Source organism: Paraburkholderia jirisanensis, from assembly GCF_054782355.1.
This window is the reverse complement of record NZ_BAAGSQ010000026.1, coordinates 115,344-173,014: the sequence shown is the minus strand read 5'-3', so window position 1 is coordinate 173,014 and position 57,671 is coordinate 115,344. Positions and strand designations below refer to the sequence as shown.

The following is a 57,671-nucleotide window of genomic DNA, read 5'->3' as shown; positions in this document are numbered from 1 at the left end:
CACTCGGCACACTTACGTTTGCACGGAACGGCACTCAAAGGAGACAGGCTATGCACATCGGGCTGATCGGCGGCATCGGACCCGCGGCGACCGAAGTCTATTATCGAAGGCTGGTACGCCTGCACGCAGAAGCCAGGCGACGGCTTTCCCTGACTATCGCTCACGGCGACTCCACTGAGCTGATCGCGAATCTGGAAGCAGGTCGTGCTGCCGCGCAAGCGGTGATTTTCGCGAGGTATATCGATCAGCTGCGCGCAGGGGGCTGTGAAGCTGTGGCGCTTACATCAATGGGGGCGCACTTCTGCATCAAGGATCTGGCCGCCATCTCCAGCCTGCCGCTCATCAACGCCATCCCGGTTCTAGACGCCTATTTTGCCGGGAAAGGATGGGCTCGGGTCGGCGTTCTTGGAACGCGGGCCGTGATGGAGTCGGGCCTCTACGGCGTATCGTCGGCCGAGGTCGTGACTGTCGACCCCGACGAGATCGACCGTATCCATGCTTGCTACGTCGCGATAGCGGTTGCAGGATTCGCGACGCCCGAACAGCGCGACTATTTGTACGAGGCTGGTCGAAAGCTGTGTGGGGATAAGGGGGCGGAAGTGATTGTCCTTGGCGGTACGGACTTGTCGCTCGCATTTGACGGTCAGGATCCGGGCTATCCGACGGTCGACAGCGCGATCATCCACGCGGACGCAATTGCGCGCGTCGCGATGGACCTGCAGCCGCCTCGATAGGGTGCGGATCGGCGCCCGATGATGCTTGAAAATAGCTTACGGGAAGGAAAGAACGGCGCGATGGCGTGCTGCCTTGAACCGGCGCTGCGGGGAATCGACAAGATTTAATGTTGACACGAATGTCAAACTAACTTGTTTCCACGATAATACATGACACGTTTGTCAAACATCTCGTGGCGACCGCAGTGCGGCAGCTTTCCTTCACGTAAGAGGACCTATGTCCGGCTATTCATCCGATATTAAAGGTTTGCATCACAACGCTTACCGATGCAGGGATTCCGAAGAAACCCGGCGATTCTATGAGGGGCTGCTCGGGCTGCGACTGGCGGCCGCATTGGAGCTCAGTGCCACCAAGACCGGTCGTCCAATCAAGGCATTGCATACTTTTTTCGAAATGGACGATCATTCCTATCTCGCGTTTTTCGAAGTCATGGGGGATGAGCGCGACGGTATGTTTGAACCCAAGTCGGATTTCGATCTGCACATCGCGCTGGAAGTACCTGATGTGCTGACCCTGATGACCTACAAGGAGAAAGCGGTGGTTGCCGGCGTCGAGGTGCGCGGACCATCGGATCATAGGACTATCCAGTCAATCTACCTGCGCGATCCTAACGGTTACGTGATCGAGTTGACGGTCCGGGTGAAAGGAGGCCAGGAGAGCATTGAGCGTGGCTTGCTTGAAGCTCGTGGAATACTCGATCGGTGGCAACGTACCAAGTACGAATCGCCGGCGCCAGGCGCGCTCAAGCACTGACCCGACGTGGGCCGCAGCGGACGATCAAAGCTTGGGCTGACCGGTGTTCGTGGGCTTTCGTAACGAGGCACTCATGACCGCCATTGCAATCAGCGCGTCAATGCAAAGCCTCATCATGCGAAGTATTCAACAACTCCCGCACGAGCTCACTCGACACATAGTGCGGCCCGTCGAACAAATAGACTTTATATCCGCGATACGCAATCAGTTGCGGCCGCAACTCCTGTGCCGTTGCGGCGCGCATGCCGCCGCCCGGCATCGGCCGGAATGCTTCCGCGATGATGCGAACGCGGTCCTTCCCCAGCTTCGCCGCTAACTGGTCCGCGTACTGTCGTGCGATACGCGGCTCGCGTGCGTATTCGCCACAGCCATCCTGCAGCAACACACCGACGCCCGCGGGCAGCCACGCCGCAAGCCACGTCGCCAGCGCGTCGCCGCCGACATTCTGACGGTCGTACACGCTGATCCAGAGTGGCTTGGGCAATGCTTCGAGTATGGGGCGCAGCGTGTTGGCCGCGGTTTTCCAGCTCGGGTCGAGTTCCGCCGGGTAATACCAGCCGGTTACGTGAAGCGGCAGCTTCGCCGCGGCCAGTTGAGCGGATTCGCGCAGCAGCGCCGCCGTGTCGCTGCGCGCGGAATTTTCGCTAAAGCGACCCGCCAGCCCGACGATCACATCGCGCGCCCACGGCTCGCGTGCAATGCGGCTCCAGTCCGGCATCTGCGCGGCCTCGCGCAGGTCGGTGCCTTTGACGAATGCGTTGCCGTCTACCGCAGTCCACTGGACGATCAATTCATGTGCGCCGAGGCGGTCCCAGTCGCCGCGCGGATTCGCATGCGCATTATCGGGCTGCCAGACGATGCCCTGCACGGGCGGCGCGCCGGGTTCCTTTGCGCACGACACGAAGCTGATCGATGCGATCGCGCAGGCAAGCGCAGTTGCCGCGAGCCGTTTGGCCCAGGGCCAGCGGCTGCACGAGGCATATGCAGTATGTGCGGGTGCGGCATGCGCGATCGGATTCATGTCAGAGCATCTCGCGGCAAAGAACACGGACGAAGCGCGTCACTTTCAGGTAACGCACCGGGCGACACCATCACCACGCGAACACCGTTCCGAAGAATACGCCGCGCGCCCGCCCATCGCCAGCCACGCGCACGCGGTACTGCAGCGACACATCGACATACGAACGCGGCGCATCGTACGGGCCGCCCCGGAACCAGAAACGTGCCGCCACGCCCGCACCGACACCTACCGGCACGCTATGATCGATCGCCGAATCGTAATCGGCGCCCGCGACCAGATGCGGAAACACCGTCAAGCGCGGATCGAGCGCGTCGACGCGAAACGTGCGGCCGAAGCGGGCGTTTGCAGTCGCGTAAGTCGACGGGTGCTGCACGTAGTGGCCGGTTTCGCCATACACGAGCCCGGTCCACCAGCTCGGCACATCGAGCCGCCGCTCGTCGCCGAAACCACCCGACCATGCAGCGCGCGCAAGCCAGTCGCCGCGCACGCTCGAGCCGATCGGAAAGACCCGCTCGAATGCGAATAGTGCGTTGGTGGAGGCGAACGGCTTCACGCGTGCACCGAGCGCCGCCTGCAAGGTGGCCGCTCCCGATGGCGAGCCGCCCTGCACGCCGAAATTCTCGTAGCTGCGTGCATAGACCTCGAACGCGCGCTCGCCAAGACTGCCGAACGGACGCCAGTACGTTTCCACGCCTGCTTGCCAGTTGTTCGCGACACCGGGCGTCGGGTTGGCCGTGAAGCCGTTTTGAATGCCGGTGCGATAGTTCAGCGATGCAGTGAAGCCCCAGTTGCGCGTGGCGTCGGCGTGCGCCATCTGCGCGTCGAGCAAGGCTTGCGGCGACATCGGCTCGGCACCGTCGGTGGGATGCGTGCCGGAGTCGATTGCGCGTTCGAGCCACGCGGCGCCTTGTGCGTTGTGGTGCGTTTGCAGCGCGGTGTAGCCGGCGTCTCCGGTTGCTGCGGCGGGCAGTGCGTGTTGACGGTCAGCCTGCGCGAAATTCTCGTAGGCAAGTTTGCTGTCGCCGGCGCGCTGTGCGAGATAGGCGATCTGCAATGGCTCCATGCCATCGGCAAGTCCGGCGGCCAGCAACGCGTGCGCTTGCTGGCGTGCTTCTGCTGCATCGCCATTCGCGACGAGCGCGTCGATCAGCGCAAGGCGATGCTGCGGATCGTCAGGTACCGCGGCGACAGCGTTGCGAAGCGCGGCGACCGCTGCGCGATGGTCGCCGCGTTGCGTGGCGTCCTGCGCTGCGCGCATCGCTGCGAAGCCAGGGTCGGACGCATACAGGTCGCACGATGCGCCGAATTCGTCTTCATGACAGTCGAAGATCGGCCGCGCGTCTGGGTCGATTTTGTGCGAGGTCGCATGCGTGGCGGTTTGCACAACGTAGGTCGCCGACATCATTTTCTTTGCGCGCCGAACGCGCAATGCAAGTACGGCGTCGGTATCGTCGTGCGCCGGTTCGAGCGGCGTCAGCAGTTCCAGCACCGCTTGCGGGCGATGCTGTGCAAGCCATACGTCGGCGATCATCGTGCGGACCGTGCGGGCGTCGCGTGTGCTCCTGCGCTGCGCACTTTGCGCGTTGTCATCGTCGGCCGAATCGGGCGGTGTGGCTCGCGTGAGGTTCAGCGCATGCGCGAAATCGTCGTCGGCGCCAGCCTCACGTTGTGCCGCGCGCGCGTAGCCACGCAAGGTCCATGCGAACAGGTCGGTGTCGTCTGCAGCGATTGCATCCGATGCGGCCCGCTCGACGCCAGGTATATCGTCGCGCGCGAACAGCACGTCGAACAGCTGCAAACGGAAGTTTGGGCGATCCGGCGCATACGTCACCGCGCGGCGGGCAAGCCGCTCAGCCTCGGCCAGATCGTTGCGCTGCCGTGCATCGAATGACGCCGCCGATGCATCCGGCGCGAGACGCGCGCCAATAAAGCGGCGGCGCGTGCGCCAACCGTCGGTGTCACCGAAGCGTCGTGCCGCGTCTTCGGCTGCGGCGTAGGCATCGCTATCGCGACCCGCGGCGGACAGCGCATCCACCAGCAGATAACGTAGACGTTCGACCTCCGGCGCGAGCGCAACGGCGCGCTGTGCATTGGCAATCGCGTTGTCGTAGTCTTTGCGCTGATACGCGCCATACGCCGCACGCGCAGCGATGCCTGCCGCACCGGGAAGGTCGCTCGCCTCATCGCCCATTGCGATCACCGCTACGATCTGCGCACGCCGCTCGACAAGCGGCCTGACGGGGCCGAGCTCGCGGATCGCCGCAGTCAGTTCGCGGATCGCTTCGCCGCGATGCCCGCCGTCGGCCAACGCATTGGCCAGCAGCACACGTAGATCGACTACGTCCGGCCGTTGCCGGATCGCTTCGCGCGCTAACGTCACGCTGTTTGCGTAGTGATGCGCGTCGTATTCGGCGTTCGCCTCGCGCGCGACGCGATAGGCCGCGCCCGAAAGCGGCAACGGCAGCGTTTCGTCGGCGTGCGTACTGGGCGTTTGCAGCGCGATCATCAAACTGGCGGTCAGGCATGCAGCATGCCGCGGTCGTGCGCCGATGCGGGACCAGGCCGGCAGCGGTGCGGTCAAAAGAGATCGTTGACCCTTCATCCGCGGCTCGCGTGCGCGTCGCGCAAGCGCCGTTGCGCGGCAACCGCGCGCTGCAATGCGTCACGGGAAATCACATTGCGCGCCACCATAAACTCGCCGATCCGGCCATCGCGCTCCGGCCGATACTGCTGCAAAGCCGCTTCGAATGGTTCGCGCGCCACCAGCCCCATTTCGATCAACATGTCGCCGAGCAGCGGTACCCCGCGCGCCGCACCGCGTTCACCCGGCGTGCGCACGTTGGTTGCATCCGCAACCAGCGGTTCGTCGACGTGGCGCATGATGCGCAAACCCGCGGTGATCTCGCTCTCGCGCACGATGCGCAGCGCCACCGCACGGCCGCTCAACTCACGTAGCGTGTCGAGCCCTTCGTCAGGCAACAGATTCGCCGCGAGAAATACCGCATGCCCGCTCGCATCGATGCCTTGCGGCAAGGTGCGCAATCGCACCAGCACGTCGAGCGGCACCTGGTTTGCCGGATCGTCGAGCTGCTCGGGCATCAAGCGCCCGCGTGGCAAATCGGTCTGAAACGCGACTGCCTCGGCAAGCGTCTCTTCGTCGAGCCAGCCGTTTGCCATCAACACGCGGCCCAGCGGCGCTTCACGCGCGTGTTCACCCTGCAGCGCGCGTTCGAGCTTGTCTGCGTCGATCGCCTGCCACGACACCAGTAATTCACCGAGCGTCTGCCGCGTATTGCGCAACCCGCTGGCGCTCGGGAAGTCGTGCGCGGTCTTGTCCCACGCGAGACGCTTGCCGGTCACCACATGCACCAGAAACAGCCGCCACGCGCGCGTCACCGCGAGAAAGTTGATGAAGTTCGTGACCACGAGCCGAGGGATCGACAACACGCCGTGTTCCCAGCCATACAGCTTCGTCGTGAAGATCACGCGCTGCACTACGCGCAGCGCAAGCGCGACGAAATTCGCGGAAAGCAGCACATGCATCAGCGTCGAATCGATAAACGGCGACGGAAACAGGTCGGGCGTCAGATCGAGCAGCGAGCCGAGCGCGAACAGCACGAACTGGATCACCAGCAAATAACCGATCATGCCGACGAACGACGTCACCACGCCTTTGCGGTCGCGCAGCAGCAGATAGCGGTTCGCCAGCGAGCCGCTCCAGCCGGTCAGCGTCCAGCCTTGCAGGCCGATGCCGAGCGTCCAGCGCGCACGCTGCCGGTACGCGGTGCGCAACGTATCGGGGAAATATTCGCGCACGCACAGCGGCATCGTGATTGTCACATCGCGCTCGCGGCCGAGGCCGAACCACGCGGTGCGACGCATCGTGAATTGCACCGGAAAGCGCGCAAAAATCGCCTGCATTCCCATGCGGCCGATGCGTTCGCCGACATCGTAGTCTTCAGTGAGGCTTTCGGTATTGAACGGCTGCGCGCCGGTATCTTCGACCAGCGCGAGCAGTGCGCGCCGCGAGAAGCAGGTGCCGGTGCCGGCGGACGGCACGGTGCCCACGAGGCTTTCGCGTACGACCAGATCCTTCGTGTGCCATTCCGCGAATTCGTCCATATAGGTGCCCGCAACCAGCTCGTACCATTCGCGCTCCAGCGAAGCTACCGGCAGCTGGATCATGTCCTTGCGCGGCAGCAGATAGTTGAAGAACTTCAACTCCAGCGGATGCAGCACGTCCTCGCTGTCGTGCATCACCACGCCGGCGAACTCCGCGCCCGCCTCGAACTCGTAGCGCAGCAGCGCCTGCACGATCCAGTTCAGGCAATCGGCCTTGCAGGTAGGGCCGTCGTGCGGCACTTCTACCCGATGCAGATGCTTGTAGCGATGCCGCATGCGCTCGACTTCGGCGATCGTGCCCGGATCGTTCTGATAGGTGCCGACGAACACGCGGTACGCGCGGTAGTCGAGCACGCGCACGAGGTCTTCGAGCATCGATGCGATCACGTCCTGCTCGTGCCACGCGGGCACCATGATCGCGAGCAGCTGCTCGTCGCGCTGCTGTAGTTGCGCGACCGTCAGAGGCTGGTGGTGCCGCCTCACCGTCAGATAGCGCACGGCTTCGCGCACCCAGTACCACAGGTCGATGAACAGGTCGTCGAGGCTCGATAGCAGGATCAGCGCGGCAATCACCGCCGCGGCGTGCTCGAGCAACTGGTAATACTGCGCAAGCAGTACGCTGCCGTAGAAGCGGAGCGTCGCGACGATCATCGCGGCTGATCCTTGTTTTGCCCATCGTGCGCGCCGTTGCCTTGTGTTTCGCGCTGCGCGGCGGCGCGGCGTTCGGCGGCGCTCTTCGTCTGCTTGCGCTTGCGCACGCCCTGCGCGACGAGGATCAGCAGCAGCAACAGCATCATCAGCACGAACGGAATGCCCCAGCGCGCCCAATGATGCGTGACCCATTCGCTGCTGGAGCCGCCGGTGCCGGCCAGATCGTCGTCGGATTCCAGCGTGTCGAAGTGCTGCAGCACGCCAGTCGAATCGACTACCACGATGTTGCCGCGCGATAGCTGCAGCTTGTCGGTCAGCACCGGCGAATCGTGCGTCGAACGATAGACGATACCGGTTGCCTGGCCGGCGTCCGCTACGCTTAGCACCGCCAGATGCGTGAGGCCGGAGACGTCGATCAGCTTGTCGCCTTGCGCCGAATCGAGTACGAGGTGATCCGCCGTGAACGTGACCGGGCTCTGTTCAGCGGTGAGCGGCACGTCGGCGGCGAGGAACGGGCCCGTAGGCTGCGCGCGCGCGCCGTTCGCGATCACGCTGAACTGCGCCGGCAACGGCGCGATGCCGGCCGCGCCGGTTAGCACCGCGAGACGCGGCACGCTGTCGAGCGCGTCGTCCAGATACGCCTGCGGAACGATGACGGTGGCCGACGACGCATAGCGCGCCGCCATGCCGACGAAGTCTTTGCCGGGCGTGCCGTCCGCGAGCTTCAGGTAGCTGCTCGGCAGCACCGATACCGGGTAGGACTGGCGCGCCTGGCAGCCGGCGTCGGGCTGGCGGCGCAGCGATACGCGCAAGTCGTTGGTGCGCGCGAGCGCGTAGCGCGGAATTTTCAGCGTCATTCGTTCGCGCAGGCCATCCACGTTGAGCAGCTTCGCGCCGATCATCACGTCGTTGAAGTAGACGGTGGCGGTAGCCGCGCCGTTCGAAAGAGTCGGCGATGCGGCCAGGTCGAGCACCACTTCATCCGGCAGCTTGCCGTTGCCAGACGCAGCCGCGAGGTCGAAGCTCGCTTCCCATACGGCGGTCGAATGCACGTCGACGCTGCGCGGTTCGCCGCCGAGATCGGACAGCAGGACCCGGTCGCCGTGCGTGCGCTCGCCGGCGTCGATTTCGTGCACCACTACGCGCCGTGCGACGTCGATCGGCCGCCAGCTGTTTGCAAGCACGGCGGCGCCAGCGTTGTCTCCGACTACCAGCACCGCGCGTCCGCCGTAGTGCGCGACGCGCGCTTCCCCGGCAGCGAGTGGTCCGACCAGCTGGTTCACCGTGTTCGAGCGCCATGTATCGAACGATGCGGTCAGGTTCGGCGCGCTTTGCGCAACTTGCGCACGTAGTGCGTTCAACGCGCCTTCAAAGGTCGCGCGCAGTTTTGCATCGGCCACCAGCACGTCCGGGCCGAACACATGGCGTGGCGCGAGCGCGAGCAGGGCGCCGAGTTCCGCGGCGTTCGCGACCGTATGGTGTTGCGCGTCGGGCGCGCTTGCTGCGGTGGCGAGCGTATCGAATGCCGGCACGCCGCGCAGCGCTGCGGGCACTTCGAGGCTGCGCAGATCGACTGGCATGCCGGGTGCGGGCAGCGCCTGAAGCAATGGCCGCTTGCCGTCACGCTGCAGCAGGGCATCAGTGCGCCATGCAGTATCGAGCGCCGCCGCACTGAGGCTGCGTGCCGCGACGCCCAGCACCGGCGTATAGGGCAGCGCACTCCATGCGGTGCGCAGGTCGCGCACATCGGCGGGATCGAAGCGGTACGTGAGGCGGGTCGACGGATCGACGCGCAGCACGTTGCCGATCGCCGTCTGATCGGTGCAGACGTTGTCGTTGATCACCGATGCGTAGCCGAGCCCGAGCCGCACGAAGCCGACCGGGCGCGGCGCGCCGTCGACGCCGAGGTTCACGGCGACGCTGCCTTCCGCCTTGTCGAGCCCCCGGGCGGCTACCGGCGAACCATCCAGCGACACCAGCAGGGTCGTGCGCCCGCCGTCGCCACGCACGTAGCCGCCGTCGAACTGCAAGGTTGCACTGCTGATCGGCACATCGGCGGGCACCGGCAGGAAAAACTCGCGACGCGTATCGGGCGCGGTGAGCGTGACCGAGGTGAGCAGGCCGAGCTGCTGCAGCGTGACGGTACGCGTTTCGACGATGCTTTGGCTCAATACGGCGAAGCCTTCCGGCGTGGGAGTTTGAGCTTGCGTTTGTGTTTGCGTTGACGCTTGCGCGGCGCGCCAGGCAGGCGGTGCAGCCTGGGCCGGCGCATGCAGCGCCATGGCAAGCGTGATGACAGAAACGAAGACAGCGCATCGTGCGCGATGGCGTAGCGGGGCGGAGGTCAAGTGCGATTCCGATGGATGTTTGACAGTAATGCAAAGCGAAGCGATGCCCGCGTCCGCTCCAAAAGGAGAGGCGCGAAGCGAGGGCTCGTCGCCCCGCGACGCGAACGGCCGTGACAGCTGCGCTCAGGCGAACGCGACAGCCATGCTGGCGGGACTGAACTCTTCGAAGGGTCGTCCGGCGAGCGCGGCGGCGATGCGCTGCGCCGCGTGTCCGTCGCCATAGGGGTTGATGCGCCGCTCGAACGCACGGCGCGCGGCTGGGTCGTCGAGCAGCCGCGTGACGGCCGCAACGATGGTGCGGCGATCGGTGCCGACCAGTTGTACCGTGCCGGCTTCGAGTGCTTCGGGCCGTTCCGTGACGTCGCGCATCACCAGCACCGGCTTGCCGAGCGCGGGTGCTTCCTCCTGCACGCCGCCTGAATCGGTCAGCACCAGCGCGCAACGTTGCAGCAGGCGGGTAAAGCTCGCGTAGTCGAGCGGATCGACCAGCTGCACGTTGCGCACTTCGCGCAGCGCGTCGAGCACCGGCTCGCGCACATTCGGATTCAAATGGACTGGATAGACAATCTGCACATCGTCGCGCGTGGCGATTTCGGCAAGCGCCGCGCATACGTTGGCGAAACCGGCGCCAAAGTTTTCACGCCGGTGCCCGGTCACCAGCACCAGTTGCTTCGCCGGGTCCACATAGTGAAGACGCTCGTCCAGCTGGGTGCGCAACGCCGCGTCGCCATCGATCCGGCGGGTGACGCTCAGCAGCGCGTCGATCACCGTGTTACCGGTAACGTAGACGCGCCCCGCCAGTGCCTCCGAGGCAAGATTGAACTTCGATTGCGGCGTCGGTGCGAACAGCAGGTCGGCGACTACGTCGACCACGCGCCGGTTCGCCTCTTCCGGCCAAGGATGCTGTAAATCGCGGGTTCTCAGGCCGGCTTCGATGTGCGCGACCGGTATGTGCCGGTTGAATGCGGCGAGGGCTGCGGCCGAAGCGGTGGTCGTGTCGCCGTGTACGAGCACCCGGTCCGGCCGCTCCTGAACGATCACGTCGTCGAGCGACGCGATGATTTTCGATGCCACGCCGTTGAGCGTCTGGTTGCCGGTCATCAGCGCCAGATCGTGGTGCGGCGTGATGTCGAAGAGCGTGAGCACCTGGTCGAGCATCGAGCGGTGCTGTCCGCTCAGGCAGACGATCGACTCGATGCTGTCGTCGGCCTGTAACGCGTGAACCAGCGGCGCCATCTTGATTGCTTCGGGCCGCGTACCAAACACCGACATGATCTTTTTCTTCATCTTTCCGTGCTTTCTTATTCGTGTTGCATCGGATGTTAAGCGTGGGCAGAAGAAAATAAATCGGCGATTTGTGTAAGAAAATTTTTCTAATAGATATGCAATGCGGCCGTTAATACCGGATTCAAAGATGGCTTCGGAAATTTTTAAAGACGCTTTAAAGGTGTGCCTTTAAAGTGGCTTGATATTACCCGCACGGGGCATGTGGAAAAGCAAAAGCGAGCGATTGGCGCACGGAACTATTCATCGTATAAAACTAGCATTGCAGTAATCGACAAGAAAGGCGAGCCAAATAAATCTGTATAAAATCGCGTATGGCCGAACCATTCCATATATGGTCCTTGATTCGGTAAAAAGGCGTTCAATCGGCGCTTTCCCGTTCCCTGCGTTGCTTGCACAAATCGATAAACTGCTGCACCGGTTGGGTCAGTGTCGCGCCGCGCCGCGTGGCGATGCCATACGGCGGCCCGCGACGCTCGATCGCAATCGGCAGCACGGCAACCAGTTCGTGCTCCGCAAAGTACTGCGCCACCTTTAGCGGCATCAGCGCGATCGTGCCGGCCCCCGAGCGCAGCAGCGAAAGCGTCGCGAAGGTCGACGAGGTTTCGATCGCATAGCGCGGAAACGGCAATTGCGCGTCGTCGAAGAGTTGTTCGAGCAACGAGCGCATCGGCAGCGTTGCTTGCGGCACGATCCACGGGTTGCCGGCGAGTTCGGCGAGTTCGACACTGCGCGCCCGCGCGAGCGCATCCGCACCGTCCACCACGAGGCAGACCTGTTCCACTTCGAGTGGTACGAATTCGTAAGCTTCGGGGTGCACGCTGACATTCGGTCGCCCGATCACCAGGTCTAGCAGCCGCTGGTCGAGCATCGACAGCAGCCGCGCGCTGTTGTCCTCCCATACTTCTACCGAGATATCCGGCTGCACCTCGCGCAGCGCCTTCAGGATCGGCGTGAGCCATACCGGCACCGAGCCCATCACCGCGCCGATCGCCAGCGTGCCGCCGCCGCCGCGCATGATGGCCGCGAGTTCGTCGCGCAGTGCCGCAATCTCTGAGCGCAGCGCGCGCGCATGCCGGATCACGCAGCGCCCCAGTTCGTTCGCGACGATGCCGCGCGGCGAGCGCGCAAATAGCTCGGCGCCGAATAGCGCTTCGATTTCGCGCAGCGATTTGGTCATCGCCGGCTGCGATAGCGATACCTGTTGTGCTGCCTTGCGCAGCGAACCGTGGTCGTCGAGCGCGATCAGCAACGCCACGTGGCTGCCGCGCAGTCTCCTCAAGATCGCATCGATACTGGTTATCACCGATATAACTCCAAGGTCTCACCTGATCGGAAGGTTTCATTATCTGTGCGCGCCGGCCGGCTCCTACACTCGTGCTGTCGGTGGTGCTCGCCATCGACCTGATCTGACTGACCGAGCTGACCGGCCGGCCGGCCGCGCCGCGCTGCGTGAGCGAACGCCCGGCCGATCATAGCTGGAAGCGGCACGGCGCGAATACCGCGCTGCACAAGCGGCGCGACAAGCCGCCATACATTCCGATCGTTGAGCCGCACGCTTGCGTCGGCAACGCAGGCGCTCAAGCCTTCTCGCAGCCGCGCCTGCCCATGGAGAGAGGCAACTTTGAAAAGAATCGGCATCGACGTCGGCGGCACTTTCACCGACGTTGTCATGGTGGATGACGAAACAGGGCGCATCTGGTCGACCAAGGTGCCGACGACACCGAAAGACCGCGTGCTTGGCACGATCGACGGCTTTCGCAAGATTCTCGAACTATCGGGTACTGCAAGCGGGGACGTGTCGTTCCTCGGGCACGGTACGACGATGGCCACCAATATGGTGGTTGAAGGCACCGGCGCGAAGACGGCGCTCGTCACCACGCGCGGCTTTCGCGACATTCTGGAATTGCGGCGCGTGTCGCGTCACGACCGCGCCGATCTTTACGATTTGCTGTTCGACAACCCGCGTGCGCTGGTCGAGCGCCGTTGGCGGCTCGAAGTGACTGAGCGTCTGCGTCATGACGGGCAAATCATCACGGCGTTGGACCACGCGGAGCTCGAACAGATCGCCGAACGGATTCGCGAGTCGGATATCGAGGCGGTCGCGGTGTGCCTGCTGCATGCGCACGTGAATCCGCAGCACGAGCGCGAGGCGCTCGACGTGCTGCGCCGGTTGCTGCCGGACCGCTTCGTTTGTGCATCGCATCAGGTCAACCCCGAAGCGATGGAATACGAGCGCGCCAGCTCGACGGTGATCAACGCGATGCTGGGGCCCGTGTGCGGCCGGTATATTGGCCGCCTCGTCGATGCGCTCGCAGGGCTCGGCTTTGCCGGCAAATTTCTGTTCATGCAATCGAATGGTGGCTTGGCCAGCGCCCCGATGGTGGCGGACCGGCCGATCGTGTTGCTTGAATCCGGCCCGGCCGGCGGCGTCAGCGCGGCGATCCGCAATTGCGAAAAGAGCGAGCTGCGCAACGCGATTCTCGGCGACATGGGCGGCACCACCTTCGACGTATCGCTGATTCGCGAATTCCGTCCTGAGCTGCGCAACAAGAGCTTGTTGCATACGTATACGGTGCGCTCGCCGAGCATCGATATCGATTCGGTCGGCGCGGGCGGCGGCTCGATCGTGTGGATCGATGCGGGCGGCGGTGTGCGTATCGGGCCGGAAAGCGCGGGCGCCGATCCGGGCCCTGCATGCTACGGGCGCGGCGGCACGCGGCCTACCGTCACCGATTGCAACCTCGTGCTTGGCTATATCGACCCGGACCACTTCCTCGGCGGTGAATTCAAGCTTGATGCAAAGGCCGCGTGGCGCGTGGTTGAAGAGGCGGTTGCGAAGCCGCTCGGCATCGGTGTGCCGGAAGCGGCGCAGGTGGTGCGTTCGGTTGCCAATGCGCTGATGGCGCAGGCGATCCGCATCATGACGGTCGAGCGCGGCTATGACCCGCGCGAGTTTTCGTACATCTGCTACGGCGGCGCGGGCCCGGTGCACGCAGTCGATCTGGCGCAGGAGATGGGCATTCGGCGCGTCGTGATTCCGCCGCTGCCGGGCCTGTTCAGCGCGTTTGGCATGACGGTGGCCGACCAGCAGTACGACTATCAGAGCCCGCTCGAAAGCGATCTCGCGAAACTCGACGACGCGACGCTGAACGGTGCGCTCGATGCGCTGCTCGCGCAAGGCACCGACGAGTTGCGTCGTCACGGCGTCGACCCGCAAAGCGTAAAAGTAGTGCGGCTCGCCGATTGCCGCTATGCCGGCCAGCCGGACGTGATGACGGTGCCGGTGCCGGACGGTGCGCACGGGCTGTGCGCGGCGCTTGCGCAGAGCTTCGAGGCCGCGCATCTGCGGCAATGGAATTTCATCAGCAAGGACAAGCCGATCGTGGTCGCCAATGTGCGGCTGCAACTGGTTACGTCGACCGGCTGGCGCGGCGGCGTCGCGCAGCCCGAGAGCCGCGCGGCGCTGAAACCGACGCGCACCCGCGACGTCTACTTCGACGGCGGCGTGCGCACGCTGCCGGTATTCACCCGCGCCGAGATTCCGGTGGGCGCAGCGATCGAAGGGCCGGCGGTGATCGAAGAGCACAGCAGTTGCGCGGTGCTGAAGGACACGCACGTCGCGCGCGTCGATCCGGATCTCAACCTCGTCATCGAACTGGCAGCCTGACCTATGGATATCGTCACTTACGAAATCATCCGCAGCAGCCTGTTTGCGGTCGCGCGCGAAATGAAGATCGCGATGATGCGCACCGCCGGCAGCCCGTTGATGCACGCCAGCGGCGACTCGTCCGCGGCGATCTTCGATGCGGACATGCAACTGGTTGCGCAAGGCAACGACATTCCGACCATGCTTGGATCCGCGGTGATGTCCACGCGCGTATCGGTCGAAGCAGTGGGCCGCGACAATTTGCGGCCCGGCGATGTGATCGTCAGCAACGATGCGTATGTCGGCGGCGGCAATCACCAGCCGGACGTGCAGTTCACGCGGCCGGTTTTCGCGGACGGCAAGATTGTCGCGTTCGTGATGACGCGCGGGCACTGGACCGATATCGGCGGGCAATCGCCGGGCAGTTATACGGTTACCACGTGGGATGTGTTTGCCGAGGGCATCCGCATTCCGCCGGTGCTGCTGTATCGCAACGACGAGCCGGTGCGCGACATGCTCGAACTGTTGACGCGCAACAGCCGCAACGCGCATGAACTGCTGCTCGATATTCAGGCGCAGTATGCGGGCACCTTTGTCGGCGATCGACGCATCGCGGAACTGGTGGCGCGTTACGGCGCGGATGCGCTGCGCGACGTGATGAGCCAGAGCCTCGACCATTCGGAAAAGCTGATTCGCGCGGAGATCGCGCGGATTCCCGATGGCGTGTACGAAGCGGAGGAGTATCTCGATCCGATCGAAGCGCCGGGCTGGAAACAGGAGCGGCCGTTGTTGAAGGTCAAGATCACCAAGACCGGCGATCACCTTACGTTCGATTACACCGGCACAGGTGCGCAGGTGCGCGGCGGCGTGAACTGCCCGCTGTCGGTGACCTGTAATAGCACGTGGTTTACCGTGAAGGCATTGACTGACCCGGCGATTCCGATCAACCAGGGCTGCTACCGGCCAGTGACGATCATCGCGCCGGCAGGCAGCGTGCTGAATTGCCGCTATCCAGCCTCGGTGGTGTCGGGCAATACCGAAACCTCGCCGCGCGTAATCGATCTGCTGTTGAAGGCGCTGGCGCCCGCGGTGCCCGAGCGCATCACGGGGCAAAGCAATTGCGCTTCGTGCGCCGGCATTTTCAGCGGCCGCGATACGGATGCCGTGCGCGTGCAGCAGACCGGCCAGGAGTTCGTCACGATGCACGACGTGCATGCGGGCGGCATGGGCGCGCGCGCCGACAAGGATGGCGTGAGCGGTATCCGCGTGTATGTCGGCAATGCGGGCAGCCAGTCGGTCGAGATGATCGAGCGCACTTCGCCGCTGGTGGTCGAGGAATGGTCGCTGGTTACCGATAGCGGCGGTGCGGGTCGGCGTCGCGGTGGGTTGACGTCGCGGCGCGTGTATCGCATCGAATACGACGAAGCGACCTTCACGGTCTCCGGCGAACGCGGCCGTACTGCGCCGGAAGGGCATTTCGGCGGCTTGCCGGGTACGCGCTTCCTGTGCACCGTGCAGCGCGAGGACGGCAGCGAGCAGAAGGTGCCGGCCAAGGGTGGCCAGACCGTCGTCTATCGCGGCGACCGTATTACCGTGCAGCCGGCCGGCAGCGGTGGCTACGGCGATCCGGCGTTGCGTGAACGCGAGCGCGTGGCAGCCGATCTCGCCGACGATTACATCAGCGAAGCGGCCGCGCGGCGCGACTACGGCTACGCTCACGGCGAACGCACGGAGTTGCATGAAGTGGAGGTTTCGCTGGCAGCCGCGGTGAGCGCCGAATGAGCGAGGCCGCTAACCCGAACCAACGCCCATTGCCGCTCGACGGCGTCTGCGTGGTCGAGATCGGTCACAGTCTCGCCGCGCCGTATGCGGGGATGATTCTCGGCTCACTGGGCGCGCAGGTGATCAAGATCGAAAGCGCCGACGGTGGCGACTACGCGCGCGATTGGGGCCCACCGTTTATCGACGGTGCGGCTGCGCTGTTTCATGCGGTCAATCACGGCAAGTCGAGCATTGCGTTGTCGCTGTCCAATCCCGACGAAGCGCAGGCGTTGCGCGACCTGATCCAGCGTCGCGCGGATGTCGTGCTGCAAAACCTGAAGGCGGGCGGCATCGACAAATACGGCCTCGGCGCGCAGCAGATGCTCGCGCTGAAGCCTTCGCTCGTTTACTGCAACCTCGGCGCGTTCGGCACCAGCGGGCCGTGGCGCGACAAGCCCGGCTACGATCCGCTCGCGCAGGCACTGGCGGGGCTGATGAGTTTTCTCGGCGGGCCGGGTGAGCCGTTGAGCCGCATTCCCGTTTCCGTGAACGACATGGGCACCGGGCTATGGGCCGCGATCGGCGTGCTGGCTGCGTTGTTTCGCCGTCAGGCAACGGGCGCGGGCGAGATCGTCGGCGTATCGCTGTACGAGACCGCGGTCAGCTGGGCCGGCATCCAGATCGCCGACTATCTGGCGTCGGGCGTGCTGCCCGGCCGCTGGGGCTCCGGCACGGCGGCAATCGTGCCGCATCAGGCGTTCGACTGCGCAGATGGCACCATCATGGTGGCGGCCGGCAACGACCGGTTGTTCCGGCGCCTGTGCGACGTGCTCGGCATCGCCGCGCTGGCCGATGATTCGCGCTTCGTGACGAATGGCGCACGCGTCGACAACCGCGTCGCGTTGATCGATGCGCTGCAGCAGGCCTTTGGCCGGCAAGGCAGCGCGCATTGGCTCGCCGCGCTCGACGCCGCGGGCATTCCGTGCGGCCCGATCCAGACCATCGACCAGGTGGTCGCGCACGAGCAGACCAAAGCACTCGACATCCTGCGCACCACCGACGACGGCGCCGCGACCTTCGTCGGCCTGCCGGTCTCGTTCGGCGGCGTGCGGCCCGCGCATGCCGGCTGCACGCCGAAGCTCGGCGAACATAACCATCTGCTGGCCAAGACGCCATTGGAGACACCTTGAAGATTGCCTCGCATCTCGGTTCGGAACTGCTCACCACGCTGCGGCTCGAAGAAATCGACCAGCAGATTCTGGTCGTCACGCTGAACCGGCCGGAAGTGTCGAATGCGATCAGCACGACCATGGGCCAGGAGCTGATACGCGTATTTGGCGTGCTCGAAGCGGATCCTGCGGCGTACCGCTGCGTGATTCTGACGGGCGCCGGCGAGCGCGCGTTCTGTGGCGGCGCGGACCTGAAGCAGCGCGAAGGGATGAGCGACGAGCAGTTCGGCGTGCAGCATTACTTGTTCGAGCGGATGAATCGTGCGTTGACGTATTGCCCGCTGCCGTTGATCTGCGCGGCAAATGGTTCGGCGGTGGCCGGCGGCCTCGAATTGCTGCTTGCCTGCGATTTTGCTTACGCGTCGAATCGAGCGGTATTCGGCTTTACCGAAGTGAAGCGCGGCATCATGCCGGGCGGCGGCGGCACACAGCAGTTGCCGCGCACGATTGGGTCGCGCCGTGCGAAGGAGCTGATTTTCCGCGGTGCGAACTTTACCGCCGAAGAAGCGCTCGCTTGGGGCGTCGTGAATAAACTGTGTGCGCCGGGTCGCGTGCTGGTCGAAGCGATCGAAGCTGCACGCGACATATGCAGCAGCGCGCCGCTGTCGGTCGCACAGGCCAAGAAGGCCATCGACCTCGGCATGCAGGGCGATCTGCGCACAGGGCTTTATCTGGAGATCGAGGCGTATAACCGGCTGATTCCGACTTCGGACCGGCTGGAAGGCATTAGCGCTTATAACGAAAAGCGGCAGCCCGTATTCAAGGGCAAATAGCCGCCTGCAGCACGTAGCGAGCAGCACGCAACACAATGAGCGGCCGGCTCGGACCGGCCGACGAGAGACGAGACACGACCGGTAAACCGGAGGAGACATCGATGACCCCGAGCACTGGCAGCTTCGACGTGCCGCAGGCGGAGAGGACATACGGCAAGATCACGCGCCGGCTGATTCCGTTTCTGTTTCTGTGCTACGTGTTCGCTTTTCTGGATCGCATCAATATCGGCATCGCGCAGCTCGATATGAAGCATGACGTCGGCTTTAGCGATCTGACCTATAGCGTTGGCGCGGGTATTTTCTTTCTCGGCTATGTGTTGATGGAGGTGCCGAGTAACCTGCTGCTCGCGCGTATTGGTGTGAAGCGGACTTTCTCGCGGATCATGATTCTGTGGGGCATTATCGCGGCGGGCACGGCGTTCGTTACGATGCCGGCGCATCTGTACACGGTGCGGTTTCTGCTGGGCCTTGCTGAAGCGGGGCTTTATCCGGGCGTGATTTTTTATCTGACGCGCTGGTATCCGGTCGAGCGGCGCGCGAAGGTGATCGCGATCTTTACCTGTGCGACCGGCATTGCAGGGTTGTTCGGCGGCCCGCTGTCGGGCGCGCTGATGACGTATTGCAACGGTCTTTACGGTTTACACGGCTGGCAGTGGATGTTCATCGTGCAAGGCTTGCCGGCTAGTGTGCTTGGCGTGATCGCGTTCTTCTATCTCGACGACACGCCGCAGAAGGCAGCGTGGCTGAGCGACGCTGACAAAGAAATCGTGCTGCGCGATCTGCGCCGTAGTTCAGGCGTGAGTGCGACGCATGCGGAACATACGTTTGGCCGTGCGGCGACCGATTTCCGTGTGTATGTGATGGGCTTTGTGTGGTTCACGCAGATCGCCGGTGTGTTTGCGATTGGGTTCTGGTTGCCGAGTTTGATCAAGGGTTCCGGCGTGGCCAGTTCGCTGGCGGTGGGCTGTTATTCGGCGATTCCGTATTTCGTCAGCTGGGTGGCGCTGGTGATGCTCAATCGGCACTCGGACCGCACGATGGAGCGACGCTGGCATTGCGCGATTGCGATGCTGTGTGGGGCGGCGGGGCTGGTCGCGGCGGGCTTTACCGGCGGCAATCTGCCGCTTTCAATAATTGCGCTGTCGGTGGCGACCGCGGGCATTCTCGCGCCGAATCCGCTGATCTGGGCGATTTCAACCGACTACGTGCGCGGCAGCGGCGTGGCGGGTGGCGTGGCCATTATCAATTGCGTTGGGCTGCTTGGTGGTTTTGTGAGCCCGATCATTATCGGTTCGGTCAAGACCTGGACTAACAGCATGGCGGGCGGCCTTGGTGCGATTGCGGTGCTGATGGTGCTCGGTGCGATTGCGGCGATCGTCCTTGCGCCGGCTACTTCGACGGTTGTGGCCTCGGGTGACGTGCAAGGCGCGGGCGATGGCGGCGGCAGGACGGTGGCGGCGGACGCAGCGCTTTAGCTAGCGGGTAGCGAGTTGCCGCGCGTATCGAAGCGAAGGCGCGTGGCGCAAACGAAAGGACTCTTCAGATGGCAACGAGCAATGCCGTGCAAATTCGCGAAGTCGGGCTGCGCGATGGGCTGCAGATGGTGCAGACGATTCTGACCAGTGCGCAGAAGCTTGAATGGTGCAGGCGTATGGTCGATGCGGGTGTGATGGATATCGAGGTGACGTCGTTCGTTCCGCCTAAGGTAGTACCGCAATTTGCTGATGCGGCCGAAGTGGCGCAGGGCGCGTTGGCAATAGCAGGACTGCATGCGGCGGCGCTGGTGCCGAATCTGAAGGGTGCGCAGCGCGCGTTCGATGTGGGGCTGCGCAAGGTGCATTACGTGCTGTCGGCGAGCAACGAGCACAACTTGAAGAATGTGCGGCGTAGTACTGCTGAGTCGGTTGAGGATTTTGTCCGGATCGTCGCGGCGCGTGACGAGAGCGAACAGCCGGGTGTGCGCAGTGTTGCGCTTGGCGCCGGCATTGCAACTGCATTCGGCTGCACGATTGCGGGCAGGGTGGACGAGGGGATCGTGCTAGATCTCGTAGAAACGCTGCTGCAGGCGGGTGCGGATGAGATCACGATTGCCGATACGGTTGGCTATGCGAACCCCGGCCAGGTGCGCGCGCTGATGCGCGAAGTGTGCGCGCTGGCGGGGGATGTGCCGGTGGCGTGCCACTTTCACGATACGCGTGGGCTCGGGCTGGCCAATGTGGTCGCAGCGCTCGATGCCGGTGTGCGGAGTTTCGATGCTTCGCTGGGCGGCTTGGGCGGTTGTCCGTTTGCACCGAACGCTACCGGCAACATCAATACCGAGGACACGGTGTTTCTGCTCGAAGCGGAAGGGCTGCATACGGGCGTCGATATCGGCAAGCTGTTGGCCATGCGCGAACAACTGGCGTCGTGGCTGCCGGGTGAACCGTTTACCGGCGCAATTGCGCGTGCAGGGTTGCCTAAGACTTTTGCGCTGCAGGCACAGGCGATTGCAGCGTGACGCGTGACGTAACGTTCACCGCCGGGCACCTTCAAGGATGACATCCGCCGCTTTCTCGCCGATCATATAGACCGCACTCGCGATGTAAAAGCCTGGAATCCGCGGAAATGCCGACGCATCGACAACCCGCAGATTGCGCGTGCCGTGCACGACAAACGCGCTGTTCAACACGCCGCCGGTGTCCCGCTCGCCAATCGCGCAGGTACACGACGCGTGATGTCCCCACGCGTTGTCGCGCACGAACGTTGCCACTTCTTCGTCGCTTTGCACGTGTGGCCCCGGCAATTCCTCACCGGCGATCAAACCTTGCTCGATTAGCAGCGCCGCCAGCTTCCGCGCGAATCGAATGCCGTCGACTACCGCCCGCAGATCGTCGCCGGCCGTGTCGCTGCCTTCCTCAAAGTAGCGGAAATTGATCAGCGGCGTATCGCGCGGGTTCGCGGAGCGCAGCGTCACCGAACCCGCACGGTTTTGCGTATGCGCCTTCAGCACGACCCATGTCAACGCCGCATGATCGTTCATGACGAGTTTCGAATAGCCGGGAAAGTAACCGGAAAAGCGCGTGAAGAACGCACTGCAGAACAGATCGGGAACCTCGCGAGCCGCCACCGAGCGGCGCACGACCGCCGTGGCAACGCCGTTCGACGTATAGACGCCTGCCCGACGCTGGGTCCATTCAACCCCGTGCGGATCGTCGATCTTGAACGTTGCGCCTTCGAGAACCTTCCACGGGCGCGCCATTTTATTCACCACGCCGACCTCGTACCGGTCTTGCAGATTGCGCCCGACGCCCGGCAGATCCACCTTGACCTCGATGCCATGGGCGCGCAGTGCGTCCGCGGGCCCGATACCCGACAGCATCAGCAGTTGCGGCGTATTGAACGCACCGCCGCATAGAATCACTTCGCGGCGCGCGCGCACTTCCGCGCGCGTGCCGCCGGCCGGATTCGGCACCGGATGCGCCGCGTAAAGCTTTGAGCCCTTCAGATATTCGACACCTACCGCCGTGCCGTGCTCATCGAGTATGACGCGCGTCGCGAGCGCATCCAGCTCGATATGCAAGTTGCCCGGATAACGCCGCGCGACGTCGAGCAAGCGTTCACGTGCGCCGCTGCGCACGTGCCCCGAGGTGGTGAGCGGGGCATAGCCGACGCCATCGAATTCGGCGCCGCCGCGCCGCTTGCCGTTCGGGTCGCCGCGCCACCGCAAGCGTCTTCTGAGCGCCCGCCAGTGTCGCGACGTGCCGCGCGTCGACACCTCCAGCGAAAGCAGCACGACCCGCAGCACTGCATCGTCGCTCAGTGCATCGAGCGGGATCGCGAGCTCGGTCGGCAACCAGCCGCGCCAGCCATGCGCGGTCGGATCGATGCCGAGGTGCGCCGCGATTTTGCCGAGGGGCTGGTACGTGCAACGCTCGAGACGCTTTGCGTAGCGGCGCATATTCGTCGCCCGCCATGACGGATCGCCGGTCAATTGCGCGATGCCATCCCAATCCGCGTCATGCGGATAGACAAAGATCATCGCGTTATGGGCCGTGCAGCCACCGAGCGCTGCCGTACGCGGATAGAGCACCCCTTGTGAGGTGCATTTCGGATCGCGCCGCTGCTGACGTTCGTCCGTGTAGTGGCGGACGAAAAAGTCCCAGCTCAGCGCCGGATTTTCCGTCGCGAACGGATGAAAGGCCGGCACGTCGTAGTCGTCGGGCATGCGGGCGGCGCCGCTGCTGCGCGCATCGCTACCCGCCTCGAGCAGGAACACGCGCATACCTTGTTCGGCAAGGCGCGCGGCCAGGGTTCCGCCGCCTGCCCCCGAGCCGACGACGACATAGTCCCAGTGGGAATCGGGTTCGATTTGAGCCACCATCGTCAGCGTCAGAACATCTTGAGAAAATCGATCAGCGCACGCTTGTCGCTATCGCTCAGTACGGGCTCCTGGCCGAATGCCTGCTCGTCGGCGGTGAGGCCGGCCTGCTGGTTGAATTGCGCGGTGCCGAAGTAGTGGCCGCGATTGACGACGAAGTCCGGGCACTTGCTGAGATCGAGCAGCGGCTTGGCGACATTCGCATAGGTCTTGCGCAACTGGTCGTCAGATGCATTGGCAGGCAGCGATTTCAGATCGCTGCCGAGTTCCAGCAACGTATGCGCGACCTTGACCGTATGCACCGCGTTGTCGATCGTACTGTCGGTCTCGCCGAGTGGCTGCAGATTCGCAAGCAGATCCACCGGCGTGCCCTGCGGAATCGCACCGACTGTCAGATCGCCGTTGTCCGCCACCAGCCAGCGTGCAAACGGACGCAGCATCGGTTCCAGCGTCTGGACCGGGCCGGGCAGGAACCCGGAGGGGATTCTGATCTGGCTGCGTTCGGTGGTGCGATCGATCGTGCCGGGCACCTTGGTGCCGAGCAGCGCGTCGTGATCGCGTTTTTCAGGCCACAGCATCTGCTCGATCGACGCGTTGAAGGCCGTTACGCGCGCCGCTACCGAAGGATCCGGATTGAATGGCCCGACCGTATTGTTCAACAGGTACGGCGCGGTCGACCACAAGCCGATCAGCGAAGGCACCCGCGTGTAGCCGCGGCCGCCGCCCGGCATCGCATACGTCAGCGGATTGCCATTGAACGGATCGTAGTAGGTCACCTTGCCTACCGACGGCAAGGTCTTGTACGACTCCGACGAGAAGTTGTCCCAGATGTTGTCGCGTATCGCGTTGGTCGCAAGCGGGCTGCAGATGTTGGTGCGCAACAGCGTCACCGGCACGCGCGCATCGTTGGACAGATAGTTGTTGTCGAGAAAATCCGGCGCGTTGACGATCTTGCGCATTTCCGTCTTGAACGTATCGGTCTGCGTGTAGTGCCAGTAACGCTTGAAGCAGTCGAGATACTGCGGCCCCGTGCAGTTCTGCAGATCGAGATTGGCCGGCAAGGTGGGCAGCTTGCTCGAATGGCAGCGCGCGCAGGTATCGGCGAATATGTCCTTGCCGTGTGCGAGCTGTTGCGCGCCGTCGGGCGTCGACACATCGGCCAGATAGTCCGTGCCGTGCGGCGCTTCGCCGAGGTGGTCCGGCGGCGTCGATTTGATGAAGAAGCTCGCCATGTCCGGCGTGCCTTGCTGGGTTGCTTGCCAGTAAGCCGAGTTGCGGTTCAGCGTGGAGATTTCCATCGGCGTGACCTGCTTGCCGCCGACGATCGGGTTGAAATGCAGCAGCCACTCTTCGCTAAAGAGACCAATGTTCAGGTACACGCGATTCAACGCGCCGAGCGAATCCGATCCGTCCTTTAGCACATGCGGCGTAAAGACGGTATCCGGCGGCGTGAAGAACTCTGTCAGCGGGCCGGTTTTGACGAAGTCGTTTAGCTGCTTGTTGTTCAACCCGCCACCCGCGAGTCGCTCTTTGCCGAATGTCTTTGCGTTGTCGAGGCGCGTTGCGAAGTCGTACAGCGCGTTCATGGTGCGGGCATTGTTGATGTTGTCCGTCGATACCAGCGACGTATCGAGGGTTCCCGGCCGCCACGAATGCACGACCTGATAGAGGAAGTTCGCACGTCCCTCCGGATGAGCCGCATTGTTGACGAACACCCGGTCGACCCACAGATACTGCGCACCGACCGTCGAACTCAAGTCCTCCCAATGCGGATGCTCCGCGTCTTGCGGCGGATGCACCGGGGTCGGCCCCACATGGCAGAACGCGCAGGACATGCCGACGCGATACGGCCGCACGAGATCGGCACGATTGTAGTAAGACGGGTCCGTGTAATAGCGCTTTGGGTCCCATGCCTTGGCCGCTTTTTCGTCGAACTCCGGATTCGGAAACAGCCGCAAACCGAGCACCCCGGTTGCGTAGCCGAAGTACGAACCCACCGGCAAAGTCTCGCCATTCGAAAATGTCGTGCCGCGTGCACCGATCTTTACGCCGGGGTATTTCTGTTCGTTCTCGAACGGGTCGGGCGCGCAGCCCTGCTGACGATGGTCGAGCCATAGGCCGAAGCGTTGCGGATCAGGGCCGGTGGCCTTTTCGAAGCATGGCTCGTTGACCACGCCGAGAAAGTTCCAGCGGTTGTCGCGTGAATAGCCCTGGTTTGGATAGGAGCTTAGTGTCTTGAGCAGGTCGAATGAGCCGAAGGTGTTCTTCGTCATCAGATCCCAGAAGCGGTCGTTGCCTCCGGTCCAGATGAGCCACATGTTGCGGCCTTTGATCTCGTCGGGTGTTAAGGCTACGCCACGGTCCATCGCATGGAAGTAGTCTTCGGACGCTTGCGGAAACGAATCGGCGGTGCGGCCTGCTTGCTGCGCTTCGTCGAGTACTTCGCCTGGCTTCGCTTTTGAACAGCCGCCTAAGGCGATCGCTGTAGCGATCAGACTGGTTAGCATGAGTCCAGCTACGATTGATCGGCTCAAACGCTTCAAAGGGGCTCTCCAGTCTGGTATCGCGGGGGCGACTTGACTGATCTTCGCGACGCATCGCTGAATGGTCAGTAAATGACTTAGGATAGCCCCGGCACGCCAGCGGTTTGCGATGGGCGCGAAGGCGGCGACAGTTGGACGTATCGTGGGTTTAGGCGCTGCTGGTGAGCTGTATCTGTTGTGGTGAGTGGTTGGTGAGTATTGTGTGGACACGCATCTGGATAGGCGGTGCAGCAGGGGGGTGTTAAGGCGGTAGACAAGCGGTTCTTAGGGCGTGTGCTTTGCGCTCGGGCGTCTGTTTCATAGCAGCATTCCTAGTGCATGCTAAAGGAGTCGTTCGACTAGCAAGGTCTATTCATTCTTTTCCAAAGAATCGCTTGAATAGGTTTTGCCGAGCGGGGCGAGATTGCTCCGCTTCAACGCGAGCAGCGGGTGCACCGTCCGTATGTGTGGTCGGACCATCTGGGCGGAGCAAGTCACCGGGGTAGTGTGAAAGTCCCAGGCAAAGACGGTCATCCAGGTTAAACGCTTTGACTGCCGCCACCGCTTCGACGCACCAAAAGCCAAAGTACGCGCCGCCTTCAATGTACTCATCAAATCCATACCAGTAAGGCCGATCATATATCGCCGTTACACCTCCTTTCTTCGGAGGGCGATCGAGTTCCGCGTACCAGTTTTCTACAAACAGTTGAAGCAGGCGTGGTTGATGTTCCGCCGACGCATTGATGGCATCAAGTAGGCGTTGGTACGGTTTCGGATGACGTAGCTCGGTGCCAATGCGCCGGTCTTGGTCACGAGTGGCAATGATGCGGTCGAGCAAGGTGTCTTCGCCCTCGTTGCCCATCAACGCAACCAGGCGTCGCCACTGGTCATTGGGGATGTCAAGCGCAAGTGCGAACCCCGTCAGCCAGAAGCAGACGATGTATTTGTCGAGATTGGTGGTCCAACTGTGACGGGAGACTTGTTGTTCTGGCGTGAACACTCCCGCACCCAACCTCTCCGACTCCTCCCATGCATCAAGAAGTCCAGGAAAATACTGCGCCAGCTCGCCGACTGCGTCGCCACGCGAATATCGCTCAAGCATGAGCTGCCAGTATTCTCGGGATATTTCAAAGACATACTGTGGCTGATAGCGAAGATTGCCAGAAGGCTCCTTGCACTTTTCCCACATGCTCTCAATCCGCTTGTGTGAGTGATCAATCCAGTGATCCCAAAAGGCACTGGTTGTGAGGGAGTCTCTTGTCACTTTTTCGTCTCTCTGTGCACGACGGGTTTAAAGCGTATTCCCGTTACGCCTGCTTTTTCGAGGCATTGCTTGATTTTATCGGAGCAGATGAGAGCGATTTCCCAGCCCTTAATGCGAAATAAGTCGTGACCTTTTGCGCGCTCAGGATCGATTCGAAGGAGAGATACTTTGTAGTCACCTATGCGTTCGGGGCGCCCGTCGTCGGCTGTCCATCGACGAAATTCAGAGTGTTGTTCGTCCAGGCAGTCAACTCTGTCCAGTACGTTTAGTATTTCGTAGTGTTCTGAATTTCCAATGATTGAAACCGGAATTCTCTGTAAAAATCCCGGGTTGGTAATCGTCTGAATCAGTGCTAGTGTTTTTGCTTCAACTATATATATGGAAAATCCGCTGTAATTGAACGTCGCTGGCATGCCATCTTTCCTTATTTCGACGCTCAACGGATTCTCTTCAACCCACGGTAAGCAATTCCAAAACGTACCGGGCAAGACTTTTCCTGATGATGTCATAGGCTGCCCAAGGTACCAGCGAGTGGGGTCGTTATAATAAAATCCGATTTCAAAAAAGTCTTCGATCATTTTTTCGTTATGAGGCGCCGTTTAATTGTGTTCCAGACGTCGCAATGCTTTGGCAATCTGCCTACTTCATCCTTCAGTGCTTTTTCATACTCTGGAGTATTCGGAGTCAAGCCTCTCGCAGTTTACTCTCCAGGTTCAAAGCGCAACGCCCATGATGACTCGGTCTTCGCCGTTATTATTAACATCATTATCCTTGAGCATCGTCTCCATTACTCACGTCTATGTTACCGCTCAAAACGAAAGTTCTATAAACGTTGTCGATAGAGCTGAGTGACCATTGCGACTCGTGATCTCCCACGTTGTCATTCGGCGACAACCGGAGCTCAGCCCCCAGGTCGAACGTCAACGTGGTGGATTTACTGAGAGAGTCATAGCGAACCGACTGAAGGTACTGTCCATCAAGGGATTCGAACGGAAGCGACATGTCTAGCGGTGTCGATTCGCTGCTCGCTGAGAGCTCCCATGTCTGCAGCGACCAGTTGCAGGCGTAGATTAGTAGAGACCAGTCACCACGGAATGACATCCTTCTTCGCCTGCGGCTGACTGCTTGTTCTGGCGATATCCCCTCTCTAACGGGAAGCGGCTCCCTCACCACAAGATGCGGATTCCCAAACTCCATGAAAAAACAACTACCGTGTGTATGCCGCACTGACCACGCTGCTCGGCCGAGCAAAGCATCAAATAATTTCTCAACGCTTGTTTTCATTTTCTGTTACCGAACATGTCAATCGCTCTGATCTCACGATATCTCATCTGGTGTCTTGCCTGTGATTTCGCTGTGAAACATTCGTGCTTGTGCCTTTGAGAGGTTTAGGTTAGAGAGGAAACGATCAAGCTCCGTCCTTGTGAGCGTTCAAATTGCCAGTTCTCAGTGCATTCATTAAGCCATTACTCCCTATGCACAACCGGTTTAAAGCGTATTCCAGTCACTCCTGCCTTTTCGAGGCATTGCTTGATTTTCTTGGAGCAGATGAGCGCGATTTCCCAACCCTTTACACGAAATAAATCATGACCTCTTGCACGCTCAGGATCAATCCGAAGCAAAGACATTCTGTAACCACCTATCTGCTCAGGTCGTCCATCTTCGGCGGTCCACCGACTGAATTCAGAATTTTCCTCATCAACACAGTCGACGCTATCCAGCACGTTCAAAACCGCATAATTGCCCGGGTGACTGATGACTGAAATTGGGATTCCCTGAAGAAGATCGGGGCCAAGTGTGCTTTGCAGTTCCTTCACAATCTCTTTTGTCACGATGTATACGGAATGCCCGCTGTGGTTGAATGTCGCCGGCGTACCGGCTTGCAAGATTTCAACGCTTAGTGGATCGAGCCCACTCCACGGCATGCAATTCCGAAATGTACCTGGCAGGACCTTCCCTACTGAGGTCGCCGGTTGGCCGAGATACCAACGAGTTAGATCATCGTAGTCCAACCCGATTTCGAAAAAATCTATGGTCATTTCTTTGGTCTTGTCGTCGCTCGCCGTTTCGGCGAGGCTTGCATAGTTGGTAGCGATTTCTCGCCGGGTCTGCTTTTTTATATGTTTTTTCGACCTGATGCCGCAGCACCGTTCGAACCGTCCTGCGCCGCGTTGTCGTTGCCCGGATCGTACCGGCTCTATGGTCCTTTCTTTTCCGCACCAATTGTCGATGCCGCGGCAAGTCCGGCCAAGGAGAATCTTTAGTCGAAGGTGCGGTCCGTGATATGTAGATCGTTGCCGGCACTTTGTGATCCCCAAGGCTCTTGGTAGCGAACGAAGCTCTGCTGTCCATATCCCGAGTTACTGAGCGTCAAGATGGAAGACCGGAAAATCATCAGGAAAGAATTTTTTCTCCGGAACAATGTGCAGAATCATTAGTTTGGCTATCTCCGCTTCTTCTTCACGGGTTATTCCGATCAGGCGGACAATGCAATTTGTGCCTCCAACCGATTTATTCGTCGCTAAGGTAACGAAAATATCTTCATTGCCACGCCACCACTGAATCCCTATTGGCAATTTTTCGTCCAAAATGATCTGTAGCGAATTGACGTCAACTTTAAAACATTCGGCGCGCTCATTCCAAACGTGACACATTCCAGATTGAGGATTTTTCAAGGAAAAATCTCTCTGATTGAACAGATGTTTGAGCGTTTCAAGTAGCGATATTGCAGACCCGTTTGTCCAAGCTGTATATGTAAAGGAAGCCATGTTGTTCAGTTGAGGAGTTGGTCTATTAAAATTTAAACCGAGTTTTTCTGCACAGTTGGATCGTGCAACGTCTGCGACAGCGTCACCGGCATCGATGGGTCTTGCTTATGGTATCTGCCCGCGCTGCCCCTTACTAGCTTTATACCAGTTGTGTCGTAGGCTGCACTCACGGCTTGTCATCTTTTATTTTCAGACTCGCCAGATGACGCGACAAAGACGCAAGCAACAACAAGCAGGCCGATGCCCGGTGGGACCAAAACTCCTACCGGCGTCGTTATCTTATCCATGAAAACACTGCATGCAATGCGCCACCCTTCAAGCCTCACAGAGTTTGCAAAGGCTACAAGATAAAGCCCTATTACAACAAATGCGAAAATCGTACGATATTTGAACTTCAACGCTAGTCGGGCAATCACAGGACCAAATATGCCACTTAAGATTCCATGGAAAATATCGTTTGTCATTGCTCATTTAATTATCTAGACCGAGCGCATGATGAATGTGAGGGGTGTAAATCGACACAATCATGCCGTGATTTGCCGTTTGTCGTGTCGACAAACGGCGTTAGGCCCCAATGCTTGGAGCGCCACGCAATAGCATTCGGGAGGTAGACAAGTCCAAGATAACCACAACCGGACTCCTTCGAAATTTCAGCGACCTGCCTATTACCATGCCAAATTTTGTATTGAGGTTTTCCCTGTCTGTCATACTCGCAATTTGCTCTCTTAGTGACTTCATTTGCTTTGCTCAGGTTCAGTAATGTCAGTTGCACTAGCAAAACGATTTTGCTCTTACGGGCACCGAGAGATCCGACCCCGGGGATTAGTGCAGCAGTGAAAAACTCACCTACATATTTTTGCTGTGATCGTGCTATAGGACATACTAATATAGACTGTATTCTGTCCTTTGTAGTCGCCTACGTCTTCTTGAATTTTTGTCAACATTTTCTCCTTACAGAAAGAACCTGCATCGTTCATCATCGGTTGCCACCCGAGTGCGACTAAGGTGTGCGTATCTTTGTATCTAAGCTGCTGCGTCCAGGTATCCTTGTTAATTAAGATGGACAGCAGTGCGCCTCCAAATTTTGCACTTTCATTGCGATAGAGGACGGTTCCTCCATTTTCAATAAGCTTGGATAAATTGCTTTTCATGATTATCAGCTTGCCAGTTGCATCTCCTGCAGACGGATTTTTAACCAGAGCATAGGAAATACATATCAACCACAATGCGATTGCCCCACCAATGGCATAGGTCTTAAGGGAACGCTTTACAGGAAATTTGGCCGTCATACTTTTATAGTGTCGATATTTTGAGGGCTGGAAAAGAGACGCCAGAGCCGCGGGTTACGCCAGGACAGGGCGTCTTAAGACAGTCGCCAACCCCACACAAGCCCAAAGAGCCTCCTACGAGCGAGTGATCCTTGAACGCTGTTAGGCAATGCATATTCGACGGTATCCAGCCAATGACGAGATTAACACCTGGGTTCACAGAGACAGCGTCACTACCGCCCAGATAAAATTGTCCGTTGTGAAAGTTCATCGATACAGTTCCCAGTAGCTCGGGACCATTACCACTGATTTGCCCATGCTAGGAATAATTTTATTTGCAATGGAATTGTAATAAACGCGGCCGCTGGCCCAATACAAACCCAGTATCCAGTTTTTTGGGCACACGTCATCTTTGCCCACTGCTCTGATTCTACGATGCATCCACCGTAGGTCGCCTCGCTTTCTCCCGATCGCACTAAAACCCGAGGCTCATCTTTTTTTCTCGTTTCGAGTGCCGATCGATGAAACAAAAACGACACCGACGGCAAGCAGCCCAATGCCAATCGTGGCAAGAATCAAAGTTGGGCTGAACATTCTCTTAAAAAATAATTCCATTCCTAAATGCCAGCCGTGTGTCTTTATAACACCATAGAAAGTGCAAACATAAACGCAAGTCACTGCTAGAAGAAATATGACTCTGTACTTAAATCGCTCGGCCCATCGTGCAATGACAGGCCCGATTATTCCACTTAAAATTCCATGATATATATCATTGCTCACCACAGCTCCGTAATTTTGATTGATTTATATTCATAGTTACTCAGTTTCATTCTCTAGGGGGCGAAGAATGTCAATTTCAATTACCTGTATCAGAACTTCTTCTGCGTGATAGAAGCGAGCACACCAACTGTATTCGATATTGAACTAGATTGCTTTTCGGGACCCTAAAACAAGAGGGCTTGGATAACAATTTATCAAAATTTCAATTATATTTCATACGGTTAAAAAATGTTAATCTCAGTCGCTCTGATTACGATTTCTTCCACACAACGCAGATCGATGTCTAGCGAAGCTTGCGACTCGTCAACCGTTTTTGAGTAATTCTAGACTGATCTCTAGCTTTTGCCGAATGTCACGCGAATGGCGCCTCTGCTGATAAGCGCCTATGTCTATCAGTTTTAGCGACGGAAGGCTTTCTAGTGCGTAGTCACCACGGGGGACCTCAATTTCTGCTATCTCAGTTGGGCTGACTAGAACCCAGTAAATATCCTCTGCTTGTTCGGGAATCCAATGCAACACAAAGGCATGTCTTAGCTTCGGGAAGAAACGGTGCAGAGCTAGGCTCAAAGAGTCTGTTTCGTTACGCGTGACCAAGCTCGCGGAGCGCTGAAGCAAATATTGGCGACTTGCTTCTATTGCGCTTTTTTTGCCTGTACTCATTGCAATTCTTCCGGGAAGGCGTTCACAAAATTTGCGCACTTGTCGTTACTATCACTGCGAATGTGGGTTGACCCACCATCAGAGAGCATCGCATTCCACGGCACATACCTCGACGTTGCGATGTCTCCTTGCGTCCATCATAACGAATTCATGCCTTCCATTGCGAGCGTAATGCCACAAACAGCAAGCCCGTGATTGCTTCATTTCGATGGTAGTATCCTGCTGGCTCGCGATTCAGATTGCTCCCGCATTGACCGCCCGCCCGCGATTAATTTTCTCGCTCAATCACCGACGATTGTTTGCTAGCTCCGCGATTCCGTCTTCCAATATTGCTTTGAACTTGTTCAAATCGAATTGCCATGAACTGTTGTCGACGGCGGGATATATCTCGATTTCATAACCACGACCGGGCTCCTTCGATATTTCAGCGACCTGCGTGTTCTCGTGCCAAATTTCGTAAATAAGGTTTTCCCTGTCTGTTACACTCGCAATCTGCGCTCTTTAGTGATTTCATTCGCTTTCTCGAACCATTGGGCGAAATATGTGAACAACGAACTCGGCACGCATCGAGTTCGCTCGTCAGCTACTGAGCTCTTTGATGTACGTGACAAATTTGTTTCGGCCAGCCTCCTCCAAATGCAAACGGCCACACGAGGGACAGCGATACACTGTGATTTCGTCTCCTTGGAGCATTTCGTAAAAATACTCACCGTCGCGCATTTTGCTCTCATCGATAGCAACAACTATGTCCTCAACCACTCGCTGTGAAATGAATGTCCATTCATTCTCGTTTGGCGAAACGATCAAGTTGATGATGTAACCACATCTGCATGCAAATTTTGCCATTATCATTTCCTCCCGGTTGGTCGGTCAAAGCGGAACAGTTGGCCACTGGAATTCTGAAAAATATTGTATTGAATCAGCGGTGGCTCCCTACCTCCCGCGACCGTAACCGCGGTTACCCCGTTCGCAACGCCTTGGGCAATCGGGCTCAATGGAGCTTCCCCATCTTGGCCTGTGTACCCGCTTTCATCATTGCTGTCAGTTGATCCGCATGCTCGTCGCACCACGCACCGCCATACTCACCTGACTGCTAGCACCATCCAGCCACCGCTGCGGTAGCGTGTAGGCAAAACAGCCCAGCGGATCCATTCTGGCTTAGCACCCACTGCATTTCAGGTCCGAGCAGCGCAGCCTGTTGGGACTTACATAGTTTGCCGCCCAATCGTCGCTGTTCGGCGAATACTGCGCCCAGCATTGCATTGCATTGCATTGCATTGCATTGCATTGCATTGCATTGCACTGCATAGCAGGCAGCCTGTGTCAGCTTCTTCTCCTCGACTGAATCGCCATTCGCCCCCTTGTGAATCGCCGCCTTCTCATCGGGGTGTAGCTGGCGAATATCTGCATTCATCGCACCCGCCGTTCGACCAAGCAACAACATCGACGGGTCTTGCACGAGATAATTTGCCCGTGCCATCCGTCACCAGCTTCATACCCGTTGTATCGTAGATTGCACTTGCCGGCGTATTTTTCATCGACGTCTGCGTCGAAAACGGTTTTTATCGGCAGCCAGTACTTGCAATCACACCGCCATCCAGCATCGACAATTTGATCATCTCAATATTCGACCGGGGAACTGAAAGACAAGACTCCTTTCGCAATTCCGATACGATCGAAATCAGTTTTATTCTTGCAACATTCGCACCCAAAAAACTGCTGTACGAGCGTTCCACGCCGTAGAAAAAACTGGCATCGAAGATGCTTAAAAAATCTTATACCCGGAAACATTATTCCCGCTCGCAAGTGTAGATGGAAAATTTTATTCAAGATTTCTCCAGATGCCCGAACGTCAAGGATGGCTAAGGACGAACGCTATCTGTCAGACTGTCGTGGGCCATTGTGTGTCACGCGCCGGATTGGTACTATTCGCTTGCAATATGTCGATCCGGCGGTATCAGTGGTTCTTGGCTTACACAAGGCTATGAGTTCCCATTACGCGTCGTTCCCCGCTTACTTCTTCGAAGTCGGCCGAAACGTTCCCCAAGCGATGCTGCGAAGACGGCCAATCCAAAGCCTGGAGCGAACACAGTCAAATCAGGTTGTCCTTTTCCGAATACGCTAAATATAATGACAACCCCATACATGACCAAGACTGATGGGCGCAGAAACAATTTCAGTAATACGTGTGGAATAGCGGTTCGACTAACAGCGCACGCACAGAGCACAAAGAATGAAGAGAGTCCGGCTAGAAATTGGGCATGAGGCTGATTTACGAAATAAACCATCACGAACGCCAATCCGTAGAAAGCCGACAGCTCAAAAATAAAAATGGCTGATGACACGATAATATCTTTGAATTTTAAAGTCATTTTTTGTTCCCAAATAAATCCGCCCACGAAGGAAAGACTACGGTCGTCGTATACGAGAGCCCGGCACCAATCCCCGCTCCGAAACCAACCCCGGGGAATGCTTTTACCGGGCCTGATCCACCGATTCCACCAATAGTACCGTTGTCGCTAATAGAAAAGTTGGCGCCACCTGCGTCTACAAATCCGGCATCGATCTCCGCATATCCTCCCTTCCCAGTGCCCGACGTAAGCGGACCATTGGTATGGCTGACACCGAAGCTACCCCCAAGCCCTGCGTAGACCCCGGCACTTACCATCCCATTTCCCTGAAACTGAATGTACGGAGAGGTTCCAGCGAGCGTTTGGTCGGTCGATATTCCGAAGTTTATGCCTAAGCCGGCGCCGACAAACGGCAACATAATTGTTCCTGAACCACTGATTGAGTATTGCGTGTACTGCGTTGTCGTAGGTTGATAAGTTATGCCGGTGGATCCACTTAGCGCATTCGCACCCTGAGCAATGAAGCTTTGAATGTCGACATCACCCGACGGGAGGTTTTGAGCCCAGACTTGCTGTCCAGCTTGATTAATGCCATATGGCACCCATGTCGATCCGTCACTCGGCATGCTGCCAACAGCGACGCGAACGCCACCATCGTAGGTTTGCCCGTTTTGGGTCATGTTCATTGCGGCCATCTGGTCTTCGATCTGCTGTACGGTATATTTGCCACCGCTCGCGGTCGCAAGCTTCTGTGCAAGTGTCTTCTCTTCCGGATGCAACTGCCGGTTATAAAGATCCGCACTCAACGCCCCATTGGCACCACTCATCGCCCCCGACGCCCCGCCCAACGCCCCACCCGCCGCGGCCCCAGCAAGCCCCGACGCTACATTCGATAGCAGCGTGCCCCCGAGCGTGTCACCCAGCGCACCACCAGCCGCGTTACCCGCCAGGTCGCCAGCAACTGTCCCACCAACCGCCCCCGCAACACTACCGCCTCCCATCGCAGCCCCCACGCCTGCGACTACCGCATGCGAAGCGATCCGCGCCGCACCATCGTTACTCCACAACGCATACTGCTGACTCGCAGCCATGTAATCAGCCTGCGCCTGCGCCATCCCTGCGGTGTCGCCTCTCGCTTGCGCATCCCCATAATCCTTCACAGCCTTCTTCGCCGAGTCGACCGCTTTCTGTTGCATGTGGTCACCAATATCCCCCACCACCTGCATCCCCACCTGACCAGCCATCTGCTGAACCGCCATATCGTTCTGCACGCTCTGCGCATCGAACGTGTTCTGCACCGAACCATTAGCGTTCGCCGTATCCCGGCTCAGTCCCGCAGTACTGTCATGCCCCGTCCCAGCATCGCCACGCACCGTGATCGTCCCCGGGCTCACCGCCGCGTAAGTCGTACCAGACGCGCTGCTGCTCACTCCGCCCGCAGAAAACCCACTCGGCCCAAACCCTTGCGAATTCAGCGGCCCCGGCGTGTTGCTCCCTGCCTGCTTCACGGGAGTATTCAGATTCACTCCATCCGCAGTACTCTGCCCAAAACTTCCACTCACCCCAAAGCCCATCGACGAGCCCGAGTAGCTCGCCGTGTTCTGCAGATCCGTATACCCAAGCGTCTGCGTCGAAAGGCTGTTCTTATCGGCAGTCGCGGTACTCGCAATCACACCGCCGTCCAGCTGCGTGTGATTGCCGACATTGATGTTGTACCCACCACTACCCGCGTAGAACCCGCTCTGCTGATTCACCGACTGGAAATTGTCCTTGATAGTCTGATCGCTCGCACTTGCCGACCCGCTGACCGTCGTGCCGTAACAGATCGGTGGCACGCAGATGCTTACGTTGAACCCGGCGCTCGTCTGCTTGCTGTCATACGTATTCGTATCCTGCTGGCTTGCGATATTCAGGTCGCGCCCAACGTTCGCATCAACTGTATTTCCCGCCACTTCCGCACCACGCAGATTCGTATCGCGCCCGCTTGTCAGCGTCACGGTATCGGCGGCATTGATCTGCGTATCTTGATGGGTCGTCCCATTGCCATTGGCATGTCCATTCGCGGTACTGGCCGCGAGTTCGACCGTAAAGCCGTTCTGTTGCCCGCCCAGCGCAAGCCCAACCCCAATGCTTCCACCGCTGCTGCTGTTCTGGCTCGACTGCTGGCTGGCGTCCTGAGCGCTCTGCAGATTGATGTCGCGTGCCGCGTTCAGCACGACGTCCTGCCCGGAAATCTGCGTGCCGCGCGCGTTGATATCGCCGTCGGTCGCAAACCCGTTCGCATCCTTTGCGCCGCTTCCGGTTGCGATCACACTGACGGTGCCGCCCGCATGCAGCGTGCTGCCGTCATTCACCGTTTCGCTGCTCTGCGAGCTGCTTTGGCTCGAACCGCCGCCAACACTCACCGTCGCCTTGATCAGCGGTTGCCCCGTCGGCCCTGTCGCGCTCGCAACCTGATACGCGTTATAAACCGCTAGCCCCGCCTGCGCTGTATCGAGCGCGGCCAGACGCGAATCTCCCGCGTGGCTCGCGTTGTTCATGCTCTGGTTGACGGTCGCAATCGCATTGCCCACCGCGCCGCCCAGCGCGAGGCTCACACCAAACTGGCTCGAGCTTTGACTCGCGCTGGTCTGCATCGCATCGGTGCCCGGATCGAGATTCACGTTCTTGCCGATCAGCGTCAGATCCTTGCCCGCGCTCAAATCGGAACCGGCCACCGTCACGTCCTGGTTCGCGTCCAGTGTCACATTCCCGTTGCCGCTCACGATCTGGCTGCGCATCGTGCTTTGCGTCTGCGAAGCCGCATCCTGCGTACTGTGGTTATTCGCCACACCCACGCTAAAGCCCGTAGCCGTGCCATTGCTACCGAGGCTACCAATCTGGTGACCACTCGAATCCTGATGGCTCATGCTCGTATCGAGCCCAGCCAGCACGTTGATTGCCCCTTGGCTCGCGATCAGATCGACACCCTGTGTGCCGCTAATGCCTGAGCCCACCACGTTGATGTCGCCGGTCCTGCTCTTCACCACTACGCTGTTGCCGGATACCACCGTCGCCGTCTGCGCGGTCTGCGCCTGCGTTCCGTTCGAGGCGCTGTTGCTCGCGTTGTACGGTGAAGGACTGGTGCCGCCGTTATTGGCCGAGCCGCTCACCCAGCGGCCGAGATCCCCGAGACCCGGCGACGCAAGCGAGATGCCCATGCTGGAACTGCTCGATTGCATGCTCTGCAGTAGCTGATCGGTCGATGCCTGTAGCGTGACGTCTCGATTGGCGCTTAGTGAGACCGTGCCGCCCGCGCTGATCGTCGAGCCGATAACCGACAGGTCGCCGTCGATCGGCAGGCCGTTGGCATCTCTTACGGCGCCGCCCGTGGCAGTCACCGACACGTTGCCACCACCGCGAATCGTGCTGCCTGCATTGGTCAGGGTCGATATTTCGGTTGTGCTCGAACTATGGCTGCTGCCGTACGACACGGAAATCGACGGCGTATCGGCCACACTCGCGCCATCTATCTATCGACAAACAGCCCGGAATGCGAAGTCAAGCCGCCTGATTGAATGCCGGAAATCCGAAGCAGTGCGACTAGCAAGGTCAGTTCACCATTTTCCAAAGAGGCGTTTGAACAAGCTTTGCCGAGCAGGGCGAGATCGCTCCGTTTCAATAGGGTTGGCGGGTCCATCGTCCGTATGCGTGGTAGGGCCATCTGGACGGAGCAAATCACCCGGGTAGTGAGAAAGTCCTAGGAAAAGACTGTCATCGAGATTGAACGCTCTTACTGCTGCGACCGCTTCAACACACCAAAAGCCAAAGTACGCACCGCCGTCAATGTACTGATCAAAACCATACCAATAAGGTCGATCATATATCGCTGTCACGCCACCTTTCTTGGGCGGGCGATCAAGTTCCGCATACCAGTTTTCGACAAACAATCGAAGCATGCGGGGTTGATCTTCCCTCGATGCGTTGACGGTATCAAGAAGGCGTTGGTACGGTTTCGGATGACGTAGCTTGGTCCCAATTTGTCGGTCGTGGTCACGAGTGGCGATAATTCGGTCTAGCAATGCGTCTTCACCCTCGTTGCCCATCAAGGCAACCAAGCGTCGCCACTCGTTGTCGTGAACGTTCAGAGACAGAGCAAGACCGGTCAACCAAAAGCAAAAGATGTAAAAATCCAGATTGGTCGACCAGCTATGCCGAGTCACCTGTTGTTCCGAGGTGAAAACGCTCTTGCCTAATAACTCGGATTCTTCACGCGCGTCAAGCAGCGCGGAAAAGTACTCGGTGAAGTCTTCCAAAGAGTCGCCACGCGAGTACCGTTCTAGCATCAGATGCAGATATTCTTTGGCAAGGTTTGACAAATATTGAGGGTGATAGCTCGGATCGCCAAAAGGCTCCCGGCACCTTGCTTGCATTGCCGTGATGCGTTTTTGCGAATAGTCGATCCATCGATCCCAATAGGCTTGAGGTGCTAGCGCATCTCTCGTCACTTGATTGATGCCAGCACGTTGCAGCAGGGATCGGTACCCAAGTCGTCGTTCACCATATCAGTGGGCAGCGCTTTTAGCATCTGTCGTAGCGTATCGATATCCGGCGCGCTCTCGATCTGACCAATCGCCGGGCAGGCGGGGACTTCGTTGCTGCCAGATTGCGAGGCGCCTATAGCCCACGTGCCATGGCACGCCGTAGCAAACGCGATGGCTGCGGCGAGCGATCGGCCTAGTCTCATGAAAGGTGTCATTTTGAATCGAACTTCGAGGGGCATGTGTATTTCAGGTAAAAGAACCGCTTCCGGCAGGCTACCGTCGCACTTTGCACGAGACGGTCAATTGCACCGGGGTTTGCTGTTTAAGTTAAAAGAATACGTCCTTCAGGATCGCGTGCATCAGAGCTCGTGATGGCCGTGAAGAAAATTTACTAAAAAATTGTTCGCAGGCGTATCTTTGGCGTTAATGTAATATATTGGGTACTCCCACTCACTAATCTTCGCCTTTTATTCGTTTCAAAAATTCTGGATTTATCCATATTTTTTTGACTTTATTTTTATCTATTTCAATATCGTCGACGCTGAAAGGTCTAATTAAATCAAAAAACTCAGATAAGGAAGAGGCAAGTCGCGAATATGCCTCCTCTCCGGGAATCTCATGATCGCAGAAGTAGATTTCCCCGATGTCGAGCTTCCGAGTAGCCAAACATACGTAGTTTCCGCCCTCGGCGTATGCAATCGGAAGAAAGCCAAAATTGCCAGTTTGCTCGATGAGAGATTTTTCGTAGAGCAATTTTTCGAAAGGGATGAATTGATTGATTCCCGCATGGTTGCCGCCGGGAATGTCGAATTCGTTACTTGTAAAAATTACACCATTTTGTGTTTGCAAGAAATTCAAGTAGTCTGTGGGCAGTCGTGCTCCGATCGTCTTTTCAAGCGCGGTGATGTCGGCGAGAGACGGCTCCGGCATTGGACTGTGTGTTTCGATTTTCATGAAAGCCTGCCTATTTAAGGATAGCGGCACCACCGGTGTGGCGGACGGCATTGTGAATGTCTTGAGGAATTAGCAGCATCGTACTGGCGTCTTCCACGTGGTGCCACACGTACCCCACCGGCGTGCTGGATAGCCCTGCCTGTTTGTTAGCGAGCGCAGCATCGCGCGAGTAATCACCGGTAAGCCCTGAAACGTCAATCTTCACCTCTGCATATGGTGAAAAATCAGGAAACCCTTTCGCGGTGAAATTCACGCCATTAGGATACTTCGCCTGAAGCTCCGGTGAGAAATTCTCCGCTGAATAATTTTTCCCGGCGTACAGACTGTTAATCGGCGAGCGCCCGTTGACCAATGGTATGCCGTCATCGCGATATCCAGTTATCGCACTGGCTACGCCGCCGCCGATTCCTGAGGCAGCACCAATACCAATGTCCGCAAGGAGCTGTGAACCTTGCAGAGACGCCAGCGCGGCTTGGCCGCCATACTTCATCAGATTGCCCAACGCTTCGGTACGCAGAGCAATCAGATTGGTATCGGAGAACTTGAGGTTGGTAAGTTCATCCAATTCGGCACCGGTGATCGAGCCATTTGCAAATTTTGTCTGAAGCTCATTTTCGCGCGCAGCGTACTCGTACTGCTGTGTGCGCATATCCGTCAGCGCTGCTTTACAGGCATCCGCACTCGCGCAATCTTTGACTTCGGCCTCGTTGGCATCCCACAGCTTGGCGTATTGCTGTTGTACCTGCTGGCGGCAGGTGGCCGGATCGGCCGAAGTGCTGCAGTTAGTCTTAGCCAGCGAGCGAGCAGTCTGCTGTTTCTGCGTCAGAAAATTGTTGTCGGCCTCTGCCTGTGCCGCATTGGTTGCAGTGGCGGCATTCGTTCCCGTTGCTGCGGCGATACCAGCGACCAGTGATGAAATCAGGTCGCTCTTGGCCTTTCGCTCGGAGGCTGGCTCGTTCGGATCATCACTAAAAAGGTTAGTCAGCAGACTTGCAGTAGCCGCACCCAATGACCCGGCACCACAGCTTTCGCCGCTGGCAGCAGCACCCGCGCATGCCACAGCCGCATGTAACGCAGCATGCAGCGGGTCGCCTTCTTTGAGTTCACCTTTCTGGACCATCTCGCCGATCAGACTGGCGCCTTGCTGCTGCAGGTAGCTAGCGATTCCGGCCTGCACGAATCCGGCACCGCTGCCGGTGACATTGCCGCCAGCTGCTGCCGTGAGTGCATTCAATATCTGCCGTCCAGTTGCGCTTGGCCCCCAGGTTTGATCGATAGAGTTGGCCTCGGCGCGCATCGCTTCACGCTGTGCGTCCGAAAGCGGATTTCCATTCGAGTCGACAGCACTGGGATCATTTGCCGTTTTCCGTAGGCTGTCGCTCTTCTTCGTCTGATTGTTGACGAATGTTCCCACCTGATTCACGAACTGACTAGTAATGTCGAAGCCGGCCGCGATCTTGTCCTTATCAAAAATTGGAGCGATCGTTGCTTGTGTGCCGGTGGTATCGCGATTGATACTTGCCACGGCTTCTTCAGCCGTTTGTCCCGTCATCTGCTGTTGCTTTGTACCATCGTAGATGGTGATTGCGCCGCCGCTAATTGCACTCCTCGTTGTTGAATTCGCGTCGCCCGAGGCGCTCATAACGACAGGCGGCACCGCCGAGAAGCCACCGCTCTTTCCACCGCCCGTGCTCGGTAGTGTTGTACCCGGCACCGGATTGTCGTTCGTTGCCGTACCTGCCTGAGTCTTGCCAATGCTGCCGCCGTAACCCCCACTGATCCCAACCGACGATGCGTCGTACGCCGCGTGGTTTTCGATATCGCTATGCGTGAGTGTCGCGGTCGTCAAGCTGTTCACTCCGTCCTGAACCGCCTTGTCGCTGCTCGCGATCACCGCTCCCTTCAGGTCCGTGTTGCCATGCACGTTGATCTGAAATCCACCGTCGCCCGCTTTAATGCCAGACTGTTCCACAACGCTCGCGTAGTCGCTGTTCATCTTCTGCTGGTTGAAGTTGGCCGACACGCTGGACGCACCGTAGCAGATTGGCGGTACGCACACGCTTACCGACACACCACCGCTCGTTTGCTTTGAGTCGTAGTGGCTGATGTCTTGCAGGCTTTCGATGTTGAAATCGCCACCGACATTCGCTATGACCTGCTGACCATCTGCGACTGCACCTTTTAGATTGGTGTCGCCACCAGATTGCAATGTGAGCGTATTGCCTGCGGTGACATGTGTGTTGGTCCAACTCGTGTCAGTGCCGTTACCGTTGCCTTTGGTGCCCGACACGCCCAACTGAAACGAAAGGCCATTCTTTTCTCCGACGCCGAGAGTCGCGCCAACACTCGCACTCGATCCGCTGTTCGTACTCGTCTGGCTATCGGAGTTCTGCGCCGCCTGAAGGTTGATATTGCCATCGGCGATCAGCGTGACGTTGTTGCCTGCGGAGATCCCACTGCCTGTCACGTTGATATCACTGTTAAGTCCAGCACCGGCAGCGGCAATGGTCAGATTGTGGCCGGCGGAGACCGTGCTGCTCGCAGCAGTGCTTGATGATGCGGTCGAATTGCTGCTGCTGTGGCTTGTACCCAGTGACACGTTGATTCCGATGCCACCGACTGCCGTCGGGTCGCTTGCAACTGCATCCATCGCATTCTTTGCCGCCAGCCCAGTGGTAGCGGCAGCGAGTGCCTCAAGTCTCGCGTCGCCCTTAGCGTTCTTTGCGTCCTGCCGCATCTGGTTCGCAGTCTGCACTGCGGCAATCACGGGGTTGCTGATGCCACCGGTGATCGCCGTCTGGCTGAACGATTGCTGCTCGCTTTGCGTCAAGGTGTTCTGTGCCGCATCGATCGTGACGGTCTTGCCTGCAAGCCCGAGGTCGTTCGCGGCATACAGTATGCCGTCCGTCACATGCAGGTCGTTGCCGGCGCTAATGGTGAGATTACCGTTCAAAGAACCGACCATACTGCTATTGTTCGTCACCTGGGTAATCTGCTGTGCGTCAGTCGTCTTCCGAGCGCCGACGCTGTAGCCTTGCAGACCACCGTCAAGTTGGTTCACAACAGTCATGCCCGACAGGAAACCGTATTCGCTCTTCCTGTAGTCGGTTTGCGTTGCCTCCATATCTTGCGAGCTCTTGATACTGATGTTCTGCACGGCCGTTAGGGCAACGTTGTTTGTTCCGACGATGTTGCTGCCCGTGACGTTAATGTCTTTTCCACTAACAACGTTTACGCCATCCGCGGAAATCATGCTGCCTTGGCTCAGCGTCATGGTCTGATCGATGCTGCTCGACACCTTCGAGCCGCTCACAACCTCGCTATGGCTGTGTGTTTCGTGCGCATTCAACTCATGCGTTTCGCTCGCGGCAACGACATTCACATTGCCCGTGGCCAGAAGGTTCGCGCTACCCTTATCGAGGCTGATCGTGCTGCCGCTGATCGTGATGTCCTTGCCCGACACGATATTCAACGTGTTGCCGGCTTCAAGCGTTGTACCGGTCAGCGTCTGATCCGACGTGTGCAGTGTCTCCGCGTAGCTGCGGCTGCGGTCGTCACCCGAACTGTTGCTGTTCACTGTCGACGTCGCACTCGCCGTACCGAGCGACACATTGCCCTTTGCCGCAATCGTGCCGCCCTGACCAAGATCGATCTGCGCGCCGCTTGCCGTCAGATCTCCGCTGATAGCGACATTCGACTGTCCTCCGACCTTCACCGAACTGCCGACAGCCTGATTGATATCCGTATTCGACACGCCATTCGCGCGCTCGACTACCTTATGCTCCCCTGTTTGCTGTGCGCCGAGCGTCCAATCGCCGCCGATCTGCATTCCAAGGTTTCCACCAACACTCAAATTCCCCGCATTCTGCTCAAAATTCCCCCCCGTAATAATCGCCGCATCCCCCGCCACATTGATACTCGCCGTAGGCCCCAGCGTCGTCGTAACCCGCGTCGCCCCCGTATCGCTCACCTGGCCAAGCGTCTTCGCCGCCGTATCCAGAATCAGATTGCCGCCCGCCTGCAGCGCGAGGCTTCCCGCATTCACATTCGCCGACGTCAGATTGACATTGCCAGCCGTCACCAGCGTCATCTGCCCACCGGCCTGCAAGGTCCCAAACGAGCTATCGATACTCTGCGCGCCAATCGAAAAACCGTTCGTCGCGCTGATCGTGCCGCTATTGGTCACCGACTGCGCATTCTGCAAATCGATATTGGTTGCCGCGATAACCGGCCCATCGCCCATATTCTGTTGGCTCGCCTGCGCCAGATACACCACCGGCACCAGCACCGTCTGACCATCCACCACCTGCTCCTGCATGATCACGACATTGCTGGTCAGCTGCGCTACCTGTTCCGCCGATAGCCCCGTGCCCGGCGCGAGATCGAGCGCCTTCGCCAACTGCGCACCCGACGTCATCAGCGCCTGGAACTCGTCCTGCGTGCTGGCGTAGTTCGTCAGAACCGACTTGCCCGTCATCGACATGATCTGGTCCTGCACGAGCTTCTGCTCGTAGAACCCATCGCCGAGCCGCAGCTGGATCTGCCCGGGATTCATGCCCATCTGCTGGAAGTAGTAGTCGCTCGACAGCCACTGCTGCTGGTTCGTAAACGCCGGGTTCGTCTCGATGAGGTAGGGCGCGTTCGGCGCGCTATCGACGCTGAACAGCCCGCCCTTCGGCAACGTGATGTTGCCCAGCACATTGACTGCCGTGGCGCGCGCGATAGTCGGATCGCTGAATCCGGAAAGACTGCTGTTGCCGATCTGGCCGCCTCGCACCGCCACCGCGCCCGTATGCGCGCCACTGTCGGAGCCGATCGTCCCGCTCACGGCGCCTGCTCCCGTGCCCGAGATGCTCTGTCCCGGCAGCAGACCAAGCGGCGTGATCGACGCATTGCCAGCCGTGTTGTTGATCGTCACGCCCGTACCGCTGAGCGTGCCGCCCGCCGTAAAGCTCGATTCGTATGCCGGCAGTGCATACGTGCGAATGTCGGCCGGCGCCGCCTGCGAATAGCCGCCCGGACGCGAGCCGACGAACGGAGCATTGCCGAACGGCAACTGCCAGTCGTGCTCGCTGTTGTCGTAGTTGTTGTAGTGATATTCGCCTGAGTACGTGACCTGCACCTGTGGTGCCGTCTGCCCCTGCCAGCTGTTCTGGTCGAGCACCGCCGGCAACGCGAGGTTGCCTGCGGCTGCCACCTGGCTCCAGTAGTTCTGGAATGTCCCGACCGATGCCGCGTTCAGATTGCCGCCGGCAATGATCTGCGATTCCGGGCTGACGGACGTCACGGTATTGGCGGTAGCCACACCCGTGTAAGTCGTGAACTGGTAGGTGCTGTTCCACTGGCCGCCGTGCGGCGGGTCGGTGAACACGCCGCCGATGCTGTTGGGATCCATCACGCCCGCCACACCGGTACGTCCGGAAAGGCTGATGCCGAGGCTCTCAAGCAGGCCTGGATCGACCGATGACGTAAAGCCCGACGTGCTCATCGACCGGCGTGTATTCGTCACCTGATTCGCGGCAATCTGCATGTCGCCGCTCGACTGGATCAGCGCAGACTGATTGCGCACCAGGTTCGCGTTGACGTAATTTCCGTTCGCGTCTTTGCCGCCCGCGAGTACGATTTGCCCGAGCCCGTAGATGGCCGTCATCGCCTGCGCATCGGTCGCGGTCGTGTCGTCGCGATTCTCGATGTCCGCTGCCAGCAGCTCGAGCTTGCCGGCGCTATCGGTTGCGCCAATCAACGCGCTCGTGCCGAGGTTCGACAGGCTTTGCGCGGCGTTCAGCGATACGCTGCCGCCTACGATCGTGCCGGTGTTGGTCAGCGTGTTGGAATGCGTGGTGAGCAAGCCGCCGGCCGCCAGCGTGCCGGAATTGGTAATGTCGCTCGCATTGACGGTCAGACCGTTCACCGCTGCGAACGCACCGGCGTTGTTGAACGTGCCCGGCAACGTGAAGGTGAGGTTGTGGCCGGCATTGAAGCTGTAATTCGGCGCTGTCGTGAAGTTGCCTTGCAGATTCAGCGTCAGGTCGTTGACCGCGCTGTATCGACCGCCGCCAAGCAGCGTGCTTGCGCCCACCGAAAGATTGCGCGATGCATTGATCTGGCCGTTGGTAGCTGTCAGTGTCCCCGTCGAAATGCCGACGTCGCCCGTTTTGTTCGCGACGTTGCCGATTGCTCCGCCGGTGTTGTCCAGCACACCTGTGTTGATCTGCAGGTTCGCTCCGCTCAGCTGGCCGCCTTGCGTGTTCGAGACGGATGACGCCGTCAAGGTGACGTCGCCGTTGCCGCTGATCGAACCCATGCCGGTCACGGCGCCTGCATTCTGGTTCGTGATCTGGTTGCCGCCGCTGACCGTGGTTGCGCCCGTGCCGACATTGGTAATGGCGCCGCCGGAGTTGTCGATCGACGTTGCACTCAGGCTCAGTGTGCTGCCGGGCGCCGCGCCGCCGGCGCCGATCACGCCGCCCGTGTTGAGCAGTGCGCCGCCACTCGAAGCAGTCAATGCCGACCCGGACGACAGGCGGCCGTTCGTGTTGTTCAATACCGCCTGAACGCCGGCGGACAGCGCGCCCTGCGAAGCCAGCGTGCCGCCCGTGTTGTCGAGGCCGCCGACCTGAACCGATGCCTGGCCGTTGGTCACGATGTGACCGCCGACGTTGGTCAGCGATCCCGCGCCATTGCCGGGCTTGATCGTCAGTGTGCCGGTACCCGCGTGTGTGATCGTGCCGCTGTTGTTGTTCAACGACGCGGAGGCAAGCGTCAGGTCGGTGCTGTTGGTCTGGATAACGCCGCTGTTCGAGTTATCGAGCGTCCCGCTGACATCGAGACTCATCGCGCCGGAGCCGAGCTGGGTAAGCGATCCATGCCCGTTCACCAGGTTGGTCGCAGTCAGGGCGAGCTGGTTGGCAATGATCCGGCCGTTGCTGTTGTCGAACTGCGGCGACGTCATCGAAACGGTGTTGCCGCTGACCAGGCCATTTCCATTCGCGAACGAGCCGGATCGGGTCGTCACCGTCTGTGCGCTGATCGTCCCGTCGCCGTTATCGAGCAGACCCGCGACGGTGCTATCCAGATTCTGTGCCGCCGTGATGCTGCCGCCGTTCACGAGCGACGCGGCCTGTACCGAGCTGTTGCCGGTCGCCGCGATCGTGCCGCCGGTGTTGGTGAGCGCGCCGCCACTTGCGACGCCCAGATCGGCATTCGATGCCAGCTGACCACGGGCATTGTTCAGCGCGCCCGCAATGGTCGCGACGAGCCCAGTTTGTCCGCCGATGGTGCCACCGGTGTTGTCGACGCTTCCTGCGGATAGGGCAGTGCGGCCGTTGCTGACGATCGAGCCGCCGACGTTCGTGACGGCGCCCGCGCCATGGGCGGAATCGATCGTCAACGTGCCGGTGCCCGCATGGGTGATCGTGCCGGCGTTATTGTTCAGCGACGCCGGCGCGAGTGTCAGGTCTGTGCTGTTCGTCTGGATCAGCCCGCCGTTCGAATTGTCGAGTGTGCCGCTGACGTCCATACCCATCGCGCCCGATCCGAGCTGGGTGAGGGCGCCATGTTCGTTCGTCAGGTTCGACGCGCTCACGGTGAGCTGGTTTGCGGTGATCTGGCCACCGCTATTGTCGAGTTGCGGTGCGCTGACGAAAACGGTGTTGGCGCTGATCGCGCCATTTGCGTTTCTGAACGACGCGGCGCTGGCCGCGAGCGTCGCGCTAGTCAACGTTCCGTTGCTGTTGTCGAGTGTCCCCGAAGCCGTCACGCCAAGATTCTGTGCGGCCGTGATCGTTCCGGCATTAGTGAGCGACGCAGCGTGGATCGTCGCGTTGCCGTTACCGCCGATCACGCCACCCGTTGCGCCTTGCGCCGTCGTGCCGGACGCGTTCGTGATCTGGCCGCTTGCCGACAGCGTGAGGCCGTCGGCGTTTTCCGAAACGATGCGCCCGGCCGTGTTTTGCACGTTCGCCGCAGACACGTCCAGCGCGCCGCCTGCTTCGACACGGCCTGCGGTATTGGCAAGATCGCCGTCCGACGCGACGCGCATCGACTGTACCGACGTAATCGAGCCAGATGTGTTCGCGAGGCTGGCCACCGCGATGCTCGCCGCTCCGTTTGTGGCGATGCTGCCTTGGCCGTTGTCGAGCGCGCCGGTCTGGACGCTGAATATTCCCGTCCCGGCGTGGCTGATCTGGCCGCCTGCATTGGTCAGACTGCCTGAGCGGATCGTGGCGTTCTGCGCGTTTGTCGCGATCAGACCCGCGGTGTTGTCGAGCGCGCGCGCTGCGACGAGGCTCATGTCGCCCGCACCCGTTTGCGAGAGCGAGCCACTCCGGTTGGAGAGGCTGCCCGCGGTCACATTCAGTTGTGCGGCACTGACTTGCCCGTGATCGTTCGAGAAGGTGCCCGATGCGTTGGCGCTCAGGCTGCCGCCCGCCTGCAGCGCGGCACCTGTGCCGGTGATGTCGCCGGTGTCGCCACCCGCACCGGTTGCGGTCATCGACACATTGCCTTTTGCCAGCGTCTGAGCCCCGGTCATGTCGATGCTGCTGCCCGACAGCGCGAGATTGCTGCCCGCCATCTGCTGGCCGGTGGTGGACACGGCCCCCGTGCCCGTCACGGTCAGACTGCCACTTCCCGACACGTTAACGTTTGCGTCGATGCCCGCACCTAGCGCACCGGTCGAATTCACCCGCGCGCCTGCGATGCTGGTGTCGCCAAACGCCGCGACGGTGCCGCTGTTGCTCACCAGGCCCTGACTGCTCAAAGCGGTGTTTTGCGTTGCATAGATGGAGCCGGTGTTCGATATATCGCCCGCAGCAGCAATCGACACGTTGCCGCTCGCGCTCGTCGTACCCGACAACGTGATCTTGCCCTGGCTGCTAAGCTGAAGATCGCCCGCCTGCGATGCAATGGTGCCGGCGCTGTTGACGCCCACGCCGGTCTCGGTGCCGATCAGACGGATTTTGCCGGCATACATCCCGCCCAACTGCGCGACGTCGATCGCCACGCCGGGACTGTTGCCATCCGGCCCAAGCGATTGCGCGGCCAGGTCGTCGTGACGAACATCGTTGTTGCCCGCCACGACATTGAGCGACTGGCCTGCCCATACCTTTCCGTTGAGCGCGACGCTGCGCGCGATCAGATCGACCTGGTCGACGTTGCTGCCGTTCAACCCCGACGTGCCGATCTGGATCTGGCCGCCCGTCACGTGAAACGCATCGAGGCTGCCCGTTCCACCGAAAACCGGCGTGCCGGTCGTCAGAATGCCGCGGCTCGTATTGATAAAACCGCAACCGTTACAGAAGATGCCCGCGGGGTTCGCGATTACCACTTCCGCTCTCTGGCCCGCGACCTCGGTGTAGCCCAGCAACTGGCTCGGGCTGCCGCCGACCACCTGGTTCACGATCACCCGTGCGGTGCCCGATGCGAGATTCGGATTCCCGGCAACGTAACCTCCCTGCTGGGTCAGCACGTTACCCGTCGAGTTGTTCAGGATGAGGCCCTGCGCGCCTACGTTGTACTGCGTGTACCCGTTGTTCGACACGCCTGCGGAATTCGGCGTGGCGATCTGAACCACCGGTACACCATTGCCCGCCACACCGACGATCGGCTTGCTGCCAGCCGACGTCGGCGCCGCAACGACCTGAGCCTCGACGAACACCGGCTGCATGCCGAGTGCACACAGCGCAGCGAATGCGACATGCCGCATCGACAGCATGTCGATGCGTGCCCAACGCACGACGCGCACGGCGGCCTGACGCATCGTGCCGACCGTGCGACCGCGGCCGTTCCCGGTGGCCGTTTCCTGCACCACGGTCCACAGGCGACGAGCCGCATTGAAGATGACGCGATAGATGTTCTTGTTCATAGCAGGAAACTCACACTGAAGCCCGCCACCGGCCAGTGGTTGGGGAAACGGCTGGGCTGGTACAGAGGGCCGCCAATGAAGGCGTCGTAACTGACGTGCCCGAATGCGCTGCCGCGCACGCCGATGACCGCGCCGGCAAGGCGCCGGCCTAGCAGGTTGTTCGCTTCGGGACCGAACACCTCACCGCCATCGAGGCCGACGTACAGTGCCTGGCTGAAACGCGGAAACGGAATCTCGAGGTCGTTGCGGATAAACACGCCTTTTTCGGCGGCCAGCATCGTGTTGCCGTCGAAACCGCGCACCGTATAGCGGCTGCCGATCGAGAAGTACTCGGTGGGATACAACACGTTGGGCGTGTTCTGCGCGCGCACGGTGGCCGTATAGCGCAACGGAAAGCCGGCAATGGCAAATGGAATGCTCAACGTCGCGTCGAGCGTTTCCATGTGGTAGTAAGACGTCGGTGCGCCGTCGGGCACGCCCGGCAGGTCGGGTTGAGCGCCGAGCCACGGCACGCCCCAGCGGTACGCGAGCGTGCTGTCCAGTTGCGCGGCCCCGAAGTAATGCTTGTGCTGCCAGCCGATTTCCGCGTAGGTGTTGTCGCGGTGCTGGACGTCGATTTCCGTGCCGTCGATGAACGCTTCGCTATAGCGCTTGCCGACGCGGAATTCGAGCGTGTTCTTCTGCAGCTGGTTGCGATAGAACTGGTACTCGGTCTTGACGTCGAAGGTTTCGGATTTGCCGCTCGAAACCAGCGTGGTGAATGCGCCCGCGAACTGCTGGTGGTAGTCGTACTGGCTTGCGGTGCCGGTGAAGGTCCAGTTGCCCCACGGAATCGAGTAGTAGGCGCTGCTGCCGTGCGTGCCGTACTGGCTCTCATGGCCATTGATGTCGTGGTTGTAGCCGATGTTGAGCAGGTCCGACAGGCCAAGCGGATTGTCGATCGTCAGGCTCGCGCTGCCTTGATATTGGCCGGTCGACCTGAGCCCGCTGTCGTCGGCGCTCAAGGTCAACGACCATGGCTTCTGACGCTTGACCGAGATCACGATGTCGCTTTCGCCCGGCGCGGGTCCGGGCACGATCTCCATGTCGACGTCCTGATTCGGGACGCGCTTCATCTGTTCGAGTCCCTGCTCGAGATTGCGCAGATTCAGCAGATCGCCTGCGTGGGTGGGGAATGCATTGCGCGGCGTGCCGTACGTGGACGGATCGGCAAAGCGGATTGCGCTGATCACACCGGGAATCAGGTGAAGCCTCAGCTTGCCGGTGGACACGTCTTGCGCTGCGATCACGACGCGCGTGGTCGAGTAGCCCTGTTCGATGATCCGCGCCGTCACGCGATGCACGATCAGATTGAGACCGTCGCGCCCCACGCATTGGCCGATATAGCGCTGCAGATAGTCCCGGGCAAACGTCAATTCGCCGGGAAAGAGGGGGTTGGGCGATAGCGCACGGGCGCCGGCTGCCTCGACCGTTTCGCTCAGCCCAGGCGGCACGTCCAGCGACAGTGCTTCGATCTTGAAGCACGGCGTTTCAACCGGCAGCTTGCCGTCGTCGATCTCGGCATGTCCGGCCGGTTGAAGCTCCACGTTGGGCGCCTGCAACGTGCGTTCGCGTTCGATCGCCTGCTGTTGCGCACGCCGGCGCTGTTCCTGTTCGCCCTGCGTATCGGCTATCTGCGCATGGGCGACGTGCATCGCTGACGCAGCGACGAGCGCGCCGCAAAGACGGGCCAGCCGGTATGGTTTCAGCGAGGAAGCGATCCCTGCGTTTCTGAGGACGTGCGCGTGCCTGCCGGGCCGGTGGGGCCGGCCAGGATTGTTGGTCTTCATCGCGGAAATTACTGTGGCGCGTGCGCCTGTGATGCCGGCAGGTTCGTCGCGACGCCTGCCTCACCCCGATTCTGTTTGCCGATTGCCGATCTGTTTACGACAACGCGTGATCCCCGAACCCGGCTGCATGGCAGCGGGTGAATACTTTTGTTTTGCATTTATTTGTCTGCTTTTTGAAAAACAGACGTAAATTATCAGAAACGCTTTGGAATAAGTGTCAAAGTTTGCAATACCGATGTTGCCAGGCAACACTTGATGCATTACACATAAGTCGTCACGCTAAAGCATTGCGTTTAGCGTTCGGCTTCTCTAATTCATGGCATTGCCGCATAGCGCGCTGTATTCCTTTCTATTACGCCGCGCTATCCGCCAGCTCTTCCAGCAAATCAGTCAGCAAATCCGGATGCAGCACCATCGCATCATGACCGCTCGCAATCTCCGCCCATTGCCAGCCACTCGTCGCGCGGATCTTCTGGCGCACCGGCTCGAGCGTCGGGTACGACGGCTCCACGCAATGCACGTAGGTGCGCGGCAGCCCATTGCCCAGCGGATGCCGCAACTTCAGTGGCGTCTGATACGTGGCCAGCGGATGCGGCGTCAAACGGCGGCGCACCCAGCCGGCTAGCGGATGGTCTTCCGGAATGCCGGTGCCGCCGAGACCCGGTACCGGCATTGCGAGCGACTGGCCGCTTTCCCTTACCGAATTCAGGCGCTCTTCCTTCACATTGGCCGGCAATATGTCCATTGCCGATTGGCCGCTTTCGACCAGCAAACTGTCGAGAAAAATCAGCGAGCGCAGCCGGTGCGCATTGCGGTCCGCCACGCCCGATGCAACGAGGCCACCATAGCTGTGACCAACCAGCACGACGTTGTCGAGTTCTTCTGCTTCGAGCAGGTTCTCGATATCCGCAATTGCCACGTCGAGCGACGTGACCGCTTCAAGCAGGTGATGCCGTTCGCCCTGGCCGGTCAGCGTCGGCGCAAACACCCGGTGGCCGCGGGCAATCAGTCGTTCCATCACAAAGCGCCAACACCAGCCGCCATGCCATGCGCCATGCACCAGTACGAAGGTGTGGCCTTGCCGCGCGTGGGGGTTCGTCGTCTCCATTCTTCTTGTGCTCCTTTATAGCGGTTGTCGATCGGACCGGAATTTGCAGCGACCGTTCCCTTTATCTATACGTCTGCACGTTGCTGGCCGGCGCGCATCGGGTCATCATGCGGTACAAATTCGTATGCCGCATTACGCCTGTCATGCTTTTGAAAGAAAGCATCGCATTATCTGAAGAAAGAGGAGACTTCATGCCCGCAACACCCGCAACGGCGGCCCATGCTGCACAACCAATCGAACCTGCAGCGATCAGCGCCGCGCACATCAACGCGCGGCTCGACCGCCTGCCCGCCAGCGCTCCAGTCTGGATGCTGGTGCTGCTCGTCTCCATTGGCGGATGGTTCGAATTCTACGATCTGTTTCTGACCGCGTATGTCGGGCCTGCGCTGGTCAAGAGCGGCATGTATTCCGTTACCACCGCATCGTTCATCGGCTTTAGCGGGCTGGGCGCATTCGTCGCCGCGTCGTTCGCCGGGCTCTTTATCGGCACGTTCTTTCTGGCGACGCTCGCCGACCGCTTCGGCCGCCGCGCGATCTTCACCGCCTCGTTGCTGTGGTATTCGATCGCGACGCTGGTAATGGCGTTTCAGGATTCGGCGCAGGCGATCAACCTGTGGCGGCTGATTGCCGGTATCGGCGTCGGCGTCGAACTGGTGGTGATCGATACCTACGTCAGCGAACTGGTGCCTGCGCACTTTCGCGGTCGTGCGTTCGCGTTCATTCACGTCGTGCAGTTTTCCGCAGTGCCGGCCGCTGCGTTTTTTGCGTGGTGGTTCGAGGCGCATCCGTTATGGGGCTTCGATAGCTGGCGTGTGGTGGTCGTGATCGGCGCGCTCGGTGCGCTGGCCGTGTGGTGGATTCGCCGCCGCGTGCCGGAGAGTCCGCGTTGGCTCGCGCAGCGTGGGCATATCCAGCAGGCCGCACGCATTCTCGACGATCTGGAGGCGCGCATCGCCGCGCGCGGTATCGCACTCGATACGCCACGTGCGCAAGCCGAGGTCGCGACTACGCAGGCGCGTTTCCGCGAAATCTGGCAGCCGCCGTACCGGCGCCGCACAATCACGCTGCTGGTGTTTCACCTCGTTCAATCGGTCGGCTTTTATGGCTTTGCTTCGTGGGTGCCGACGCTGCTGGTGGCCAACGGCGTCACGATCACGCATAGCTTGCTGTACTCGTTCGTGATCGCGATTTCGAATCCGATCGGCCCGCTGATCGGCATCACGTTTGCCGATCGCATCGAACGCAAGACGCTGATCGTGTTGTGCGCACTCGGTGTCGCGGTGTTCGGCAGCCTGTTCGCATTGCAGCGCGCCGCAGTGCCGCTGATGACATTCGGCGTGCTGCTGACGCTCAGCAACGCGCTGCTGTCGGCTGCGTATCACGCGTATCAGGCGGAGCTGTTTCCGACTCGCGTGCGGGCTCGTGCAGTGGGCTTCGTTTATTCGATGTCGCGGCTTTCCGCGATGTTCTCCGGCTTTATGATCGCGTTCACGCTGCGCAACTTCGGTGTGAACGGGGTGTTTGCGTTGATTACCGCAGCGATGGTGGTGGTGATGGGCGCGATCGGTATCTTCGGTCCGAGGGTGACGGGGCAGAGTCTCGAGGACGTTTCGCATTAGACGAGCGCGCGACGTTGCGATCACGAAGCCCCGGGGTGCTATGCAAAACGAACCGTCGAATCTGCCTTCACGCCAGCCTGCACCGGATTCTCAACGGCTGTTCGTACAGCGCCTGAGCGTCGGTGTCGTGCAAGGCGTGCTGCTGTACGCGTTGCTCGAAGCGGCGCGCCATCACGCCGCGCTGGCCCATATGCCGCTGCTGTTCGTACCGCTGCTGCTGGTTTCGCTATACGTCGCTCCGGTAGTCGTAATCGGTCTTGGCCATCTGCGGGCGGCGCGTCTGGTCTTATGGGCGGTGCTGCTCGGCGCGCTGGTTGCCCTTATCGGATATCACGACGCGTGGCGCGCAGCCGGCTCCGTAACCCGCGATTTCTTTTTCGGCAACAAAGGGGTGCGCGAGCCGTCCGCGCCTGCGACATTCTTTATCGGGGTAGCTGTATTCATCGCCTACGCGCTGATCGTCGCGGGGGAAGCCGCGCGAGCCTGGGTCGCGCCGTACCAGTCGTACTTCGAGAATAGCTGGAAGCTCGCGTTGCAGATCGGTCTGTCGCTGATCTTCGTGGGCGCTTTGCATCTCGTGCTGTGGGCCGGCGCGGCGTTGTTCATGCTGATCAAGCTGAGCTTCCTGCAAGAGCTGCTGAAGCAGACGTGGTTCATCGTCCCGGTCAGCTCGATGGCATTTGCCGGTGCCCTGCACATCACCGACGTGCGTCCCGATCTGATCCGCGGCACACGTACGCTCGTGCATTCGTTGATGTCGTGGCTGCTGCTGGTGCTCGTGCTGATCACCGGCGGGTTTCTGCTGAGCCTGCCGTTCAAGGGCCTCGAAGCGCTATGGGCGACCCGTTCCGCCACGCAGATCCTGCTGAGCGTGGTCGCATTGACGATTCTGTTCGTCAATGCGGTATTCAAAGGCGGGAGCTCAGGCGAAACCGCGCCGCGCGTGCTGCGCATCTGCATGCGTGCAGCAAGCCTGATGCTGCCACTGCTGACTGCGCTGGCTGCCTATGCACTCGCGTTGCGTATCGGCCAGTATGGTTTGACCAAAGAGCGGGTGTTGGCCTGCGCGTGCGTGCTGGTCGCGGCGTGCCATGCACTAGGCTATGCATGGGCCGCGGTCGATCGGCGCGCGTCGCTCGACCGGCTGGCGCCCGTCAATGTGGCGACCGCGTGGGTTTCGCTGGCGGTGTTGATCGCGCTGTTCACACCGCTGGCCGATCCGGATCGTCTTTCGGTGAACAGTCAGGTCGAGCGGTTGCTGAGCGGGCGGGTGCGGCCCGATCAGTTCGACTTCGCATTTCTGCGTTTTCGTTCGGCGATCTACGGACGGCAAGCGCTAACACGATTGGCGGCTGGTACCGATGGCCCGGATGCCCCGCGCATCCGTGAATTGAGCGCAAAAGCTGAGCGTGCCGACGACGAGGATCGCAGGGTAACGTGGCCCGACGCCGCTGCGCTAGCGCATAACATCACGTCGCGTACGCCCGGCGTTGCAGTGCCTGCTTCGTTCATTTCGAACGACTGGCGACATGCGACGGAGTATCAGTGGAGCCTGCCCAACTGCCTGACGGTCGACCTGATGCGATGCGACGCTTACATGGTCGATCTGAATGGCAGCGGTCAAACCAACGTCGTGGTGATCGGAGACGGCGACAACACCGCTTCGATATTCGGACAAGACGCCGCGCAGCGGTGGCAAGCGTTGGGCCAGTTCGTGATCGCCCCCGATTGCACCGGCGTACGCAACGCCCTTGCCGACGGCACCTTCAAACGGGTACCGCCGGCTTTGCAGGACATCGAGGTCAATGGTCAGCGCATGCGGATCGAGGTGCAGCCGCGTCGCTCCACGTGCAACCGCAAGTAACCGCAAGTAACCGCATACGAGCTCGCGCCGCACACGTCGGTTAACGCATGCTCGCAATCGCGTTCAGATCGATTTAACTTCGCCGCCGTCCATGCGCAGCGTCGTACCCGTCATCCAGCGCGCCGCGGGCGAAACGAGAAACGCCATCAACTCGCCGATTTCCTCCGGCGTGCCGTAACGCGAGATCCCCGCATCACGCGGAAACTTTTCGGTTGCCTCTGCAACGGTCATGTTGTGCAGCGGCGCCCAATGTTCGAGATACGACTGACGCCGCCCAGTCATCACGGGGCCCGGCAATACGCTATTTACCTGCACGCCATCCGCAATGCCGCGATCGGAAAACGCTTTTGCCAGCGCAACGATCGCCGCATTGATGGTGCCGACCGCCGCATACGGCGCTTTCGGAAACACTGCCGAATTACCCGACATCAACACCACGGCACCCGACGTTTCCTTCAGCGCCGGCCACGCAGCAATCGTCAGACGCCGTGCGCCATGCAGCTTCAACGCAAGACCGCCTTCCCACTGATCGTCGGTCATATCGAACAGGTCGATTTGCGGCACCGCGCCGGCGATGTTCAATAGCGCGTCGATGCGCCCGAATGCGGCCAGCGTGCGCTCGACCACCTGCTGTGCCGCAGGCGGTTCCGCAAGATCCAGCTCGATAACCAGCGGTTCGGCGCCGGCCGCTTTCACGTCAGCGGCGGTTTGTTCCAGATTCTCGCGATTGCGCGCGACCAGCGCGACCGATGAAAAATCGCGCGCCAGCCGGATGGCCGTCGAGCGGCCGATACCCTGGCTCGCACCCGTGACAATCGCTACTTTTTTCGACATGACAAATCTCCTGACCTGGGTCTAAGCCCGTTCTAAAAAACTAAAAAAGCGCTGGACTAAAGCACCACAACCATCTTGCCGTTCGCCGCATTGGCTTCCATCACGCGATGCGCGTCGTGAATTTCGTTGAAGCCGAATACCCGCGAAGGTGTTGCACTCAGGCGACCGGCGGCCACGTCTTGTGCGATTTGCTGCAGCGGCACGTCCGACAGCGGGAAAGCCGGCGTGCCGAATACGAAGCTGCCGAAGAAAGTCAGATACACGCCGCTCGACATTTGCAGCAGCGGGTTGAAGTCCTTGATCGGATCGAGACCGCCGAGCCATCCGGCGAGACATGCGCGGCCGCCGCGCCGCAGCATCGCCAGCGAATCGAGGATCGTGCTGTTGCCGACCAGATCGAGCACGGCGTCGATCTGCTTCGCTTCGGCGATGCGCGTGGACAGATCCGGGCCTTCGAGTTCGACGCGTGCGGCGCCGAGTTCCTCGAGCATGCCGAAACGGGCGCGGTTGCGGCTCGTCGCAATGACGGTTGCGCCGGCGTTGACTGCCAGCTTCAACGCGGCCTGACCAAACGACGACGTCGCACCGCGAATCACCAGCGTTTCGCCCTTCTTGATGTCGAGATTGCGAAATATGCAGGTCCATGCAGTCGCATAGGTTTCGGGAATCGCCGCGAGTTCGGCCCATGGCAGATCCGCGTCGATCAGCGCCACGTTCGACACCGGTGCCCGCGTGTATTCCGCGTAGCTGCCGTTGATGGTGCGGCCTAGCCCGCCCAT

Annotated in this window: 34 protein-coding genes and 1 pseudogene (1 of these 35 only partly in view); 10 read left to right on the top strand and 25 right to left on the bottom strand. The window is 60.0% G+C overall.

Features of this window, described 5'->3' with window-relative positions; genetic code table 11:
• Positions 1-50 precede the first annotated feature (50 nt).
• Positions 51-734 carry an aspartate/glutamate racemase family protein gene (locus ACYVNQ_RS17155; protein WP_460903748.1) on the top strand — a complete coding sequence of 228 codons (684 nt, stop codon included), beginning with the start codon at positions 51-53 and terminating at the stop codon, positions 732-734.
• Between the two features lie 217 nt (positions 735-951).
• Positions 952-1,488 carry a VOC family protein gene (locus tag ACYVNQ_RS17150; RefSeq protein WP_460903747.1) on the top strand — a complete coding sequence of 179 codons (537 nt, stop codon included), beginning with the start codon at positions 952-954 and terminating at the stop codon, positions 1,486-1,488.
• A gap of 97 nt (positions 1,489-1,585) precedes the next feature.
• On the opposite strand, the gene ACYVNQ_RS17145 is transcribed toward ACYVNQ_RS17150, so the two are convergent.
• The 6 genes from ACYVNQ_RS17145 to ACYVNQ_RS17120 form a co-directional block, all read right to left on the bottom strand.
• Positions 1,586-2,509: an alpha-amylase family protein gene (locus ACYVNQ_RS17145; protein ID WP_460903746.1), complete on the bottom strand. Its 924-nt coding sequence runs from the start codon at positions 2,507-2,509 to the stop codon at positions 1,586-1,588.
• Between the two features lie 70 nt (positions 2,510-2,579).
• Positions 2,580-5,015 (bottom strand): NfrA family protein, encoded by a 2,436-nt coding sequence (locus ACYVNQ_RS17140; RefSeq protein WP_460903745.1) that lies wholly within the window; start codon positions 5,013-5,015, stop codon positions 2,580-2,582.
• Between the two features lie 92 nt (positions 5,016-5,107).
• Positions 5,108-7,282, bottom strand: a complete 2,175-nt coding sequence (locus ACYVNQ_RS17135; protein ID WP_460903744.1) for a glycosyl transferase family protein — start codon at positions 7,280-7,282, stop codon at positions 5,108-5,110.
• On the bottom strand, positions 7,279-9,453 hold the full coding sequence (locus tag ACYVNQ_RS17130) for a cellulose biosynthesis cyclic di-GMP-binding regulatory protein BcsB (RefSeq protein ID WP_460903743.1): 2,175 nt from the start codon (positions 9,451-9,453) through the stop codon (positions 7,279-7,281). The genes ACYVNQ_RS17135 and ACYVNQ_RS17130 overlap by 4 nt, the downstream gene beginning before the upstream one ends.
• 300 nt (positions 9,454-9,753) lie before the next feature.
• Positions 9,754-10,917, bottom strand: coding sequence for a non-hydrolyzing UDP-N-acetylglucosamine 2-epimerase (gene wecB, locus ACYVNQ_RS17125; protein WP_460903742.1), 1,164 nt, complete (start codon positions 10,915-10,917; stop codon positions 9,754-9,756).
• Between the two features lie 358 nt (positions 10,918-11,275).
• Positions 11,276-12,220, bottom strand: a complete 945-nt coding sequence (locus ACYVNQ_RS17120) for a LysR family transcriptional regulator (RefSeq protein WP_460903741.1) — start codon at positions 12,218-12,220, stop codon at positions 11,276-11,278.
• Positions 12,221-12,538: 318 nt separating this feature from the next.
• Here ACYVNQ_RS17120 and ACYVNQ_RS17115 point away from each other — a divergent pair, with 318 nt between their 5' ends.
• The 6 genes from ACYVNQ_RS17115 (at position 12,539) to ACYVNQ_RS17090 (ending at position 20,823) form a co-directional block, all read left to right on the top strand.
• Positions 12,539-14,584, top strand: a complete 2,046-nt coding sequence (locus tag ACYVNQ_RS17115; protein WP_460903740.1) for a hydantoinase/oxoprolinase family protein — start codon at positions 12,539-12,541, stop codon at positions 14,582-14,584.
• Between the two features lie 3 nt (positions 14,585-14,587).
• Positions 14,588-16,345: a hydantoinase B/oxoprolinase family protein gene (locus ACYVNQ_RS17110; protein ID WP_460903739.1), complete on the top strand. Its 1,758-nt coding sequence runs from the start codon at positions 14,588-14,590 to the stop codon at positions 16,343-16,345.
• Positions 16,342-17,514, top strand: a complete 1,173-nt coding sequence (locus tag ACYVNQ_RS17105) for a CaiB/BaiF CoA transferase family protein (protein ID WP_460903738.1) — start codon at positions 16,342-16,344, stop codon at positions 17,512-17,514. Before ACYVNQ_RS17110 ends, ACYVNQ_RS17105 begins: the two co-directional genes overlap by 4 nt.
• On the top strand, positions 17,511-18,326 hold the full coding sequence (locus ACYVNQ_RS17100) for an enoyl-CoA hydratase-related protein (protein WP_460903737.1): 816 nt from the start codon (positions 17,511-17,513) through the stop codon (positions 18,324-18,326). The genes ACYVNQ_RS17105 and ACYVNQ_RS17100 overlap by 4 nt, the downstream gene beginning before the upstream one ends.
• A gap of 101 nt (positions 18,327-18,427) precedes the next feature.
• Positions 18,428-19,801, top strand: coding sequence for an MFS transporter (locus ACYVNQ_RS17095; protein WP_460903736.1), 1,374 nt, complete (start codon positions 18,428-18,430; stop codon positions 19,799-19,801).
• Between the two features lie 68 nt (positions 19,802-19,869).
• The gene (locus ACYVNQ_RS17090) at positions 19,870-20,823 is read left to right on the top strand and encodes a hydroxymethylglutaryl-CoA lyase (RefSeq protein WP_460903735.1); all 954 of its coding nucleotides are present in this window, start codon (positions 19,870-19,872) and stop codon (positions 20,821-20,823) included.
• Positions 20,824-20,838: 15 nt separating this feature from the next.
• On the opposite strand, the gene ACYVNQ_RS17085 is transcribed toward ACYVNQ_RS17090, so the two are convergent.
• From ACYVNQ_RS17085 to ACYVNQ_RS17005, 17 genes and pseudogenes are all read right to left on the bottom strand, one after another.
• A complete protein-coding gene (locus tag ACYVNQ_RS17085; RefSeq protein WP_460903734.1) occupies positions 20,839-22,686 on the bottom strand; it encodes a GMC family oxidoreductase in 1,848 nt (615 codons plus the stop codon).
• An 8-nt stretch (positions 22,687-22,694) separates the two neighbouring features.
• Positions 22,695-25,190: a hypothetical protein gene (locus tag ACYVNQ_RS17080; protein WP_460903733.1), complete on the bottom strand. Its 2,496-nt coding sequence runs from the start codon at positions 25,188-25,190 to the stop codon at positions 22,695-22,697.
• A 388-nt stretch (positions 25,191-25,578) separates the two neighbouring features.
• The gene (locus ACYVNQ_RS17075; RefSeq protein ID WP_460903732.1) at positions 25,579-26,469 is read right to left on the bottom strand and encodes a PoNe immunity protein domain-containing protein; all 891 of its coding nucleotides are present in this window, start codon (positions 26,467-26,469) and stop codon (positions 25,579-25,581) included.
• Positions 26,466-27,047: an imm11 family protein gene (locus ACYVNQ_RS17070; RefSeq protein ID WP_460903731.1), complete on the bottom strand. Its 582-nt coding sequence runs from the start codon at positions 27,045-27,047 to the stop codon at positions 26,466-26,468. The genes ACYVNQ_RS17075 and ACYVNQ_RS17070 overlap by 4 nt, the downstream gene beginning before the upstream one ends.
• 888 nt (positions 27,048-27,935) lie before the next feature.
• Positions 27,936-28,508 carry an imm11 family protein gene (locus tag ACYVNQ_RS17065; RefSeq protein WP_460903730.1) on the bottom strand — a complete coding sequence of 191 codons (573 nt, stop codon included), beginning with the start codon at positions 28,506-28,508 and terminating at the stop codon, positions 27,936-27,938.
• A 321-nt stretch (positions 28,509-28,829) separates the two neighbouring features.
• The gene (locus ACYVNQ_RS17060; RefSeq protein ID WP_460903729.1) at positions 28,830-29,237 is read right to left on the bottom strand and encodes a hypothetical protein; all 408 of its coding nucleotides are present in this window, start codon (positions 29,235-29,237) and stop codon (positions 28,830-28,832) included.
• Between the two features lie 176 nt (positions 29,238-29,413).
• Positions 29,414-29,701, bottom strand: a complete 288-nt coding sequence (locus ACYVNQ_RS17055) for a hypothetical protein (protein WP_460903727.1) — start codon at positions 29,699-29,701, stop codon at positions 29,414-29,416.
• 378 nt (positions 29,702-30,079) lie between these two features.
• The gene (locus tag ACYVNQ_RS17050) at positions 30,080-30,526 is read right to left on the bottom strand and encodes a hypothetical protein (protein ID WP_460903726.1); all 447 of its coding nucleotides are present in this window, start codon (positions 30,524-30,526) and stop codon (positions 30,080-30,082) included.
• A gap of 1,062 nt (positions 30,527-31,588) precedes the next feature.
• Positions 31,589-31,945: a hypothetical protein gene (locus tag ACYVNQ_RS17045; RefSeq protein ID WP_460903725.1), complete on the bottom strand. Its 357-nt coding sequence runs from the start codon at positions 31,943-31,945 to the stop codon at positions 31,589-31,591.
• 1,093 nt (positions 31,946-33,038) lie between these two features.
• Positions 33,039-33,359 carry a hypothetical protein gene (locus tag ACYVNQ_RS17040; RefSeq protein ID WP_460903724.1) on the bottom strand — a complete coding sequence of 107 codons (321 nt, stop codon included), beginning with the start codon at positions 33,357-33,359 and terminating at the stop codon, positions 33,039-33,041.
• Positions 33,360-34,313: 954 nt separating this feature from the next.
• Positions 34,314-37,799: pseudogene (locus ACYVNQ_RS17035) on the bottom strand (hemagglutinin repeat-containing protein); the annotation flags it as partial.
• Positions 37,800-37,892: 93 nt separating this feature from the next.
• Complete coding sequence (locus ACYVNQ_RS17030; RefSeq protein WP_460903723.1) at positions 37,893-38,783, bottom strand: PoNe immunity protein domain-containing protein; 891 nt, start codon at positions 38,781-38,783, stop codon at positions 37,893-37,895.
• Entirely contained in the window at positions 38,780-39,058 is a 279-nt protein-coding gene (locus tag ACYVNQ_RS17025; protein WP_460903722.1) for a hypothetical protein, read from the bottom strand. The genes ACYVNQ_RS17030 and ACYVNQ_RS17025 overlap by 4 nt, the downstream gene beginning before the upstream one ends.
• A 214-nt stretch (positions 39,059-39,272) precedes the next feature.
• Positions 39,273-39,773 carry an SMI1/KNR4 family protein gene (locus ACYVNQ_RS17020; protein ID WP_460903721.1) on the bottom strand — a complete coding sequence of 167 codons (501 nt, stop codon included), beginning with the start codon at positions 39,771-39,773 and terminating at the stop codon, positions 39,273-39,275.
• Positions 39,774-39,783: 10 nt separating this feature from the next.
• Positions 39,784-49,638, bottom strand: a complete 9,855-nt coding sequence (locus ACYVNQ_RS17015; protein ID WP_460903720.1) for a hemagglutinin repeat-containing protein — start codon at positions 49,636-49,638, stop codon at positions 39,784-39,786.
• Complete coding sequence (locus tag ACYVNQ_RS17010) at positions 49,635-51,332, bottom strand: ShlB/FhaC/HecB family hemolysin secretion/activation protein (RefSeq protein ID WP_460903719.1); 1,698 nt, start codon at positions 51,330-51,332, stop codon at positions 49,635-49,637. Before ACYVNQ_RS17010 ends, ACYVNQ_RS17015 begins: the two co-directional genes overlap by 4 nt.
• Positions 51,333-51,819: 487 nt before the next feature.
• Positions 51,820-52,575 (bottom strand): alpha/beta hydrolase, encoded by a 756-nt coding sequence (locus ACYVNQ_RS17005; protein ID WP_460903718.1) that lies wholly within the window; start codon positions 52,573-52,575, stop codon positions 51,820-51,822.
• Positions 52,576-52,766: 191 nt separating this feature from the next.
• Between ACYVNQ_RS17005 and ACYVNQ_RS17000 the strand changes: the two genes are divergently transcribed.
• Positions 52,767-54,194: an MFS transporter gene (locus tag ACYVNQ_RS17000; RefSeq protein WP_460903716.1), complete on the top strand. Its 1,428-nt coding sequence runs from the start codon at positions 52,767-52,769 to the stop codon at positions 54,192-54,194.
• A 40-nt stretch (positions 54,195-54,234) separates the two neighbouring features.
• Positions 54,235-56,058: a DUF4153 domain-containing protein gene (locus ACYVNQ_RS16995; protein WP_460903715.1), complete on the top strand. Its 1,824-nt coding sequence runs from the start codon at positions 54,235-54,237 to the stop codon at positions 56,056-56,058.
• A gap of 63 nt (positions 56,059-56,121) precedes the next feature.
• Here ACYVNQ_RS16995 and ACYVNQ_RS16990 read toward each other — a convergent pair whose 3' ends face one another.
• Positions 56,122-56,892: an SDR family oxidoreductase gene (locus ACYVNQ_RS16990; RefSeq protein ID WP_460903714.1), complete on the bottom strand. Its 771-nt coding sequence runs from the start codon at positions 56,890-56,892 to the stop codon at positions 56,122-56,124.
• Positions 56,893-56,948: 56 nt separating this feature from the next.
• On the bottom strand, positions 56,949-57,671 hold the 3' portion of the coding sequence (locus ACYVNQ_RS16985) for a zinc-binding alcohol dehydrogenase family protein (RefSeq protein WP_460903713.1). The gene runs 252 nt beyond the window's last position; 723 of the gene's 975 nt are visible here — the last part of the coding sequence; its start codon lies off the right edge, out of view — the gene reads right to left on this strand; it ends in the stop codon at positions 56,949-56,951.

Coding starts and splice junctions, on each gene's coding strand:
- ACYVNQ_RS17155 (WP_460903748.1), top strand. CDS start 51: ATGCACATCGGGCTGATCGGCGGCATCGGACCCGCGGCGACCGAAGTC.
- ACYVNQ_RS17150 (WP_460903747.1), top strand. CDS start 952: ATGTCCGGCTATTCATCCGATATTAAAGGTTTGCATCACAACGCTTAC.
- ACYVNQ_RS17145 (WP_460903746.1), bottom strand. CDS start 2,509: ATGAATCCGATCGCGCATGCCGCACCCGCACATACTGCATATGCCTCG.
- ACYVNQ_RS17140 (WP_460903745.1), bottom strand. CDS start 5,015: ATGATCGCGCTGCAAACGCCCAGTACGCACGCCGACGAAACGCTGCCG.
- ACYVNQ_RS17135 (WP_460903744.1), bottom strand. CDS start 7,282: ATGATCGTCGCGACGCTCCGCTTCTACGGCAGCGTACTGCTTGCGCAG.
- wecB (WP_460903742.1), bottom strand. CDS start 10,917: ATGAAGAAAAAGATCATGTCGGTGTTTGGTACGCGGCCCGAAGCAATC.
- ACYVNQ_RS17110 (WP_460903739.1), top strand. CDS start 14,588: ATGGATATCGTCACTTACGAAATCATCCGCAGCAGCCTGTTTGCGGTC.
- ACYVNQ_RS17105 (WP_460903738.1), top strand. CDS start 16,342: ATGAGCGAGGCCGCTAACCCGAACCAACGCCCATTGCCGCTCGACGGC.
- ACYVNQ_RS17095 (WP_460903736.1), top strand. CDS start 18,428: ATGACCCCGAGCACTGGCAGCTTCGACGTGCCGCAGGCGGAGAGGACA.
- ACYVNQ_RS17090 (WP_460903735.1), top strand. CDS start 19,870: ATGGCAACGAGCAATGCCGTGCAAATTCGCGAAGTCGGGCTGCGCGAT.
- ACYVNQ_RS17085 (WP_460903734.1), bottom strand. CDS start 22,686: ATGGTGGCTCAAATCGAACCCGATTCCCACTGGGACTATGTCGTCGTC.
- ACYVNQ_RS17080 (WP_460903733.1), bottom strand. CDS start 25,190: ATGCTAACCAGTCTGATCGCTACAGCGATCGCCTTAGGCGGCTGTTCA.
- ACYVNQ_RS17070 (WP_460903731.1), bottom strand. CDS start 27,047: ATGATCGAAGACTTTTTTGAAATCGGATTTTATTATAACGACCCCACT.
- ACYVNQ_RS17065 (WP_460903730.1), bottom strand. CDS start 28,508: ATGACCATAGATTTTTTCGAAATCGGGTTGGACTACGATGATCTAACT.
- ACYVNQ_RS17060 (WP_460903729.1), bottom strand. CDS start 29,237: ATGGCTTCCTTTACATATACAGCTTGGACAAACGGGTCTGCAATATCG.
- ACYVNQ_RS17055 (WP_460903727.1), bottom strand. CDS start 29,701: ATGACAAACGATATTTTCCATGGAATCTTAAGTGGCATATTTGGTCCT.
- ACYVNQ_RS17050 (WP_460903726.1), bottom strand. CDS start 30,526: ATGACGGCCAAATTTCCTGTAAAGCGTTCCCTTAAGACCTATGCCATT.
- ACYVNQ_RS17045 (WP_460903725.1), bottom strand. CDS start 31,945: ATGAGTACAGGCAAAAAAAGCGCAATAGAAGCAAGTCGCCAATATTTG.
- ACYVNQ_RS17040 (WP_460903724.1), bottom strand. CDS start 33,359: ATGAATGCAGATATTCGCCAGCTACACCCCGATGAGAAGGCGGCGATT.
- ACYVNQ_RS17025 (WP_460903722.1), bottom strand. CDS start 39,058: ATGCCCCTCGAAGTTCGATTCAAAATGACACCTTTCATGAGACTAGGC.
- ACYVNQ_RS17020 (WP_460903721.1), bottom strand. CDS start 39,773: ATGAAAATCGAAACACACAGTCCAATGCCGGAGCCGTCTCTCGCCGAC.
- ACYVNQ_RS17015 (WP_460903720.1), bottom strand. CDS start 49,638: ATGAACAAGAACATCTATCGCGTCATCTTCAATGCGGCTCGTCGCCTG.
- ACYVNQ_RS17010 (WP_460903719.1), bottom strand. CDS start 51,332: ATGCACGTCGCCCATGCGCAGATAGCCGATACGCAGGGCGAACAGGAA.
- ACYVNQ_RS17005 (WP_460903718.1), bottom strand. CDS start 52,575: ATGGAGACGACGAACCCCCACGCGCGGCAAGGCCACACCTTCGTACTG.
- ACYVNQ_RS17000 (WP_460903716.1), top strand. CDS start 52,767: ATGCCCGCAACACCCGCAACGGCGGCCCATGCTGCACAACCAATCGAA.
- ACYVNQ_RS16995 (WP_460903715.1), top strand. CDS start 54,235: ATGCAAAACGAACCGTCGAATCTGCCTTCACGCCAGCCTGCACCGGAT.
- ACYVNQ_RS16990 (WP_460903714.1), bottom strand. CDS start 56,892: ATGTCGAAAAAAGTAGCGATTGTCACGGGTGCGAGCCAGGGTATCGGC.